This is a genomic window from Patescibacteria group bacterium, from assembly GCA_040390045.1.
Taxonomy (GTDB): Bacteria; Patescibacteriota; Minisyncoccia; order Phycocordibacterales; family SIBU01; genus SIBU01.
In genome coordinates, this window is the sequence record JAZJZC010000001.1 from 254,194 (window position 1) to 311,864 (window position 57,671).

General features: G+C 42.9%; 55 protein-coding genes (1 of these 55 running past the window's edge). 31 read left to right on the forward strand and 24 right to left on the reverse strand.

What is annotated here, in order from left to right; translation table 11 throughout:
• Positions 1-175: 175 nt before the first annotated feature.
• From V4467_01460 to V4467_01505, 10 genes are all read left to right on the forward strand, one after another.
• Positions 176-1,105 (forward strand): GDP-L-fucose synthase, encoded by a 930-nt coding sequence (locus V4467_01460; protein MES2087640.1) that lies wholly within the window; start codon positions 176-178, stop codon positions 1,103-1,105.
• 16 nt (positions 1,106-1,121) lie between these two features.
• Positions 1,122-1,940: an ABC transporter permease gene (locus V4467_01465; protein MES2087641.1), complete on the forward strand. Its 819-nt coding sequence runs from the start codon at positions 1,122-1,124 to the stop codon at positions 1,938-1,940.
• 4 nt (positions 1,941-1,944) lie between these two features.
• Complete coding sequence (locus V4467_01470) at positions 1,945-3,210, forward strand: ABC transporter ATP-binding protein (GenBank protein MES2087642.1); 1,266 nt, start codon at positions 1,945-1,947, stop codon at positions 3,208-3,210.
• Positions 3,211-3,217: 7 nt separating this feature from the next.
• On the forward strand, positions 3,218-4,324 hold the full coding sequence (locus V4467_01475; GenBank protein ID MES2087643.1) for a hypothetical protein: 1,107 nt from the start codon (positions 3,218-3,220) through the stop codon (positions 4,322-4,324).
• The gene (locus V4467_01480; protein ID MES2087644.1) at positions 4,317-5,000 is read left to right on the forward strand and encodes an acylneuraminate cytidylyltransferase family protein; all 684 of its coding nucleotides are present in this window, start codon (positions 4,317-4,319) and stop codon (positions 4,998-5,000) included. Before V4467_01475 ends, V4467_01480 begins: the two co-directional genes overlap by 8 nt.
• A gap of 18 nt (positions 5,001-5,018) precedes the next feature.
• Positions 5,019-6,914 (forward strand): N-acetylneuraminate synthase family protein, encoded by a 1,896-nt coding sequence (locus V4467_01485; protein MES2087645.1) that lies wholly within the window; start codon positions 5,019-5,021, stop codon positions 6,912-6,914.
• Between the two features lie 138 nt (positions 6,915-7,052).
• The gene (locus tag V4467_01490; GenBank protein ID MES2087646.1) at positions 7,053-7,718 is read left to right on the forward strand and encodes a TylF/MycF/NovP-related O-methyltransferase; all 666 of its coding nucleotides are present in this window, start codon (positions 7,053-7,055) and stop codon (positions 7,716-7,718) included.
• Positions 7,718-8,416, forward strand: a complete 699-nt coding sequence (locus V4467_01495) for a class I SAM-dependent methyltransferase (GenBank protein MES2087647.1) — start codon at positions 7,718-7,720, stop codon at positions 8,414-8,416. The genes V4467_01490 and V4467_01495 overlap by 1 nt, the downstream gene beginning before the upstream one ends.
• 13 nt (positions 8,417-8,429) lie before the next feature.
• Positions 8,430-9,296 carry a hypothetical protein gene (locus V4467_01500; protein MES2087648.1) on the forward strand — a complete coding sequence of 289 codons (867 nt, stop codon included), beginning with the start codon at positions 8,430-8,432 and terminating at the stop codon, positions 9,294-9,296.
• Between the two features lie 5 nt (positions 9,297-9,301).
• Entirely contained in the window at positions 9,302-10,960 is a 1,659-nt protein-coding gene (locus V4467_01505) for a glycosyltransferase (GenBank protein MES2087649.1), read from the forward strand.
• A gap of 3 nt (positions 10,961-10,963) precedes the next feature.
• Here the strand turns inward: V4467_01505 and V4467_01510 are convergent, their stop codons facing one another.
• From V4467_01510 to V4467_01525, 4 genes are all read right to left on the reverse strand, one after another.
• Entirely contained in the window at positions 10,964-11,956 is a 993-nt protein-coding gene (locus V4467_01510; protein MES2087650.1) for an SDR family oxidoreductase, read from the reverse strand.
• The gene (locus V4467_01515; GenBank protein MES2087651.1) at positions 11,946-13,172 is read right to left on the reverse strand and encodes an aminotransferase class I/II-fold pyridoxal phosphate-dependent enzyme; all 1,227 of its coding nucleotides are present in this window, start codon (positions 13,170-13,172) and stop codon (positions 11,946-11,948) included. The genes V4467_01510 and V4467_01515 overlap by 11 nt, the downstream gene beginning before the upstream one ends.
• An 89-nt stretch (positions 13,173-13,261) precedes the next feature.
• Positions 13,262-14,275 (reverse strand): alpha-hydroxy-acid oxidizing protein, encoded by a 1,014-nt coding sequence (locus tag V4467_01520; GenBank protein ID MES2087652.1) that lies wholly within the window; start codon positions 14,273-14,275, stop codon positions 13,262-13,264.
• A gap of 1 nt (position 14,276) precedes the next feature.
• Entirely contained in the window at positions 14,277-15,236 is a 960-nt protein-coding gene (locus V4467_01525) for an NAD-dependent epimerase/dehydratase family protein (protein MES2087653.1), read from the reverse strand.
• 147 nt (positions 15,237-15,383) lie between these two features.
• Between V4467_01525 and V4467_01530 the strand changes: the two genes are divergently transcribed.
• The 7 genes from V4467_01530 to V4467_01560 all read left to right on the forward strand — a co-directional run bounded on the left by V4467_01530 (position 15,384) and on the right by V4467_01560 (position 22,281).
• On the forward strand, positions 15,384-15,908 hold the full coding sequence (locus tag V4467_01530; GenBank protein MES2087654.1) for a hypothetical protein: 525 nt from the start codon (positions 15,384-15,386) through the stop codon (positions 15,906-15,908).
• A gap of 72 nt (positions 15,909-15,980) precedes the next feature.
• The gene (locus tag V4467_01535; protein MES2087655.1) at positions 15,981-16,838 is read left to right on the forward strand and encodes an alpha-1,2-fucosyltransferase; all 858 of its coding nucleotides are present in this window, start codon (positions 15,981-15,983) and stop codon (positions 16,836-16,838) included.
• A gap of 42 nt (positions 16,839-16,880) precedes the next feature.
• Positions 16,881-17,873 carry an NAD-dependent epimerase/dehydratase family protein gene (locus tag V4467_01540; protein ID MES2087656.1) on the forward strand — a complete coding sequence of 331 codons (993 nt, stop codon included), beginning with the start codon at positions 16,881-16,883 and terminating at the stop codon, positions 17,871-17,873.
• A 50-nt stretch (positions 17,874-17,923) separates the two neighbouring features.
• A complete protein-coding gene (locus tag V4467_01545; protein ID MES2087657.1) occupies positions 17,924-18,952 on the forward strand; it encodes a glycosyltransferase family 2 protein in 1,029 nt (342 codons plus the stop codon).
• Positions 18,953-19,019: 67 nt separating this feature from the next.
• Positions 19,020-20,210, forward strand: coding sequence for a class I SAM-dependent methyltransferase (locus V4467_01550; protein MES2087658.1), 1,191 nt, complete (start codon positions 19,020-19,022; stop codon positions 20,208-20,210).
• Between the two features lie 5 nt (positions 20,211-20,215).
• On the forward strand, positions 20,216-21,394 hold the full coding sequence (locus V4467_01555; GenBank protein ID MES2087659.1) for an NAD-dependent epimerase/dehydratase family protein: 1,179 nt from the start codon (positions 20,216-20,218) through the stop codon (positions 21,392-21,394).
• A complete protein-coding gene (locus V4467_01560; GenBank protein MES2087660.1) occupies positions 21,391-22,281 on the forward strand; it encodes a Gfo/Idh/MocA family oxidoreductase in 891 nt (296 codons plus the stop codon). The genes V4467_01555 and V4467_01560 overlap by 4 nt, the downstream gene beginning before the upstream one ends.
• A gap of 110 nt (positions 22,282-22,391) precedes the next feature.
• Here V4467_01560 and V4467_01565 read toward each other — a convergent pair whose 3' ends face one another.
• The 3 genes from V4467_01565 to V4467_01575 form a co-directional block, all read right to left on the reverse strand.
• Entirely contained in the window at positions 22,392-23,075 is a 684-nt protein-coding gene (locus V4467_01565; protein MES2087661.1) for a hypothetical protein, read from the reverse strand.
• A gap of 164 nt (positions 23,076-23,239) precedes the next feature.
• On the reverse strand, positions 23,240-24,418 hold the full coding sequence (locus tag V4467_01570) for a glycosyltransferase family 4 protein (GenBank protein MES2087662.1): 1,179 nt from the start codon (positions 24,416-24,418) through the stop codon (positions 23,240-23,242).
• On the reverse strand, positions 24,415-25,482 hold the full coding sequence (locus V4467_01575; protein ID MES2087663.1) for a glycosyltransferase family 4 protein: 1,068 nt from the start codon (positions 25,480-25,482) through the stop codon (positions 24,415-24,417). Before V4467_01575 ends, V4467_01570 begins: the two co-directional genes overlap by 4 nt.
• Before the next feature lie 232 nt (positions 25,483-25,714).
• Between V4467_01575 and V4467_01580 the strand changes: the two genes are divergently transcribed.
• From V4467_01580 to V4467_01595, 4 genes are all read left to right on the forward strand, one after another.
• Positions 25,715-26,266, forward strand: coding sequence for a hypothetical protein (locus V4467_01580; protein MES2087664.1), 552 nt, complete (start codon positions 25,715-25,717; stop codon positions 26,264-26,266).
• A 135-nt stretch (positions 26,267-26,401) separates the two neighbouring features.
• Positions 26,402-27,085 (forward strand): HD domain-containing protein, encoded by a 684-nt coding sequence (locus V4467_01585; GenBank protein MES2087665.1) that lies wholly within the window; start codon positions 26,402-26,404, stop codon positions 27,083-27,085.
• A 113-nt stretch (positions 27,086-27,198) separates the two neighbouring features.
• Complete coding sequence (locus V4467_01590) at positions 27,199-28,539, forward strand: class I SAM-dependent methyltransferase (protein MES2087666.1); 1,341 nt, start codon at positions 27,199-27,201, stop codon at positions 28,537-28,539.
• Positions 28,529-28,915, forward strand: coding sequence for a hypothetical protein (locus V4467_01595; protein MES2087667.1), 387 nt, complete (start codon positions 28,529-28,531; stop codon positions 28,913-28,915). The genes V4467_01590 and V4467_01595 overlap by 11 nt, the downstream gene beginning before the upstream one ends.
• Before the next feature lie 44 nt (positions 28,916-28,959).
• On the opposite strand, the gene V4467_01600 is transcribed toward V4467_01595, so the two are convergent.
• Positions 28,960-30,705: a carbamoyltransferase C-terminal domain-containing protein gene (locus V4467_01600; protein MES2087668.1), complete on the reverse strand. Its 1,746-nt coding sequence runs from the start codon at positions 30,703-30,705 to the stop codon at positions 28,960-28,962.
• Positions 30,706-30,804: 99 nt separating this feature from the next.
• Here V4467_01600 and V4467_01605 point away from each other — a divergent pair, with 99 nt between their 5' ends.
• Genes V4467_01605 through V4467_01615 form a run of 3 tightly spaced genes read left to right on the forward strand, consistent with a single transcriptional unit; the run spans position 30,805 to position 34,001 of the window.
• The gene (locus tag V4467_01605) at positions 30,805-32,082 is read left to right on the forward strand and encodes a glycosyltransferase family 1 protein (protein MES2087669.1); all 1,278 of its coding nucleotides are present in this window, start codon (positions 30,805-30,807) and stop codon (positions 32,080-32,082) included.
• A complete protein-coding gene (locus V4467_01610) occupies positions 32,045-33,178 on the forward strand; it encodes a DegT/DnrJ/EryC1/StrS family aminotransferase (protein ID MES2087670.1) in 1,134 nt (377 codons plus the stop codon). The genes V4467_01605 and V4467_01610 overlap by 38 nt, the downstream gene beginning before the upstream one ends.
• The gene (locus V4467_01615; GenBank protein ID MES2087671.1) at positions 33,162-34,001 is read left to right on the forward strand and encodes a methyltransferase, TIGR04325 family; all 840 of its coding nucleotides are present in this window, start codon (positions 33,162-33,164) and stop codon (positions 33,999-34,001) included. Before V4467_01610 ends, V4467_01615 begins: the two co-directional genes overlap by 17 nt.
• Here the strand turns inward: V4467_01615 and V4467_01620 are convergent.
• Both V4467_01620 and V4467_01625 read right to left on the reverse strand, forming a co-directional pair.
• On the reverse strand, positions 33,998-35,062 hold the full coding sequence (locus V4467_01620) for a glycosyltransferase (protein ID MES2087672.1): 1,065 nt from the start codon (positions 35,060-35,062) through the stop codon (positions 33,998-34,000). The two genes, V4467_01615 and V4467_01620, sit on opposite strands and share 4 nt — an antisense overlap.
• Complete coding sequence (locus V4467_01625; protein MES2087673.1) at positions 35,059-36,528, reverse strand: glycosyltransferase family 39 protein; 1,470 nt, start codon at positions 36,526-36,528, stop codon at positions 35,059-35,061. The genes V4467_01620 and V4467_01625 overlap by 4 nt, the downstream gene beginning before the upstream one ends.
• A 118-nt stretch (positions 36,529-36,646) precedes the next feature.
• Here V4467_01625 and V4467_01630 point away from each other — a divergent pair, with 118 nt between their 5' ends.
• Positions 36,647-37,123: a hypothetical protein gene (locus V4467_01630; protein ID MES2087674.1), complete on the forward strand. Its 477-nt coding sequence runs from the start codon at positions 36,647-36,649 to the stop codon at positions 37,121-37,123.
• Positions 37,124-37,308: 185 nt separating this feature from the next.
• Positions 37,309-37,932, forward strand: coding sequence for a hypothetical protein (locus tag V4467_01635; protein ID MES2087675.1), 624 nt, complete (start codon positions 37,309-37,311; stop codon positions 37,930-37,932).
• Between the two features lie 282 nt (positions 37,933-38,214).
• Here V4467_01635 and V4467_01640 read toward each other — a convergent pair whose 3' ends face one another.
• Positions 38,215-38,928, reverse strand: coding sequence for a glycosyltransferase family 2 protein (locus V4467_01640; protein MES2087676.1), 714 nt, complete (start codon positions 38,926-38,928; stop codon positions 38,215-38,217).
• 65 nt (positions 38,929-38,993) lie between these two features.
• Positions 38,994-39,647, reverse strand: coding sequence for a hypothetical protein (locus V4467_01645; protein MES2087677.1), 654 nt, complete (start codon positions 39,645-39,647; stop codon positions 38,994-38,996).
• Between the two features lie 146 nt (positions 39,648-39,793).
• On the opposite strand from V4467_01645, the gene rfbB reads away from it, so the two are divergent.
• From rfbB to V4467_01665, 4 genes are read left to right on the forward strand one after another with little or no spacing between them, the layout of a single operon-like run.
• A complete protein-coding gene (gene rfbB, locus V4467_01650; GenBank protein MES2087678.1) occupies positions 39,794-40,855 on the forward strand; it encodes a dTDP-glucose 4,6-dehydratase in 1,062 nt (353 codons plus the stop codon).
• Between the two features lie 4 nt (positions 40,856-40,859).
• A complete protein-coding gene (locus V4467_01655; protein ID MES2087679.1) occupies positions 40,860-41,594 on the forward strand; it encodes a sugar phosphate nucleotidyltransferase in 735 nt (244 codons plus the stop codon).
• A gap of 1 nt (position 41,595) precedes the next feature.
• Positions 41,596-42,432 (forward strand): NAD(P)-dependent oxidoreductase, encoded by an 837-nt coding sequence (locus tag V4467_01660; GenBank protein ID MES2087680.1) that lies wholly within the window; start codon positions 41,596-41,598, stop codon positions 42,430-42,432.
• 2 nt (positions 42,433-42,434) lie between these two features.
• Positions 42,435-43,664, forward strand: a complete 1,230-nt coding sequence (locus V4467_01665; protein ID MES2087681.1) for a class I SAM-dependent methyltransferase — start codon at positions 42,435-42,437, stop codon at positions 43,662-43,664.
• A 3-nt stretch (positions 43,665-43,667) separates the two neighbouring features.
• Here V4467_01665 and V4467_01670 read toward each other — a convergent pair whose 3' ends face one another.
• Both V4467_01670 and V4467_01675 read right to left on the reverse strand, forming a co-directional pair.
• Positions 43,668-44,474, reverse strand: a complete 807-nt coding sequence (locus V4467_01670) for a glycosyltransferase family 2 protein (protein MES2087682.1) — start codon at positions 44,472-44,474, stop codon at positions 43,668-43,670.
• A complete protein-coding gene (locus tag V4467_01675; GenBank protein MES2087683.1) occupies positions 44,467-45,570 on the reverse strand; it encodes a glycosyltransferase in 1,104 nt (367 codons plus the stop codon). The genes V4467_01670 and V4467_01675 overlap by 8 nt, the downstream gene beginning before the upstream one ends.
• Positions 45,571-45,689: 119 nt before the next feature.
• Here V4467_01675 and V4467_01680 point away from each other — a divergent pair, with 119 nt between their 5' ends.
• Complete coding sequence (locus V4467_01680; GenBank protein ID MES2087684.1) at positions 45,690-46,301, forward strand: hypothetical protein; 612 nt, start codon at positions 45,690-45,692, stop codon at positions 46,299-46,301.
• Positions 46,302-46,335: 34 nt separating this feature from the next.
• Here V4467_01680 and V4467_01685 read toward each other — a convergent pair whose 3' ends face one another.
• The 10 genes from V4467_01685 to V4467_01730 all read right to left on the reverse strand — a co-directional run.
• The gene (locus V4467_01685; GenBank protein MES2087685.1) at positions 46,336-47,895 is read right to left on the reverse strand and encodes a glycosyltransferase; all 1,560 of its coding nucleotides are present in this window, start codon (positions 47,893-47,895) and stop codon (positions 46,336-46,338) included.
• A complete protein-coding gene (locus V4467_01690) occupies positions 47,888-49,270 on the reverse strand; it encodes a glycosyltransferase family 39 protein (protein MES2087686.1) in 1,383 nt (460 codons plus the stop codon). Before V4467_01690 ends, V4467_01685 begins: the two co-directional genes overlap by 8 nt.
• 43 nt (positions 49,271-49,313) lie before the next feature.
• On the reverse strand, positions 49,314-49,772 hold the full coding sequence (locus tag V4467_01695; GenBank protein MES2087687.1) for a GtrA family protein: 459 nt from the start codon (positions 49,770-49,772) through the stop codon (positions 49,314-49,316).
• A complete protein-coding gene (locus V4467_01700; protein ID MES2087688.1) occupies positions 49,772-50,671 on the reverse strand; it encodes a hypothetical protein in 900 nt (299 codons plus the stop codon). The genes V4467_01695 and V4467_01700 overlap by 1 nt, the downstream gene beginning before the upstream one ends.
• 58 nt (positions 50,672-50,729) lie before the next feature.
• Entirely contained in the window at positions 50,730-51,905 is a 1,176-nt protein-coding gene (locus V4467_01705; GenBank protein ID MES2087689.1) for a glycosyltransferase, read from the reverse strand.
• Positions 51,902-52,906 (reverse strand): glycosyltransferase family 4 protein, encoded by a 1,005-nt coding sequence (locus V4467_01710; GenBank protein ID MES2087690.1) that lies wholly within the window; start codon positions 52,904-52,906, stop codon positions 51,902-51,904. The genes V4467_01705 and V4467_01710 overlap by 4 nt, the downstream gene beginning before the upstream one ends.
• Positions 52,907-53,115: 209 nt before the next feature.
• Complete coding sequence (locus V4467_01715) at positions 53,116-53,973, reverse strand: hypothetical protein (GenBank protein MES2087691.1); 858 nt, start codon at positions 53,971-53,973, stop codon at positions 53,116-53,118.
• Positions 53,974-54,034: 61 nt separating this feature from the next.
• Complete coding sequence (locus V4467_01720; GenBank protein ID MES2087692.1) at positions 54,035-55,222, reverse strand: glycosyltransferase family 4 protein; 1,188 nt, start codon at positions 55,220-55,222, stop codon at positions 54,035-54,037.
• Positions 55,223-55,233: 11 nt separating this feature from the next.
• Positions 55,234-55,977 carry a hypothetical protein gene (locus V4467_01725; protein MES2087693.1) on the reverse strand — a complete coding sequence of 248 codons (744 nt, stop codon included), beginning with the start codon at positions 55,975-55,977 and terminating at the stop codon, positions 55,234-55,236.
• A 76-nt stretch (positions 55,978-56,053) separates the two neighbouring features.
• Positions 56,054-57,671 carry the 3' portion of a type IV secretion system DNA-binding domain-containing protein gene (locus V4467_01730; GenBank protein MES2087694.1) on the reverse strand. The gene runs 278 nt beyond the window's last position, so the window shows 1,618 of its 1,896 coding nt (coding positions 279-1,896); its start codon lies off the right edge, out of view — the gene reads right to left on this strand; it ends in the stop codon at positions 56,054-56,056.

Here is a 57,671-nt window from a genome sequence, read left to right on the forward strand (position 1 = left end):
GTTGAAAAAGAAAAGAAATATAATTAAAAAATATAGGCGATGGTCCCGTAGTAGAAATTGGCTTCGCTATTCAATCAAAAAATAACAGTATGAAAAAGTTTAATTTACAAATTTTAGTTTAAAATAATTTGGTGAAGTTTGCGTATTAGCAAACCAAGCCAATTTTCACTACGGGATGGAAAAAAATTCCAAAATTTATGTTGCTGGACACCGAGGACTGGCGGGGTCGGCAATAGTTCGCAAACTGATTGCTGAAGGCTTTACGAACCTCGTGCTCAAAACGCGATCTGAACTCGACCTTCTCGATCAAAAAGCTGTCGCTCAATTTTTCGAAAAGGAAAAACCGGAATTTGTTTTTTTGGCAGCCGCGAAAGTCGGCGGCATCATGGCGAATAACACCCACCCCGCAGAATTTATTTATGAAAATTTGGTGGTTCAAACAAATGTCTTGCACGCGGCTCAAAAAAACAACGTGCAAAAATTAGTATTCCTTGGAAGTTCCTGCATCTACCCGCGTCTCGCTCCGCAACCAATCAAAGAAGAATATTTTTTGTCAGGACCTCTGGAGCCAACAAATGAAGCCTACGCCGTGGCGAAAATTGCCGGCATCGTGACTTGCCAAGCCTACCGAACAGAATATGGCTCAAATTTTATTTCAATTATGCCAACCAACCTGTACGGACCAAATGACAATTTCGATCTAGAAAATTCTCATGTCTTGCAAGGATTGATTCGCCGATTCCATGAAGCCAAAGAAAGCGGGGCGCAGACAATTACCCTGTGGGGGACGGGCACCGCGCGACGAGAACTCCTTCAAGTTGATGATTTTGCCACCGCCGCACTGTTCCTCATGCAAAATTACAACAGCGGAGAGATTATCAACGTAGGCACGGGTACTGACATTTCCATAAAAGAACTTGCTGAAAGCGTGAAAAAAATTGTTGGATTTTCTGGTGAAATTTTGTGGGACACAACGAAACCCGACGGTATGCCAAGAAAACTTCTCGATGTTTCTAAAATTCACAAACTCGGCTGGAAACATTCCGTTGCCCTCGAGGACGGCATCCATGACACATACGAATGGTATGTCAAAAACGTAAAGTAAAAAATGAAAAACTAAAATGAAGACGTTAATTATTAAACCAAAAAAAACTTTCAGCCTTGAGGACATCAGGGAAGTTTGGCGTTACAAAGAGCTGCTGGTTTTTTTCGTTTGGCGCGATATCAAAGTTCGCTACAAACAAACCATTGTCGGCATCGGCTGGGCAATTTTCCAACCGTTTATGACCATGGTTGTGTTTAGCGTTTTCTTCGGCAAACTGATTCAAGTGCCTTCGGACGGCATTCCCTATCCAATTTTCGTCTACACTGGACTTTTATTTTGGCAACTATTTGCATCTGCGTTAGGCGATACTTCCAACTCACTTATTTCCAACTCAGCCATCATCACCAAAGTATATTTTCCTCGAATAATTTTACCCCTCGCTGATACTGCCAACAAATTCGTGGATTTTTTCTTTGCCAGTTTGGCTCTCATTTTCTTAATGTTCCACTATGGATATATTCCAGATCTCGCTGGAATTCTTTTGATCCCCGTACTGCTTATAATTACTTCTGCTACGGCAGTAGGTGCAGGACTGGTGCTCGCGTCAATCAACGTGAAATACCGAGACGTCAGATATATTCTGCCATTTTTTATGCAACTGTTGCTTTTTCTCACACCCGTTATTTACCCTTCAAGTATCGCTGGAAAATATAGTTGGATCCTTTCGCTCAACCCAATGACAGGCGTGATCAAAGCGGCACGAGCAGGTATTCTCGGCACAGGGCCTATTGGGTGGAATTCCCTGGCAATTTCAGCCTTCATGGCAGTGGTATTTTTAAGTATTGGAATTTATTTATTCAAAAAAACTGAACGATATTTTGCCGATATTGTATAAATGTATGGACCCTATAATTACTATAAAAAATATTGGTAAGCGCTATAACATCACCGGAAGAAAAGGTGGGTATGTTGCCCTGCGAGATATTTTCTCTGAGTATGTGCGACATCCGTATAGGAGTTTGAAGCACATCGTGAAATACATTCTCGGAAAAAATCGCAATGAAGTTTTTTGGGCACTGAGAGACATTAATTTCACCGTCGAAAAAGGCGAAGCCATCGGAATCATTGGACCAAACGGCGCCGGCAAATCAACCTTGCTCAAAATTCTCTCGAGAATTACTCCGCCAACAGAGGGTGAGATTCGCATTCAAGGTAGAGTCGCATCGCTTCTCGAGGTAGGAACAGGCTTTCATCCGGAACTTTCTGGCCGCGAAAATATTTATCTCAACGGCGCCATTTTAGGCATGACTCGAAAAGAAATTGCTGGAAAAATAGATCAGATCATCGAATTTTCCGGAGTGTCACAATTCATTGATACTCCGGTTAAACGCTATTCATCCGGAATGTACGTTAGGCTAGCCTTCGCCATCGCGGCCCATATTGAACCTGACATTTTAATCGTTGACGAAGTGCTTGCCGTCGGCGACGCTGAATTCCAAAGGAAATGTCTCGGCAAAATGGATGAAGTGACTCGCGTTGGGCATCGAACAGTAATTTTTGTCAGTCACAATATGGATGCTATTAGTAGACTCTGTACCAAAACCATCCTTCTCGATAAAGGAAAAATAATTGCCGCCGGAGACACCGATGAAGTCATCGGAAAATATTTGAGCGCCGGATACAATTCTGCCACACACCTGCCATTCCCTATTAAAGATCGAGAAGTAAATTTGCATAGCTATTCAGTACAGCAGGATGGAAACGAAACCCTAACCATTGCGGGCGAGAAACCTTTCAAAGTGCACGTGGATTTTTCAATTGAAAAAATGCTGCGTTCGTTCAGAGCGGGAATCTTCGTAAAAAATATTATGGGCACCGTCATTACGAGAACTTTTGTGCAAGACTACGCCCGTGAGTTAGAAGAAATCGCTCCGGGAAGATACCGCGCGGCAATTGAAATCCCTCCGGGACTTTTGATGACAGGCGAATACCACCTTGAGCTTAAAATTTTCTGCCTTGGTATCACCAATTTCTTTGAAGACGAACACATTGAAAAAAATATCACGGTGTATTCACCAAAAAATTATAACGAGGTTCGCTCAAAAAATACCGACCTCCGAGGTTACTTTTTAATACCAAGTAAGTGGGAAACAAAAAAGGAGTAACCTCGTCATGACGAACGATTCAAAAAAATTAATCCGAGTGAAGGTCTCAACTTCAAGTCCTGCCGTGCCTCACATTAAAACGACACCGGGCTCCAAAGGAGTTGTTGGAAATTTCCAATTTTTCATCGATCAGGATGTGAAAGACGTCGATTGGTGGGTGGTGGTGGACGGATTTCCACAAAAAGAAACTGCTTCGTGTCCAAGAGAAAATACCATTCTCATCACTCAGGAAACCGAAGTGGTCAAAACCTACAGCCAAAAATACATTGATCAATTCCATTGGATAATTACTAGCCAGCAAACTCTCAAACACCCGAGGCAAATTTTCACCCAACAAGGCCATCAATCCTATCTGTTTCTGAGGCGGCGAGAAGCGGGGCAAAGCCTCGAAAGTTTTCAAGCACAATTTAAAACCTACGACGAGCTCCGCGCTCAAACGCCCGCTGACATTCCAAAATCCAAATTGCTCTCAACGGTTATTTCTCAAAAATTACGCACAGAAGGTGCTCAAGCGCGACACCATTTTGTGATGGAATTACGGAAACACTTCGGTGATCGGTTTGATATTTTCAGTAATAAACTCGCAGACAACAGTCAAAATGTTTTTGGTCCGGAAGCCAAAACCACGCCCTACAAATGGGATGCGGTTGCGCCATATAAATATTTGCTTTCGATTGAAAACAGTTACGCTCCGAACTGGTGGACCAATCACCTCTTCGACGGCTTCATCGCTGGCGCCTACCCTATTTTTTACGGCCATCCATCTGTGTTTAATTATTTCCCAAAAAATTCTCTCACCTTAATCGACATCAATGATCTTCCCGGATCAATCGCCACCATCGAAAGGGTTTTCTCAGAAAACTATTTTGAGAAATACCAAAAAGAAATTTGGGAGGCACGAAGACTTGTCTTGGATAAATATTATCTGTTCGGCATGTTGGCTGAAGAAATAGCAAAACTTCCCGCTGGAAAAAATCCAACACGCATTACTCTTTTCCCCGAGCAGAAACCGTGGCTGAAGAAAAAAATTGTTGAAACATTGCGCGGAAAAGGAGTGTTATATACCATACCAAGGAAGTTATATAGAATGTATCGAAAAATCCGTTATGATTAAAAATAAAAAAATTGTGGCGCTCATACCTTTGCGCGGAGGGTCAAAATCAATCCCGTACAAAAATATAAAAAACTTAGGAGGAAAACCTCTGGCTTTTTGGGTATGCCAAGCGGCTTTAGAATCAAAATACATTGATGCGGTGTATGTTTCGACTGAGGATGAAAAAATTAAAAAAACTATTGAAAATCTCAAACTTCCTATAAAAATTATAGACCGACCGGAAAACCTAGCGACCGATGTTGCAACTGACGAAGCGGTCCTATTGCATGCGATACAGGAAATTAAATGTGACATCTTGATTGACCTCCACGCCACTCACCCTTTGACTGACGCATCACATTTGGATTCCGCTCTGGAAAAGTTTGTTAAAGGGGGTTATGATTCGATGCTTACAGGAGTGCTATTTAAAAACTTCTACTGGACACGAGAAGGTGTGCCGCTCAATTACAATCCCTTGAAAAGACCGATGCGACAACAGTGGGAAGGCACGGTGACCGAAAATGGCGCGTTTTACATCACAACTCCAGACACGCTCCGAACGCACGGAAATTTTTTAGGAGGAAAAATAGGCATTTATGAAATGCCGAAGGACATCTACGTTGATATCGATGAACCGTCGGACTGGGAAAAGGCGGAAAAAATGTTCGCTTTAAAAAAGGTGACCAAAAACGATTAAAAAATTAGCGCACAAAGCATGAAAAATAAAACCATAAAAATAGGCGATCGAATAATTGGGGAGAACCAGCCAGCCTTTATTATTGCCGAAGCTGGCATCAACCACAACGGCCATATTGAATTGGCAAAAAAATTGATTGATCTTGCGGTTACCGCCAGGGCTGACGCCGTAAAATTTCAGATGCGGGATTTTAAAACTCTCTACACCGATAATGCCTGGAACAACACGAAACATGAAGATATTGCTTCGCAGTATGTTTTATCGCTCATTCGTGAATCGGAACTCTCTTTTGATAATTTTAAAGAACTTTCTCGATACGCCAAATCAAAAGGAATTATATTTCTCTGTACGCCGTTTGACGTCGCGAGCGTTGATGCTTTGGAAAAATTGGGCGTACCTGCGTATAAGGTTTCGAGTGGTGACATGGTGAATTTTGAATTACTTGAATATATCGCCAGCAAAAACAAACCGATGCTTCTTTCGACCGGTATGTCCACCTTCGACGAAATAGAAAAAACCGTCAAACACTTGGATACTCTTGGCGCCGAATATATTTTGCTTCATTGCAACAGCACCTACCCAACCCCCGGAAAGGATATTAACCTTCGATTTATTCAGATTCTTAAAGAAAAGTTTGGCGGCATTGTCGGCTATTCCGGACATGAATTGGGAATTGCGGTAAGCACTGCGAGCGTCGCCCTAGGTGCCAAAGTAATCGAGCGCCATATTACTCTTGATCACACCATGAAGGGGCCCGACCACGCAGTCAGTCTTGAACCAGCCGGCATCGTCAAACAAGTTCGAGATATTCGCTATCTCGAGTTGGCCTTACAAGGTGATAAAAAATTCATCACTTCAGGAGAATTCATGAATCGTAAAATTATGGGCAAAAGCCTGGTGGCTAAAGCCGCCATTAAGAAGGGCGATACGATTACCCGTCAAATGGTAATCGCCAAAAGTCCCGCCAAAGGTCTTTCTCCACAAAAATTGTACGAACTTGTTGGCACCAAAGCCCTTCGGGATATTCCGAAGGAAGGTTACTTTACTGAAGAGGATTTAGGCAAAAAAAAGATTGATAGAACTTTTTCCTCAAACAGAAAGTGGGGGCTCATTGTCCGCCCACATGACTTTGAAGAGATGATCGAGGGTCTTAAGCCTTCATTTGTAGAGTTCCATTTCAGTTCACATGACTTAAAAAATCCGATTGTCCTCAAAGATCATCCCGAACTAGAACTGATTGTTCATGCGCCTGAACTCTGGGGAGATGAGCTGCTTGATTTTTCTTCAACTGATCCTGCCACCATTAAACATTCAATTAAATACATCAATGACCTCTTGAACACTGTCCGTTCAATGCGTAAACATTTTGGGAAAACTCCTCCAAAAGTAAAAGTGGTGCTTCACCCGGGTGGCATGAGTTTCGATCAATTTGTTACAAAAAGTGAGCGCGCAAAAATGTACACCAAGCTCGGTAATGCTTTGAAAAAAATTGATCAAACCGGCATCGAGCTTCTCTTGGAAAATCAAGCTCCCCTGCCATGGTATAAAGGCGGATCGTGGTTTTCCAACACCTTCATTGACGCCGATGAAATATTTGAGTTTGCGAAAAAACACGGCTTCAGTCTCTGTTATGATAGTAGCCATGCGCAGTTGTACTGCTCATTAGCCAAAAAAGATCCGATTGAATACTTCAAAACTCTGAAACCCTTGGTTAAACACGTTCACCTCTCTGACGGCATCGGTACTGACGGTGAGGGCATTCAAGTAGAAGAAGGTGATGTGCCGTGGAAATTACTCATGCCGGAAATCCTAAAAACGGATACAACAATCGCCCCAGAAATCTGGATGGGACACCGCAACAATGGCGAAGGGTTTATTACAGGACTCAAACGACTGAAAAAATATGGGTTATAATCCCGTAGTAGAAATTGGCTTCGCTGTTTGCTACAACAAACTTAAAGTATAATATGAGAGTTTCAATTACAAAACTTAGCTTAATCTAAATTTGGCGAAGTTCGCTTCACAGCAAACAGAGCCAATTTTCACTACGGGATGAAAATTTTAAACCAATTTAACAGCGATGACAGTTTTCTGTACGAAAACGGTTTTTATCTCACCGCCAAACCAGACCGACTTGGAAAACTTTTGGCGCACTACGAGCTCTACAAAAAAATTGCTGATTTGCCCGGCGCTATCGTTGAGTGCGGCGTATTTAAAGGCGCATCACTCATCCGCTTCGCCACATTTCGAAATTTGTTTGAAGCAGAACACTCGAGAAAAATCATCGGCTTTGACATGTTTGGAAAATTTCCAGAAACTAAATTTAACGAAGATAAAAAATACCGCAAAAAATTTATTGACACTGCAGGCGAAGAAGGAATTACAGAAACTGAGCTTACGCAAGTCTTTGAACTCAAGGATTTGAAAAATTATGAATTGCTAAAGGGAGATATTAACAAAACGGTTCCTGAATACATAAAAAATAATCCGCACTTGAAAATTGCCCTACTCCACATCGACACCGACGTCTACGAACCCGCAGTGACCATCCTCCGTGAAATGTATGACCGCGTCGTCCGCGGCGGCATCATTGCCTTTGATGACTACGGCACCTTCCCTGGCGAGACCAAGGCCGTCGATGAATTCTTCAAAGACAAAAAAGTTTCGATTAAAAAATTACCTTTTTCTCACATTCCCTCTTTTATCGTAAAACCGTAATGAAAAGTGGAGCTGTAATAAAACGAGGTGGAACAGATACTGAGAGACTCTATCTTGAGAGCCTTGATTTTAAAATGCCAACCGGAGAAAACGTGCAGGTCACAAAAACAGCAAGTGATGTCCCCGGCTACAATATGAAAGAGCATATTGCGCGACATACGGGGCGATACGCGCTTTTAAATCTATATGGCAAACCAGGGAACACCGTACTCGATTTCCCTTGCGGAAGCGGCTATGCATCTAAAATTGCAAAAAATCTCGAGCTCAATTACGAAGGAAAAGAATTCGACCGGGTAACTGTCGAGTATGCCCGGCGCCTCTACGGCGCAGAACACATTACTTTCAATGAAGGCGATTTTACAAAACCAAACCTTTCAGAAAAAAGCTTTGATATAATTGCGTGCATAGAAGGACTCGAACACATGGAGCAAAAATACCAACTTCCTCTTATCCAATCTTTCTATAAAAGCTTAAAAAAGGATGGAGTACTCATTGTCAGTTCCCCGGAAAATCCAACCGGAAAATCCGGACCGAGCATAACCAACAAAGATCATATTTGGGAGTTGACTAGAATCGACTTTAGTAAACTCCTGTCTAAAGTTTTCGGAGAAAAGAATGTTGAACTTCTGAGCTACAAAGCCCGATTAAGTACTGGAGTAATCTCGACCTGCTTCTATGGCGTCTGCCATAAAAACTAATCCTTTTGCTACCATGAGAACCGTCTTAAAAAAAATCCCGATACTAGGAAACCTTTTAAAAAAAACTGGTGATATCCGCCGTGCCATAAAAGACTCCTTTAATTCCTACAATTTTTACCGACGTTACAAAAAAATTCTTAGGGCGAACGAGGTCATGGCTGGAAGCGCAAGGAATAAACGCGTCTTCATACTAGCAACTGGCCCCTCAATCAAATCACAAAATCTTTCGATACTGAAAGACGAAATCTGCATCAGTGTCAGTAATTTTTTTGTCCATCCGGATTTTAAAACCATCCTTCCTAAATATCACGTATTTGCCCCATCACACGACCCAATTCCAGACTCTCAGATTGTCCTCTGGTTTGCTGACGCCGAAAAACATTTCCCTGAAGGCCAAGAAGTTTTTGTGGCACTTCACGACAAATTCTTGGTAGATGGAAATAATCTTTTTAAAAAACAAAAAGTTCGGTACTATCAGATTGATTACGCCCGCAAAGGAAAAATTGAAAAAATAGATTTCACCAAACGTATTCCAGCCATTCAAACCGTGGCCCATCTCGCTACCTACCTTGGTTTGTATTTAGAACCTCAGGAATTATATCTTTTAGGAGTTGATCACGATTGGATATTGCATATCGACAAAGGTAGACATTTTTATGAAGAAGAAAAAAGTGTACTTGTCCAAGGCATTCCCCAAAAATCCCCAGTTCAAAAAGATCTAGAAGATGAGTTCCGAAACTATCTCAATTTATGGCATCTATATAAAAATATTCGCGCCTACGCCGCTAGCCACGGAGTAAGCATTAAAAACGCCACTCCGGGCTCTTTACTCGACGTGTTCCCGCGAGTGAACTTGGAAACTCTTTTCGAGCGTAAATAATTTTTATGAACCAGAAACCTCTTTCACTCTCCGATCCAATCAGTTTCGTCATTCCGGGCTTCAATTGCGCCTCAACAATTCTTGAGTCTATTGAATCGATCATTGATGGTAACTGGACAGAAGGAGATGAACTTATCATCGTGAACGATGGATCAACTGACAACACTGAAAACGTGCTTGCCGAAGCTAAGAAAAAATATCCGTTTATTAAAGTTTTCAATGAAAAAGAAAACCGTGGCTGCCCTGCGGCCCGAAACATCGGCTACACGCATGCCAGTCACGAAATTATCTTCAACCTTTATTCTGACGATGTGTTAGTCCCTGGAAGTGTGGCAAAACTAAAAGAGTACATGATCTCCGAAAATGCCGACATTGCCGGTTTTGAAGAATATCGCTATTTTAAAGAAGAAAAAAATGGCAAGAAAAAAATTACTCATCGTTGGATGTGTAGACCGGGAGTTTTATCGCTACCAGATTTTCTCGCAGGCGATATAAACCCAGGGCCAGGGGGAAACTTCATGTTCATTAAACAAATCTGGAAAGATGTTGGCGGTGTTTGGGAATATGGAAAAGGTATGCACGAAGCCTGGGGTTTTACACTTAAATGTCTTATGGCAGGAGCCAAGTTTGTCGTCATGCCAAAAAGTTTTTACTTTCACCGATACGGCAGTAATTCCCTCTTTGTTCGCGAAGCCGAAAAAGAAAATGAGGTGTCACTCATGGCAACCAAAATGATTACGCCGTACCTCGATCGACTAGAACCAAGCGACAAGGCTTACATCCAAAGTGAGGAAGGCAGCAAAAATTGGTACAGCTCACTTGACCGCGCTCCCATTCGACTTAAAGGCGAACCGTTCGGTAAAACGGGTGTTATTGTTGTGGCAACTGACGCTCGATTAAAAACTCTGGTCTTGAGAAAAATTAAAATTGCCTACCCTATCTATCGACGCGCTAAGGCCTTACTCTCACGAACCAAATCCTACGTTCGGTTTATCAAACAATTCAAATCGTTTCAAAAATCAAATTCTCGATTTGTAATGAGCTGGAAAGAACACCGAGCTTTTTTACGAGACGCCGATAAAAATTTTAGTTTTGATCGCCACTATGTCTACCATCCGGCATGGGCAGCGCGTGTCTTAAAAGAAACCAGCCCCCAAGAACATGTTGATATTTCATCGACCGTTCACTTTTGTTCAATCGTCTCAGCTTTTATTCCGGTGAAATTTTACGACTATCGAAAAACTGATATCCGGCTCTCAGGCCTCTCTTGTGGCGAAGCTGACTTATTGAAATTACCCTTCGAATCAAACAGCCTTCAATCACTTTCCTGCATGCACACCATAGAGCACATTGGCCTTGGCCGCTATGGCGATCCAATAGACCCTGATGGAGATCTTAAAGCCGTTGCCGAACTAACTCGAGTATTGGCAAAAGGTGGCACACTTTTATTCGTAGTACCAATTGGAAAACCGAAAATTATTTTCAATGCCCACAGAATTTATTCGTATGATCAAATTCTTACCGCTTTCAAAACTTTGACCTTGAAAGAATTCTCTCTAATTCCAGAAAAACAATCAGCCGGTGGAATTATAAAAAATGCCACGAAAGAAAGAGCCGATCAGGAAGACTACGGCTGCGGTTGTTTTTGGTTTACAAAATCGTAAAAACTATTTTCTTCGAGAGCTTTTCTTTTTTTGAGCGTTCTTTTTAAAAACTAAAATGTTGTAGTATTTTTCGGCTGAAAATGAAAATTTCGGACCGATATTCTCGTCGAGTTCTTCGAGAATGGATTCGATACTCCCTTTCGGCTTAAACCCTAAAATTTTCTTGGCTTTGTCGATCAACACTTTGTAGTTACGTTTATCCGGAACATTTTTCACTTCAACTTCCAATTTCTTGCCGTGTTTCTCCGCAAAATGTTTGCGAATTTTTTCGCCGACTTCTCCGACAGTGAAGTTACCTGAAGAAATATTGAAAATGCCACTGACCGAAAGTGGTGCAGAAACCGCGAGCACATAGGCGTCTACCGCGTCCGCAATCGTAAGAATCGGCCTCCAAATACCTGGGTTATTCACCGTAATCTTTCCGATCGTCTGTGCCTTCATGTACATCGTGTTGACGATAAGATCAAAACGCATGCGTGGACTCCATCCGGAAATGGTACCTTTGCGCAAACTGATTACTGAAAAATTTTCATCTTGAAAATACATCACACCAAATTCCCCTTTTCGTTTTGAAATACCGTAGGGATACAAACTGGTTGCTACGTCCTCCTCATGTAGTGGTTTGTTGTCAGTGAAACCGTACACCGAACCGGAACTGGCGTAGATAAAACGCCCGACGCCCGCGAGTTTCGCAACGTAGGCAAGATAGGCTGGAGCCGCGCCGTTGTAAATAAAATTTTGGGACGGCGAAAATTCCGCCATCGGATCATTCGATAATCCCGCCAAAAAAATCACTTGGTCAAATCCTTTCAAACTCTCAACATCAATATCGAAAACATCTTTCTTAATGACCGGTACGGATTTTGGCAAATTATTACCAAACCACAATAAATCGAGCACTGTAACTTTATGGCCTTCTTGCAAGAGTTTAGGCACAAGTCGTGAACCGACATAGCCTGCGCCACCGGCTACTAAAATTTTTTGTTTAGCGGACATTTAAAGTTTTGAAAAATTCTTCAAATGAATTGATCAAGTGCTTCATATGTGGATCGAGCAGACCATGATTGCATCCGATAAGAAATCCGTTGCGCATAATGTTGTCAGCCACAGGGTACCCACCGGTGAGTTTCTTGGCCTCGATATTTCTAAATCCAGGCTGGCGTAAAATGTTTCCGGTAAAAATTGGTCGTGTTTGAATATTTTTCTCTTCCAGAAACTTAGTAATCTCCATTCGAGTAAACGGCGCTCCATCACGAATGGTCAGTGGAAAGGCGTGCCAAAAAGTTTCCGCTTTAGGGTGAGCTTTCGGCATTACAAAAAAGTCTTCATACTTTTTGAAAAAATCCAAAAGCATCTTGGCATTTTTTCTGCGGCGAGCAACAAATTGAGGAAAACGTTTCAATTGCTCAAGACCAAAAGCGGCGTTAATTTCTGTCGATTGAAAGTTATAACCAAGTTCGCTAAAAACAAATTTAGCATCGTACGGCATGCCATCGAGATCTCCGGTAAAACGTTTCTTGAGTTCTTCAGACTTTTCGTAAAAACCAAAGAGCGTTGATTCTCGTCCCCAGTTGGCTTTGATCAGGGCCTTCTTAGCTAGGGCACCATCGTGAAATGACACCAAGCCTCCTGCGCCAGCAGTTGTAATAACATGCGCCGCATAGAAACTCGTGGTAGAAATGTCAGAGTAGGTTCCGGTTGGACGCCCAGCAAACTTTGCACCAAGCACGTCACATGAATCTTCAATAAACCAAAGTTTGTGCTTCCGTGCAAAAGCCTGGAGCTTCCCGAGATCCGCCATATTTCCCATAAGCGAGGGAATCATAATTGCCTTAGTTTTTTTAGTGACCAAACTCTCCATTTGATCGAGATTTATCTGATAGGTTCCTTCTACGACGTCGGCGAAGGCTGGTACCAAACCAAGTTGAACCAAGGGAGCGACGGTGGTTGCAAAGGTTAAAACCGGAGTAATAACTTCACTGCCACGTGGCAAATTAAGCGTATCAATTGCTAAAAAATTGGCTGAAGATCCGGAGTTGAGCAGGATGCCAAATTTCTTCCCAAACATTTTGGAAATTTTCTGCTCGAAATCGCGGACTCGTGGACCGCTGGCAATTTTGGTTGGATCCTTCAAAACATCATTTACAGCCTTGATTTCTTCCTTTCCGTAGACAGTTAAAAGGTATGGAACTCGAATGTCTTTATGTTTCATATAATTTTGCGTAATCATAGCAAAAGGGTGCATCCTTTTCAATGAAATGCTTTTCCGAGGATTTTCTGAAAAAAATTATAAAATTTGCACTAATATTTTCCTAAAACTTTTGAATCAATGTCAGCAATTTCAGATCGCCCCGTAAACAACATCGCTCGTTTCAGTTCTGAAGAAAATTTGTTGAAAGTCGTTTCCACACCCTTTTTTCCACCACCAATAACGCTGTAAAGCATTGAACGTCCAACAAGAACCGCATCGGCTCCAAGAGCCAAGTACACGAACACGTCGTAACCGTTTTTCACTCCCCCGTCCACCAGAATTTTTATTTTTCCTTTCAATTTCTTAGCAATGAGCGGCAAAATATCCGCCGTCCCTAAAGAATAATCGATTGACCTACCACCATGATTGGAAATCACAATCGCATCGAAACCACTTTTGTATGCAATCACAGCATCTTCAACACTCATAATACCTTTTAAAAACATCGGGCCAGAAAAGAGTTGCCGTATTTTTTTTAATTCTTTCGCATCTTTTCGAGTAACCTGCCCAGTTTCTAAAAGTTTCCCCGCCGCGCCATCAAGATCAATCCCTATCGCGGTCACCCCTGCCTTTTTTAATTTTTCAATTCTTTCTTTGAGTTTCTCAAAATTTCTTGGCTTGCACACAGCGATTCCACCAACACTTTTTATTAAATCCGGCACAAGATACTCCGAACTGGTATCAAAACCATCGCCGCACATACCGAGTGTGCCAGCATCTTTAGAGCCTTCGAGAATCGCTTGATGAAAATCTTTTTCTTTTATAAAGTCTTTTAAGCTAGTTTTAATTCCGCCCATCGAAGCTGGCAAAATAGGAAATGCTAATTTGACGCCGAAAAGTTCCACAGAGGAGTCCGGTGTAAAATGCTTGCCAAGCAAACAAATTTTAATAAAATATTTTGCGAGAGCTTCTCGATTTCGCAAAAATGTCACGCCGCCACCAACCGCACCGAGCCCCGGCACACCCGCTTCAAGAATTTTTCCACCATATTCTCCGGAAGACTCGACAATTCCTTGTTTTGCCAAAATATCTTTACCTTTTTTTATAATTTCTTCGGAGGTCATATTAAAAACCGAACTTTTTAAAATGTTCGATCGTGCGGTCAAGGCCTGCATGAAGAGAAACTTTTGGTCGCCAGGAAAAATGGGAAAAGGTTTCCGTCATGTCTGCCTGCCAAACATCACTGTCATAAGAAACAGAACGAAATGTTCCCCACTTCACTTCACTTTTAGATTGGGTTTTTTGAAGAATGTGAGAGACGACATCTCCGATTGAGGTTCGAACGCCAGAGCCAATATTAAAAATTTCTCCTTTATATTTTTCCGCTTTATCAGCCGCCTCGAGCAAGAGCTCAACAACATCCGAAACAAAAACAAAGTCGCGCGACACCGTCGGCCGAGTCAGAGCAATTTCTTTACCGGCTAATGCCTGAGCAATAATTTTTGAGGTCAGTCTTTCTTTTTCATTGGCTGGACCGTACGGAGTAAAAAGTCTCAAGGTTACAATAGGCTTGTTCTGCGCTCGAGCCAAAGCTTGTCCGTACAGCGTAGCGGCAAGTTTGGTGACACCATACAACTCTCCAGGCTGACAAATTTCCGATTCAGCGATCGGATGATCTTTAAAACCATACTCGAGAAAACTGCCCATGCTCACAAAAAAATCGTACGGTAGAGATGCAGTCGCTTCAAATAAGTTTATAGTCCCTAAAACATTTGTCGCAATAATCGTTCCATTATCCGCCCCCACACCACTGACCACACTTGCCACACCAAGATGAAAAATTCCTTTTGGCTTAATTTTTTTTACAATTTTCTCAATCGAAGCTTTGTCAGAAAGATCACCGTGATGAACAGAAATTTTAGAGATGATGCCTTCAAGTCGCCAAAAATTTGAAGCGGGACGAGCTAAAACATGCACCTCGAAACCGCGCTCGACAAGTGCGTGCACCAAGTGAGACCCAACGAAACCCGTCCCGCCGGTCACGAGAATTGGACCGCTTAATTTAAATTTTGAAATCTCTGACATAGAAGTCTCAATAGAGTAACACAAGTCTCAAAATTTAGAATAGAAAACTGCCCCGATTCGCCTTGCGAATCGGGGCAGTTTTCTTGACAATCTTATTAATTCGTGCTAATAATATTCCAGATTCCGCAAACAAAAGAAGTTCAAAAAATGAAAAAAACCGGTTTAACGACCGCAGAGGCCGAAACCCTCGCCGAACTCCTCACCAAAGCCAAATTCCCCCTCCCCAAGGAAGTCTTCGACGCCTGGACAGAGACCCTTCCCACCGGGGCTTTCGAGCTCTGCATCACTCGAAAAACTTCTGATGGCCTTGAAGTTTTCATGCTCCAGCGGCCCGGAGATGACAAGCACTGGCCGTTTGAATGGCACATACCCGGAACAGTCCTACGAGACAAAGACACCTACCCGAAACTCTTTGGCCGCCTGATGAAAAGTGAAATTGGTGGCGGAAATTTCGGGAAACTCCGCCCTGTCGGAACTCGCATTTTTCCGAAGGGCGAAGGTCTGTACCGGTGTCGCCGTGGCCACGAAACCGCCCTACTTTACACAGTGGAGTTTCTCAAGGGAACCACTCCGGACAACGGCTGCTGGTTTCCAATCGACCAGCTCCCTAAAAACACTGTCTCCTTCCACCACACCCTCGTGGCGATGGTTCGGAAACATCTTGGGGTCTGAGCCAACCTCACATCACACGAAGACTTGCACCTTTTGGAGCAAGTCTTTTTTATTTGAGTTATACTTATTGTCATGATTATCATCAAAATCGAAGGGGGGCTGGGCAATCAGATGTTCCAATACGCGCTCGGGCGCAATCTGTCTCTGACTCACGGAAAAAACTTTAAAATCGACACCTCCTATCTACGAAAAAATAATCAAAGTGGCAGAACCTTTAGACTCAGCGGATTTAAAATTGTTACGACCGAAGCCACCAAAACCGAAATCAATCGCTACCGTTCGACATTAGAGAAATTTTTCGACCGTATTCGCCCGCGACCAAACAAGAAAAAAGTGCTTGAACTCAGCAACACCTTCGATCCTGAGGTTTTGAAACGCACCGATGGCTATCTTGTCGGCCACTGGAACGACGCGCGGTATTTCGAAAGTTCTGAAAATACCATTCTCGAAGATTTCAAACTACAGAAACCATTCGGAGCGGCGGCGGAAAAAATGGCCAGTTTTATTTTTGCCCAACCAGAAGCCGTTAGTGTCCACATTCGCCGCGGAGACTATGTCTCAATTCCAAAAATCGCTGACGTCCACGGCGCTCTCCCACTTTCCTACTACGCCGAAGCCTGCGAAATCATCATGAAGAAAAAACCAAACGCTCATTTTTTCATCTCTTCAGATGATATTGCATGGGCCAAGAAAAATTTTCCTCCACACTACCCCGCCACATTCATTTCCGATCCAGAAATTCCTGATTACGAAGAAATGACACTCATGAGTTTGTGCAAACATCACATCATTGCCAATTCTACTTTCAGTTGGTGGGCAGCCCGACTCAATCAGAAAAAAGAAAAAATAATTATTGCTCCAAAAAATTGGTTTCGAGATACCTCGAAAGACGCGAGCAATCTAATTGCCAAAAACTGGATTCAAATTTAAATTGATATTTAGGCGCTTGTATACTAAAATCCAGTCTATTATATGAAAATTTTAATCACAGGAATTGCCGGCCTTTTGGGTTCTCGACTGGCTGATTGGATTTTGGAAAACACCGAGCATACCGTTGTCGGCATCGATAACTTAAGCAGCGGCTATCTTGAAAATGTCCACAAAAAAGCCACGTTCTACAATCTAGATTTAAACGATCCTAAGCTCGACGAGATTTTCCAGAAACATAAACCCGATTACGTTTTTCACTTCGCCGCCTACGCCGCCGAAGGTCTTTCGCCATTCATCAGAAAATATAATTACACCAACAATCTCGTGGCGACCGCCGGCGTCGTCAATAATTGCATCCGACACGATGTAAAAAGATTAGTATTCACTTCTTCGATGGCAGTCTATGGGAAAGGCAATCCACCATTTAAAGAGACTGACGAGCCAAACCCTATCGATCCGTACGGCGTAGCAAAACACGCCTGCGAACGCGACATTCAAATCGCCGGCATTCAACACAATCTCGACTGGTGCATCATTCGTCCACACAATGTGTATGGCATCAAACAAAACATTTGGGATAAGTATAGGAATGTTTTGGGCATTTGGATGTTCCAACATTTAAACGGAAAGCCTCTAACTATTTTCGGTGACGGTGAGCAAACACGAGCGTTTAGCTATATTGACGATTGTTTAGAACCACTTTGGAAAGCGGCGATCGATCCCCGCGCGTCAAAACAAATTATCAATTTGGGAGGTACTAAAGAAATTAGCATCAACGAAGCGAGCAAAATTTTACTGGAAGTCATGGGTGGCGGAACCATCGAACACCTTGAGCAACGTCACGAAGTAAAAGATGCGCATCCAACCTGGCAGAAATCTGTCGAAATTCTTGATTACAAAGATGTCACCTCTCTCAAAGAAGGACTCGCGACCATGTGGCAGTGGGCCCAGAAACAACCGATGAGGGAACAATTTGTCTGGGAAAAATACGAAATCGAAAAAGGTATGTATTCGTTTTGGAAGAACAAAAAGTGATTCTTTCTGTCTCTTCTCTGACTTGAAAACTTTATAACTTTAAAAACTTTATGAACTCGAGAGTTAGCGTCATCATGCCTGCGTACAACGCGGAAAAATATATTCGCGACGCGGTACAGAGTGTACTTGCCCAGTCTTTTAGAGACTGGCAACTTTTTATCGTTAATGACGCCTCAACAGATGGTACAGGAAAAATCCTGGCTGAATTTTCCGGAGAGTCTCGCATTAAAATTATTAACAACACACAAAATCTCGGCTCAGTGGTTTCGAGGAATGTTGCGTTTGCTCAAATTCAATCTCAATACGTGGCAATCCTAGATGCCGACGATCTCGCGGAGCAAACACGCTTCGAAGAACAAGTACAATTTCTCGATGCTCATCCTGATTTCGGACTGGTAGGATCGTGGACGAAAATCATTGATGAAAGTGGCCGCGCCACTGGGCAAATTGGCCGTGACACCACCCCTGCTGAAAAAGCTCCGATCAAACTCCTCTTCCACAATTTTTTAGCGTTTTCTTCGGTGATGATGCGGCGTACTGCCATGCCGGAAATCCCCTTCACCGAAAACTCAGTGCCCGCAGAAGATGTCGATTTGTATTGGAAAATGATTCACCAATGGAAATTCGCCACCCTACCAAAAGTTTTAATCAGCTACCGCTCGCACCCAAAAGGTATTTCCAAAGTGTACGCGGCAAAAAAACAAGAGGTGATGGACAGGCTAATCAGGGCAGAACTTAATCGTTTCGGCATCGAGCCAACAGCGGAAGAATTACAAATTCATCGAACCAATTACGGCTACGCGGGTGCCGACATCGAGCAATTCCTCAGCAAACGAGAGCAGTGGCTTTTGAAACTGATTGAAAAAAATCGCGAGGCAAAGATTCATCCTGAAAAAATCTTCTCTGAAGTGGTTGCAGAAAAATGGCTTGAGAGTTGCGACGCCAATGCTCGGTTAGGTTTTAAAACCTGGAAAATTTTTCAACTCTCGCCACTTTCTCAGAAAATTTCATGGCTAAAAAATGGCAAAATGTTATCGAAATTCTGCGTAAAATGCCTGCTGTCAAAAGATACAATATAGTTTGCCTTTAGAAAAATTCTACGTTAGAGTATGGTACTGATTTTAGAAAGTAAAGACACCCGCCTTTATGAAAAAGTGCCATTTGTGTAATAAAAATAAAGCTGTTGAATTTTTAAATCTAGGCAAACAACCACTCGCCAATAAATATCCGGAGAGTGCGACGAAATTTAAAACGGAAGACTTTTTTCCACTCGCTGTTTTTTTCTGCACCAACTGTAAAAATGTTCAGCTCGGCACTATTGTTTCTCGAGAAAGAATGTTTGAAGATTATTATTACCTCTCGTCGGTGAACCCTGGGTTGGTCAGGCATTTTGAAAAATTTGCTCAAAAAATTAAAAAATCTAAATTTGTGGTGGATGTTGGAAGTAACGACGGCATTTTTCTAAAACCCCTCAAAGCCCTCGGTGTGAAAGCCGTTGGTGTTGATCCGTCTATCAATGTCGGCAAAATCGCAAACGATGCGGGACTTACAACCATCGTAGCGTTCTTCAATAACGAGAGTGCAGAAACCATCACAAAAAAATACGGGAAACCCGACGTCGTGGTGGCGAGCAGTATTTTCACCCACCTCGAAGACCCTCATCAATTTATTGACGCAGTAAAGAAACTGATGACAGCCGACGGTGAATTTATTATTGAAGTCGAGTACATCGGCAATATTTTGAAAGATGTCCAGTTTGAACGATTCTACCTTGATCGAATTTTTTACTATTCCCTCACCTCACTCGCCAATCTTTTCCAAATGCATGGCATGTACGTTTCCGACGTTGAAGAAATCGAACCACACGGCGGATCTCTTCGTGTCACTGCCAAAAATATCGGCAACGGTAAAAAACCTTCAGCAAAAGTGACAAAACTTTTAAAACAAGAAACAGTCACACTTAATCCTAAGAAACTAAAAGAGTTTAAGGAAAGAGTAGAAAGTTATATCAAAGCTTTCCGAGAGAAACTTCTGGAATACAAGAAGGAAAAATTAAAAGTTGGCGGGTATGGCGCGCCGGCCCGTGTAGCCACCATTACAAACTTCGGCAAAATCGGACCTGAACTTATCGATTTTATCGTCGATGACAGTCCACTGAAGCAAAATCGTTTTAGTCCTGGCATGCACATTCCGATTGTACCAAAGGAGCATCTAGCAAAAAATAAACCAGATGTACTCGTCGTGTTTGCATACGAATATTTTGACGATATTAAGAAAAAAACCAAGGAAGGAAAATATCGCTACTTAATCGCCATTCCACCGAGAGAAGTAAAATAAAAACCATGTCACAGAAAATCATCAACGAAGATATTGCAACCATAGCAAAAGGCTTGGGAAAGGATGCCAAAAAATTTGAAGGCAAGACTATTTTTATGAGCGGTGGTGGCGGGTTTTTAGGAAAATACATTACCGGCGTACTCTGCTACCTCAACGACAATGTGTTCAACACACCCTGCCGAATTATTTCTGTCGACAACTTTATCACCGGCTCCCCTCACCCGCATTTCAATTACAAAGGGAGGGCTGATGTTTTGGAAGTTTGGGGCGACATTACCCAACCACTTCCCATCCGTGAACCAATCCACTACATTATCCACGCCGCAGGACTCGCCTCTCCAGTTTTTTACAAAAAATATCCGCTTGAAACCATCGACAGCGCGGTGACCGGCGTCAGACATCTACTTGATCTCGCCAAGAAAAATAAAGATACCATTGAAGGTTTTTTGTTTTTCAGCTCCAGTGAAATTTACGGCGACCCTGACGAAAAAGCTGTGCCAACGCCAGAAACCTACCACGGCTACGTTTCTTCTGTCGGTCCTCGCGCTTGTTACGACGAGTCCAAACGTCTCGGCGAAACCATCACCACCATTTATTTTGAGCAATTTGGCATTCCAGGAAAAATCGTCCGACCGTTCAATGTCTTCGGCCCGGGTATGGGACACAACGATCGCCGCGTGCTTCCGATGTTTGCCTACAAAGCGCTCAATTCAGAAACCATTCCAGTTCACGGTGATGGTCACCAAACCCGAACTTTTTGTTACATCACTGACGCCATCACCGGCTTTCTCAAGGTGCTTCTCATAGGCCGAGCCGGTCAAGCCTACAATATTGGCAACGAAGATAACGAAATCTCGATGGCTGACTTGGCCAAACTTTTTGTGGAAATTGAAGGCGGAGGAGCTTCATTTGAACTCATCCCCTATCCAGCAACCTACCCAGGCGGTGAGCCACAGAGACGCTGTCCTGATCTCACTAAGGCTGAAGTTGATCTCGCGTATAAATCAGCAGTGAGTCTCAAAGATGGCTTAACTCGTTTTATCGATTGGTGCCGAACTCAAGAAATGTATGTTGGGAAAGCACCCGGAGCTAAAACGGAAAGTATAAAAAAATCTGCGCCCAAGAAAAAAACGAAAAAAGTTGCACCTAAGAAAAAATCTTCAAAATCTAAAAAAACTCGATGATCCTAGGACTTATCGGTGTTGGTACATGGGGAAAAAATATTCTCGCAACCCTTGAAAAAATTCCAAATGTCGAGGTGAAATATCTCTGCGCCAAAAATCCAGAATCGCTCGTAGGCTTCGAAAAGAAATACGAAAAAATTTCTGATTGGCGGAAACTTCTCGATAAACCTGATCTTGATGGAGTTTGCATCGCGACACCACCAGCCACTCATGCTGAAATTGCCGCGGCTTTTGTAGAACGCGGTAAAGCAGTGTTAGTCGAAAAACCGATGGTGACAAACCTTGAAGATGCCCTCAAACTACAAGCCATTGTACAAAAGAAAAGTTCCCTCCTCATGGTTGGTTTCGAATATCTTTTCAACGACCACATCACCTATCTAAAAAAAGAAATTGAGAAAGGAACTTTTGGAAAAATTCTGGAGGTCACCTACGAGCATTATGTAAGCCCCTCGCGATCTGACGTTGATATTTTTTGGGATGTTGCTCCACACCCGTTTTCCATTTTTCAGTATTTATTCAATCCAGAAAAATTAACCTCCTCCGAAGGAAAAATCGAGCGTGAGATAGTCTCGGTAAAAATTCAATTTCAAAATTCTCCACTGCTTGAAATCAATGCTACCTCTTCCGGTTCCACCAAAACTCGAAAACTTGTTTTGCTGGGTGAAAATGCCACGGCGACACTAGACGAAACAGTAACCGAAAATAAATTATCGATCATTAAAAACGGCAAAATTCTGTTCCCGGAAATACGCGCTTCCGCCCCACTTCAAAACGAACTCGAACATTTTATTCAGTGTATACAGTCCGGCAAAACGCCACTCACCGATGTTGATTTCGGTTGCAAGATTACGGAGTGGCTCGAAACAATTTCAAAAAATCAAAAATAATTTCTTGATTTCGTTTTAGTCATATACCCCTTATTCGTGAGAATAAGGGGTATATGGTAAAAAATAAAATCCCCGCAAGCAAACTTGCGGGGATAGAAAAATCTTCAGAACTAACTTCCCGAGTCGCGCCACTCAAGGTACTGCAACGCACGAGTGATACTCACAAGGTCGCCTTTCGCCTCATATGTGTGAATGCGCTGGAGCTCGGTCGCGATCAACTGCCGTCGTGTACCTCTCAGCGTCCCTTGCGAATGGGCGACCGTTTCAGCCCAAGGCAAGGTAGCGCCAACTTGGCAATAGATCTTGAGTGTGGGAACACCGACATCGTACGCTGCGCTCACCGCCGAGATAAACGCGCGGGGCAGGTGGAACGGCGGCGCGATGATGCACAACTTCGAAAGGTGGTGATGTTGGGCATATTTCATCAATGCCAGCGATTCGGAGAAGGTATTGAGTGGCTCGAAACAGGGCACCATGTTGATTTTTTCCCTACGAACACCGCATGACACAAAGTGCGTAATCCACGGATAAGAACCGGGGTAACCCTTGTTTGTGCCATCTGCGTCGTCAAGAATCAGCAACTGAGATACTCCGCCGGAGAGGCTGAGCCGAATCGCCGGCACAAAGACGGAACCCTGGTTATCTGACGTCTGAGTGTACAGATACGCCGGCATATGACTCTCGGGCGGCAACGCGTCCGTTAGGACGATGGTGGTGAGTTGCTGAAGCAGTATTTCTTCTGGGCTAATTTGGTGGGCCACAAAGCCTCCTTTTGGTTGAATTTTGACGGACAATCCTTGAAACCTCTCGCACGAGCGGTTTCTGATCTGGCACAATTCTACACAGATTTGTTACTGTGTCAATGACTCCTTCTGTTCCTCCTTCTTAAAGGAGGTGGCTGAGTCTTCGAGGCCGGAGGATTTTAAATCCCTCCCTCATTAGAATGTCGCGCTCCCTTTTAAAAGGGAGCATTAACCGACACAAAATCGATAATCCTCTTAGCTCTTTTATCCCAGGTTAAATCTAAAACTTTTTGAAAAGCCTGTTCGGCAATGCGCGCACCAAAACCCTCGTCATTCAAAACTTTTTCAATCCCCTCTTGTAAACTTTCCATGCTATCCGGCGCTACAAAAACCGCAGTGCTCTCTTCTAAAATTTCTCGCACTGCCGGCAAATCTGAAGTGACAATCGGTCGGCGCGCCGCCATGTATTCAAACATTTTCATCGGCGACATAAAATTTCGGTAATATTCTGTGTTTGGATAATTCATCACGAGCACATCCGAAGCTCGCATAAACTTTGCCACGTCCACATGCGAAACATGCTCGATCAACGTAAACGCTTCCATTGGAATTTTTTCTCGTGAAAGTATTTTGCCAAGCTCATCTTTTTCATCATCACTCAAGCCAACAATAAGAAGGTGCGCGTCAGTTCTCTGCACCTGAACTAATCTAAAAGCAGCCACTAAAGAATCGACACCCTTATCCATTCCCATAGTTTTATATTTCCCGACATAGGCCACAATTTTAGCGTCCGCCGGTAATTTTAAAATCTCGCGCAACTGCGCTTTTGATTCCCCTCCTGAAAAAATTCCGAGATCAACTCCGTTCGGCGCTACCAAAATTTTCTCAGGGTTAAATCCCGCCTTCACAAAATCATTTTTGATAATGGAATTTACGGTAATCACCTTCTCCGCTCTTTTTAATAACGGGAGCATTCGTCTGCGGTATGCACCAATACCGACATGCGTTTCAAAAATCACGCGGTACCCGAGAAACGTCAAAAGGCAGCCCAAATTGTCCATCGTGTAAATAATGCGTTTGCGCGATCCAAAAAGAAAAAATAGTAGAACCAACTTATAAAAATGTAGATATTGAAAAACAAATGCCAATCTGCCCAACACGTTACCAAAAATTAAAAAATCAAAACTCCAAATTTTCCGGACTCGAAAGGGCGTCTGTACGGAGTAATACTGCATCGGGTCAATTTTAATTTCTTTGAAACGCTTCGGCACAACAAGTTCCACCTCAAGTCCTTGCGCGGAGAGCGATTCACAAAACCTCGCCAAATAACTGCTATGTGCGGCAGTACTGGGAAATCTGGTGTTGCACAAAACTGTAATTTTGGTTCCCATCATTTTTTATCTACAACCTGTCTAAAAATTCCTGCTAAATTTTCCGCTAACTTTTTTGTAGTATACCTTTCTGATCTGGTTTTTGCTCGTTCGCCGAGTCGAACCGCGAACGCTTGATCAGCCAACAATCTTTCAATAGCTTTTCGTAACGCTCCGGGATTTTCCGCTGGGACAATCAAGCCTTCTCCTTGATCGCTGAAATAATCAGCAAGTGTTTCCCGCTCGCTTGCAACAATAGCTTTTCCGAGCGACATGGCGTCGAGTAACACGTATTGTCCCGAACAATCAGAGGCGTCTAGATGCTTCTCACTTTTAGTTGGAATAACCACAAAAAGCGCTTCCCTATACAACTCTACAAGTTTAGGAAAAGCTACAAAACCCAAAACTTTCAAGTTCGGTGGAATATTTTTCACACCACTGAGATTTCTCGGCAAGGCGGCAACTCTCACTTCAATTGGCAAATCTTTCACTGCCTCGGCGAGCGTTTGATAATCTCGTCCGTTGTCTTTCCCAACGCTCAAAATGAAAGGTTTTGTGTTTCGAGAAGGTTCAATTTTTCGTGACATGAATTCAATATCAATACCGTTCGGCACAAAAAATATTTTAGTGGCGTCAAACCCCTCGGCAATTAAAAAATCCCGCTGAGCGGTCGAAGGACAAACAATCGCATCGAGCGAGGCAATGGTTTTTCGCAAAAGCCAAAGCTTGAACTTGTTGTCTGAATTTCTTTTTAAAGTATTCGTAAAAAAAGTATTGTACCAAACGAACTTCGGTCGTTTCATCCGCAAAATAACCTTCGCAACAAGCGGCAAAAAAAGCGACGCGCCGGAAAAGACAACATCGTATCGAAAAAGCGCTGGCAACAAAAAAAGATTGGTTAGATTAAAATTTTTCTTCCGAATGTAATTAAGAAAACGGTTTTCAATATACCGCGCGTCCACTCCGAAATCTTTCAAATGATTAAACCCTATCAAATGACTATCAGGCATAGCTCCCTTTTCCCAATCGGCCAAAAGTTTCCGCCGTTCGCCTGCGAAAAGATAGAGTACGTTAGTGTTGGCAGTCATAGATTGTTTGAAATTGAACCCAAATGATAGCACAAACTGTACATTGGGAAATAACTTGAATGTCTGTAACAAAAATGCTACTTTGCCAAAAGAATCGTAGAAAAGGAACAACATGAAAAAAAGACTTCTGCAGAAGTATGCAGCGTTGGTGCGCGTGGTTCGCGAGGAACACATAAAGGCTGGCATGGAAGCGCAGGGACACTGCTTCTATCACTGCTATGCGGCAGCCAATATGTGTCTCACAATTGCGCCGAACAGAAAAATTGCTGAATTGGCGTGGGTAGCGGCGATGCTCCACAACATTGACCACATTTTCGGTAAAAACGTCGTCCAGTGGTACATCAATCGCTATCTGGACCTGACGCCCCTTTGCAAACCCGAGAGAGCAATTATTCTCGACGCTGTGCTCAAGCATGGAGACTTCAATTACTCGACCGACGGCATTGTCCTTCGAGTCCTGAAGGATGCGGACATGATCGTGAACATGGGACTCACGGTCGCCATGCGCTCCGCCCGGTTTCGCCCGACTACACCGCTTTTCAATCCGCGATTTCTCATGCGACGCGATCCTTCAGCAACGTTCAAAGAGCCGGGCACGATCCTCCAAAATCTCAACCACGTTCTCGCGTGGTGGGAAGATGGTTGGATCCGCCTGCCGAAATCGAAACCCATCGCTCGGCGGAGGTACAAGGCGCTTAGGGCTTATGTCAATGAACTGACCCGACAGCTTGTGGAAGAAGGTCTGCTCCGGCCGAAGTTCCCCAAAAAACTCATCGTCACCTAACAAAAAACGCGACCGTTCCGATCAACATCGGAACGGTTTTTCTTTTTTCTCTACCTTCCCGCACACTATTGACTCAATCCAAAATACATGTTAATGTGCCGTCTAGTTAGAAAACGAAATTCGGTCTTAGAAAAAATGAAACCTCAGAATATCCTACTATCCCGATATGGGACATTGGTGGAAATGGTTAGGGCGGATCACATCGCAAAAGGAGCGATCGGCAAAGGACATGACTTCTATCACGCATTACGCGTGGCAAACATGTGCCTCAAAATTAGCGACTATGACTCCCTGATTGATGAGCTGGCCTGGGTTGCTGGGTTAATTCACAACGTCGATCATCTGTTCCCAGCAAACGAAATCGGCAGTAACCTTATCCGGTATTTTGATGCGACCAGCCTCTGCGCCGAATACCGCCACATCATAAAGCTCGCGGTTGAACGGCACAGTGGCCGCAATCATCCGGACGACAGCGATGTGCAAATCTGCCTCATGGACGCCGACAAAGTGGTGTGCCTCGAAGCTGACGTGATTATGCGCGCGGCACAATTTGTTTGCCATCTGCCGACGTTTGATCCGCGTTTTGTTCGGACCGACGATCCATCAGCCAATTACCGGAACCCGAAAACGGTGATTCGTGATTTGTTAGGTGTCCTTGAATGGGTCGATCTAGATGGCTGGTTCCGACTGCCTAAAGCTCTGGAGATGGCACAGGAGCGCGCAAAGTTCATCCGACTTTTCATCAACACCTTCGCCAGACAACTGGAGGCCGCGAACATGCTATCGCCGGAATTTCCGGAAGAGCTTATCACCAACTAACGCGAAACCTTTCACAACCGCCCTTGTAACCAAGGCGGTTTTTCTTTGGTTATATTATGATTGAAACATTGCAAAACCCTTGGAAATATGCCAAAATTTGGCACTATCGTACTATGAAATCTCACAAAAAAAGCCCGAAAAATATAGATCTTCAAGCGGAAGCCCTGAAAGATCTCTACGAGGTTGCTACTGTCTGCAGAATGTGTAAAAGCACTGACCTATTCCCTTATCTTGATTTGGGATTTACACCACATGCCGACCAATTTCGCGCCGCGCATGAACTTGATATTCCGGAAATTTTTTACCCGCTTCGCGTCCTCATGTGTGAGAATTGCGGACTTTCCCAATTGAGCCACATTGTTAATCCAAAAGTTCTGTATCAATTTGATTACCCTTACGAACAATCCATGACCAAAACTGGTCAGGCGCACTGGAATGGATTTGCCCAATCGGTAATTTCGAAATTAAACCTGAAGAAAGGCGACGTGGTTGTCGACATTGGCAGTAACGTCGGAACTCTTTTGAAATCTTTTAAAACGCTTGGTATGAAAACTATCGGTGTTGATCCAGCGCCAAACATTGTAGAAATTGCCAACAAAGAACACGGCATCCAAACTCTCTGCGATTTTTTCGGCACAAAAAGCGCTAAGAAAGTGAAAAAATTAGTTGGTCCGGTTTCAGTTGTAGTTGGCGCCAACGTCTTCGCTCATATTCACGATTTGGACGACGTAATGCGCGCGGTAAAATTTCTCCTAAAAAAAGATGGGGTTTTTATTTTTGAATCTCCCTATTTCAAACACCTCGTCGACTCTCTTGAATACGACACGATCTACCACGAACATCTCTCGTATCTTTCGGTAAAACCCTTGATTCCATTTTTTAATAAATTCGGTCTTGAAGTTTTCTCAGTTGAAGAAACCGACATTCACGGCGGCTCGTTCCGAGTATTTGTCGGCAGAAAAGGCGTACACCCGATTGATGCCAGCGTCCAAAAATTTGTTACGATCGAAAAAGAAACCAAACTTCACGAAAAAGAAACCATGCTCGATTTTGCCAAACGCGTCCGAAAAAATCGCGACGACTTAATGACCATGATTGAAAAACTTTTACACCAAGGTAAAAAAGTCGCCGCAGTTTCCGCTCCCGCCAAAGGCATGACGCTTCTTAATTACATTGGAATTTCCAATCGCCACATCACACTTATCTCCGAAAAAGCGCGCCTCAAAATTGGCCGTTTTGCTCCGGGAGGCCATGGTGGTGGACACATTCCGGTTGTATCTGATGAAGAACTGCTCAAAGAAAATGTTGATTATGCGCTTCTCCTTGCCTGGAATTTTTCCAAAGAAATTATTGATAACCTAAAAACCTTCAGCGACAAGGGTGGAAAATTTATTATCCCAATTCCCTTCCCGAAAATCGTAGGAGCTAACGAGTACAAAAAGAATGATAATTAAACATCTAAAAAATAATTTTGAGGACGAACGTGGGATTATTCACGACATTACAACCCACACACTGATTGATGCTATTACCTACATCACCTTTAAAAAAGAAAGCGTGCGAGGCAATCACTTCCACAACAAGACGATGCAGTATGATTATATTTTGGAAGGCAAATTTCTCTGCCGTTCAAGAAAAGGCTACGATGGCAAAGTGGAAGAAGCTACCGTTTCTGCCGGCGATCTCATCACTCACGAATTCCCCGACCATCACGCCTACAAAGCGCTTGAAAATGGAGTAATGATAAGTTGCACGTTGGGACCAAGACAGGGTGATGAATTTGAAACTGATGTTGTCAGACTCACAGGGAAAGAGAAACTCATTGATTAATTTAAAAAGCCCCCCGATTCGCAAAGCGAATCGGGGGGCTTTTTTTATTTAAGTGGCGCCGGTTTTTCAATAATAAAATCTCCAAGGGCAAGTGCGTCAATTCCTGAATCGAAAAAACAGCGGATGGCTTCTCTCGGCGAACAGGCAATCGGCTCTCCCATGATATTCATCGACGTGTTGAGAAGAACCGGTGTGCCTGTAATTTTTCCAAACTCAGTTATCAATTTCCAATATCGTGGATTATCTTTCTGGGTGACAGTCTGAGGACGCAAAGTGCCGTCAACATGGACCACCGCGGGCAATTCATGTTTTCTTTCAGGCTTGCAATCGAATGACGTCACCATAAATTTCTCTGCGCGAGGCTTCACCAAATATTTTTCTTTGACCTCGTCTGCCATTGATGGACAAAATGGTCGGAACGCTTCGCGAAACTTTACTCGCGCATTGATGATGTCTTTATTCTCAGCTTTCTTCGGACTCATTAAAATCGAACGATTGCCCAAAGCGCGCGGACCAGATTCCATTCGTCCTTGAAACCAGGCGATGATTTTGTCTTCAGAAAGCATGTGAGCCACCTCGGAACAAACGTCGTTTGATTTGCGATACTGCAATCGGCGTTCCTTTAAAATTTTCTCAATCTCGTCATTTGAATATTCAGGCCCCCAGTACAAATGATCCGCCACAGGATTTTTCAAATGTCCTCCCTCACTTGCCACAAAAAGCGCCGCTCCGAGTGGCAACCCCGCGTCTCCTGGATTTGGATATGGATGATGAGTTTCTACTTTTCCCGACTGCCAAATTCTTTGATTGAGCTTAACGTTGAGGAAAATTCCACCAGATGTCGCCAAAATTTTGGTGTCCTCTTTGCTAAGCCACGGCAAAACAAATTCCATCGCTTGCTCTTCAAGCACCCTCTGGGCTTCAGCGGAAACATCTTCCTTGCCATACTTTTTTACAATTTCGGCAATGCGGAGGGCCTCATCAGAATGCCAGTGAATCGAACCGAGCAATTTAAATTCTTTAGTTTCCGGAAAGTTGTACGGCTTCACCAATTCTCCATTTTTAAATTCAGGATAAAAACCATCTAACACTCCGCGAACTTTTGAGAGGTCACCGTACGGCGCAAGCCCCATAGTTTTTCCCTCGCCATCTCCATGCCACCAGCCGATAGCCTCAGTGACATTGCTGTAAAACCAACCAAGTGAACTTTTAAAATCATATTTAACGAGCGGATAAATTTTACCATTCTCCCCTCTCCAAATGCACGATGATTTACCGTCACCTGATCCGTCCATGGTGGCGATAACCATTTTCCGATTATCATTTGCGGTAAAGTAGGCGCCAGCGGCATGGGCTAAGTGATGTTCAACAAACGTAACCTTGGGAAGTTTTTCAAGAAAAAAATCTCGGCAGTACAGAGGTGTTCGTAGGCCGGTACTCGGACGATTGCCGAAAAATAAACTGCGGACGATTCGCTTGCCGGAGAGGTAGATTTTTTCTTTCAGATTTTCTGCCGGTTTTTCGGGAATAGCTACTTTCAAACCAAAAATACATTCGAGCTGATCGCCAACCGCCAATCCCGCGACCGCGATCTCATCGATTTCTCGCGCAGAAATACCTGCCATTTTTAAACAAAATTTAATTGAGGCGAACGGCAAATCACTTGAATGCTTAACGTGATTAAAACGCTCCTCGGAAACATCGGCTACAATCTGACCGTCAACAATAATCGCCGCACCCGCGCCGTGTCCAAAATGGAGTCCCAAAATAGTGTATTTTTTCTTACTCATTTTAAAATTCTTAATCCAAGAAATCGTATCACAGGATGTGTTCCCCAGCAAAATTTCAACTTTTTATATTCCTCCACTTATGCTAAATTGTTGTGACTTATGCATATCGGGTTCTATTTCGAAAGTGTAAAACAAGAAGGTGGCGCCTACCAAGTAGCGCTCAACCACCTCGAAGCCCTCCGTGACATACAAAATCACGAATTTATTATCTTTAACACTTCGCTCGATTTTCCCTTTGATGATTTTAAAAATCTGCCAAATTTTAAAATTATTGATCTCATTAAACGTCCGAAAAACAAAACCGAGGAAAACCCTTCTCCCACAAGCACTGCTCAAAAAAAGCAAAACCTAAAAAGAAAAGTGGTTTTGTTTTTTTTGGATATTTTAAGGTTTTTTCATCTCTACCGACTGGAAAATTTTCTAGCCAGATTTAAAGCTCGAGCTCGAGCGAAAATTTTTGACGGCTATGGACTCGACCTTTTGTTGTTCCATGGTACGTCTGAACTTTCGATTTATACCAACATTCCATCAGTCGTTATTATTCACGACATTCACCACCGCCTCTATCCGCAATTTCCTGAAATGTCTGAAAAAGGTCAGTGGACTAAACGAGAATATACCTACAGCCGCATCGACAAAAACACTTTCAGAATTTACGTTGATTCCGAAGTAGGAAAAGAAGATTTAGCACGCGTCTACAACATTGACCCGAAAAAAATTGTCATCCTGCGTCCCCTGCCGCCTCCGTATATTCGAACGGAAATTTCGCAATCCGAACTTGTAGAAATTCGCAAAAAATATAATTTACCGGAAAAATTTCTGTTTTACCCCGCGCAATTTTGGCCACATAAAAATCACAAAAACTTAGTGCTTGCGGCAAAAATTCTCCGCGACCAAGGCGTTACTGTTCCTATCGTTCTTGTTGGATCGAAAAAAGAGCTCTGGGGAGAATATGATCGAGTGGTCAACCTCGTTAAAGAAAGTGGATTGGAAAGACAAGTCCTATTTCTAGGCTTCGTCCCAATTGAAGACATTTCGCCGCTGTATCGCCTCGCCACCGGACTTATCATGCCGGTCTATGTCGGTTGGACCTACGTACCGATTGTTGAGGCTTGGGCCATGGAGTGTCCTATAATTTATTCGACTGCGCGCGGTTGTAGAGAACAAGGAGGAGATAGCGCTCTGTACGTTGACCCGTACAAACCAGAAGACATCGCTCTAAAAATAAAAGAATTTTGGCAGAATCCGCAACTGAGAGCGACACTTATTGAAAACGGCAAGCTACGCTTGGCAGCTTGGACGAGAAAAGATTTTAACAGTACAATTGAGAACGTCATCAATGAATTCGAACAACAAAAACACCATTCCAGTAAATGAATCTATCATTTCTGATGAAGCAAAAAAAAACGTGGCGGAAGCGCTCTCTTCTGGTTGGCTTTCTTCTGGCGGCCCGTTTGTAGGAAAATTTGAAACAGACTTTGCAAAATATTTTGGAACCAAACATGCAGTCACGGTAACAAACGGCGGCGCAGCGCTCCACATTGCACTCCTTGCGCTTAACATAGGAAAAGGCGACGAAGTAATCGTGCCAGCGTTTACTATGGCTGCGCCGTGGTTTGCCGTCATGTACACCGGAGCTACTCCAGTTTTTGTAGACTGCGAACTTGAAACTTTTAATATTGATCCGGGCAAAATCGAAGCCAAAATTACTCCAAAAACCCGAGCTATTATTCCCGTACACATTTATGGTCACTCCTGCGATATGGATCCGATTCTAGCGATTGCCAAGAAACACAAACTCTTTGTAATAGAAGACGCTGCGGAAGCTCACGGAGGAGAGTACAAGGGGAAATTATGTGGCGCCATGGGAGATTTTGGTTGTTTTAGTTTTTATGCTAATAAAATTATCAGTACGGGTGAAGGTGGCATGGTCATCACAAACAACACCGACTGGGCAGAAAAAGCGAGACAACTAAAATCCTATAATTTTTCAAAAGCCAAGAGATTCATTCACGATGAAATTGGTTACAACTACCGCATGGGAAATCTTCAAGCGGCGGTTGGTTGCGGAGAGTTGGAAAATCTTTCTGTCTACCTAGAAAAAAAAGAACAGATGGCGCAGAGATATAATAATGGATTATCAAAAATCGCTGGTTTACGTTTACCGATCACTAAGCCTGACGTAAAAAACGTCTACTGGATGTACGCGGTACTCGTTGATGAAAAAACTTTTGGCATGAACAGAAACGAATTGCGAAGTAAATTGCTCGAAAAAAATATTGATACCCGAGATTTCTTTTATGCTCCAGAAGATCAGCCGGTTCTCAAGGACTTACTGAAAAACGAAAAGTTTCCCAACGCCAAGTACGCTGGTGATCACGGACTCTACCTGCCTTCAGGGCTCGCCATTACCGACGAGCAAATTGAAGCTGTCATACAGGCTATTAAAGAAATTTATGAGAAACAAAATTAAGAAAATTTTTTTAGCAATTACTCCACCAGCCGCGGTACTGCTGGCTAAAAAAATTTTCGCTCGGAGCCAATATGAATACACCGGCGACTTTGCCAATTGGGAAACTGCGTACAAACAATCAAGCGGCTATGACGATGGTGCAGTTTTTGAAAAAGTAAAAAAAGCCAGACTACGGGTGCTTTCAGGAGAAAAGAAATACGAGCGAGATTCTGTGGTTTTTGATTCAGTTCAATACTTTTGGCCACTCCTCTCTGCACTCCTCTTTGCTGCGGCGGAAGAAAAGGGACGACTTTCCGTACTTGATTTTGGAGGCTCTCTCGGTTCAACCTATTTTCAAAACCTAAGCTTTTTAAAAAATCTCCCGAGTCTTTCTTGGGGTGTTGTAGAGCAAAAACATTTCGTGGAATTCGGAAAAAAATCAGTCGCCAATCCCTCACTGTCATTTTTTGAAACCATAGAAGAATGTGCCACACAGCTGAAACCGAATGTTGCTCTGTTCTCCAGTTCGATCCAATACCTAGAACGTCCGTACGAAATTTTAGAAAAAATAAAAAAATTAGGTCTCCCCTACTTAATCTTTGACCGAACAACTATTCTTGATTTCGAACCAGATCGAATTACCCTGCAAACTATTTCCAAAAGAATTTACGACGCTTGTTTCCCAACGTGGTTTTTAAGCCGTGAAAAATTAATTTCATTTCTCAACGATTCGTATGAGCACATCGAGGAGTGGCCTTCTCTCGGAGATCCACTGGCCCTTTCGAGAGCAACAGGACGATATAAAGGTTTCCTGTTTAAACTTAAAAATAAACCGAACCTCTAAGCTTTTTCTAAAATATTTTTTACCTGTTCGGTTAGGACCGCGCTCGCGCATCGAGTCTTGTATAACTCTTGAGCGCCTAAAGAAATCTGGGCTCTGAGCACAGAATTTTTCTGTAACTCCATTATTTTTTCAGCGAGCGCTTCGGGATTTTCAGCCGGTACAAAAAGCGCGTTTACTCTATCCGTCAAAAGTTCGCGGTTACTTTTTGAATCGCGGGTAATAAATGGCAGGCCAAGGGCCAGCGCTTCAAAATTTTTATTCTGAATGGTTCGATCGAGGCGTTCGTGATTGCTAAATTGTCCGAGCATTACCTCTGCCGCAAGCATCGTTTTGCGCAACTCCTCCGTTGAAAGAAAATGAGTAATGAGGGTGACGTTCGACAAATCATATTCCACCATCAAATTCTTAACACTCGTCTGGATCGGCTCCCCCCATCCAATGATCACAAATTTCACCCTCGCACTTTTCAAAACCCTAGCCGCTTCTATGACAACCAAAACTCCGGTCGCTGGTAAAAACATGCCGCGAAAAACTACCGTAAACTGAGGATTTTTCTTCACGGTAGGATCAGGATAAAAAACAGCTTCATCAACTCCGGTAAAAACCACTTCGAGTTTGCTCGGACTCACGAAAAAATTCTGAGCAATAAAAAGTTTCTGCTGTTCACTCTCAACCAAGATCACATCAGAAAAATAAAAAGCAAAAATATCAGCAATTTTGATTATCCAGGCTTTTACAGAAGACTGCGGGTAGATTTCCCTATCAAGCACTGACCGGTCATACCAAGAATCGAGCGCATTAAAAACAATTTTCTTCTTGGACAAAAACCAAGCCAAGGGTAGTAGCATGGTACTCAAATATCCAACCCATAAAATATCGTACTGACCTTTAAGCGCCTGATGTTTTTTGGCTAATTGAAAAAATTTTTTAATCCCGCGAGAATTATCAACACATTCAATGACCGTGTATCCAAGTTTTTTTAGGCCCTCCAAATACACCCGATCGCGAGGAGCGGTGGGATTATACATTCCGAAATAACAAATAGTTTTTTGAGGATTCATTTTGTAACTTTAGTGCGTGTATAGACACTATACCCGTGAACGGCTGGAATTTCCACGTACTGCTCACGTAAAACTTTTTCTCCGGCTTTAGCAAACTGATTATTTGGATCAGTCACAATCACCTCCGGTGGAACTTTCATAAGAACAGGATTTTCGCCAACAATCGGTAAGCCTGCGTTATAAAACGTGAGATACGAATACGACGGATCAAGTAGCACGGAAAGCTCCAAGGCATTAAGCAAACCAATAGTTTCTCCAGGAAATTTCTCTTCGATGTACTGCGCCATCTTTAAATCATCATCGCCGAAAAAAACTTGAGCAACCGTAAACATTTGAACAAATTGAAATACAATTAAAATACCTAATATTGAACTTGTAATAAGTTTTTCACTAATCGAAATTTTCTGAAATTTTTCTTTGAAGTACGAAACCGCGAGCGCGATAGCTTTCGGTAGAATAAAAAGAATTAAAAGTTCGGCAATTAAAATGTAGCGCAACCAACCAGGCGACCGCAGGTAGTAGATAAAAGCCAAAACCGAATATATAAGCGTAAAGGTAAAAAGTGGTTTTAATTTTTCTTCTTTCAAAATAATTCTTGCGCCGACAATAAGCAGAAAAAATAGGCCGAAATAAATGAGAGTTGAAGAATGGAAAAATCCCGCGAGGTTGTTTGCCACGTTTTCCGAGATGGAAGAACTGAAGGGATTTTTATAAAAATTGCTCAGTCCAATCCAAGTTTCAGAGGTGAAAGGTTTTGGAATTAAAATCAAAATCCAGAGAAGTCCGGCGGGGATCATGCCGAGGCCAAGCATCAAGATTTTTCTAAAAAACCCTCTCCATTCAAAAAGAAACGTTACCACAATTGCTGGAATGATCAGTCCAAAGACTGAAGGCTTGGCCACCACGGCGAGTCCCCACAAAAGTCCCGCCACAAAATATTTTTGTTTTTCAAGTAAAAAGTAAAAACCAGCCAAAAGAAATGCAAATCCAGGAATTTCTCCAACTACAGTTCGTCCACTTCCATAAAATGACGCAAAGCTGGCGATGAGCAATAAACTTCCCCACGCCTGCTCTTTTGAAAATAACTTCTTGGCCAGAAAAAAAACTGCCGATAGTAGAATTAAAATCCAAAGCACCATAAACGTCCGCGCTTGATAGATACCGTAACCAAAGATTTTGAAAAATCCGGCCAGAGAAATGGTAACCGGGTAACCAGTCGACTGAATAAACGCCGGCGGTTCAAAAAAAGTATTCGGAGAAATTTGAGGACTGAGCACGCCATGAGTAAGGAAACTTCTCGCGATACTGATACTAATCGCTTCATCAATCCAGAGCCGAGGCTTAGTCACAAGCGTTGAAACAGAAAAAATTATGACAAAAATAATTGTTGCTAAAAAAACAATAATTGAAACATGTTCTGAAAAAAATTGTCGAACTGTTTTTCGCGGAATTTGTTCTTCTAACATTGCACCATCATAGTCAAAAAAAACTACTCCTGCAATAACGTATTGGTTAATAAGATTGTTTTGACTTCATTTTTTTCATGTGATAGTTTGGCAACAGAATAGAAAACTAAAAATAAAAATGAAAAGGTACAAAAAAAACCTCTGGGTTCGGATCATTGAAAAACTGGACGACGACTTTCTCGGCATCTGTCCACTCTGGGTCGCCTTAGTTTTATGCGCTTTAGTCATCTCAGCCGTTTGCGGGTTCTATTGGGTTTCCAAACCCCTCGCACCCGCCGATGAACGATTTGGAGGCGTTGTTGCTATTCTAAACAAGGATAGCGGCGCACAGGGCAGGAACCTATACCGATTTGCGACACAACTCACAAACTCAATGGAAATATCCTTGAGAGATGCTTCCACAGAAAATATTCGCTTTTTTGCAGACGTGCCGGCCAGCGAGCCGATGTGGTACATCGAAAAAAAAGTAAGATTCCACCTTTGTGTTGGAGTTCCATACGCAATTGAGGTTCACATCCACTCGCCTCGTGACCTTCCTGGGGTCGGGTTAGAATTAAACCCTCGCGGTAACCGCCAAGTTCTCGCCTTCGAGTAAATTTCCTAGGCAGATGATCCAATCGGATTGTCTGCCTATTTTCTATACTATTTAATTTGTTAAAACCTCTCTTTCTCTATGTAACCTTTCGAGCGAAAGGTTATAACTTAAAATTTGACAAAACAATAATTTTCGTGTTATCGTGGCGCGAGTCACTTCGAAAAATTCAACTGAGAAAGGCCAGTATGGCTAGTCTTTGGTATGCACTTTTCAGCTGGGATGTACCGACCGCAACCCATCAAGAACTTGCCACTGCCCACGCGATCGTAACGCAAGCTCACGGGAGAATGAGGAACGGAAGTGCTGGGCCAGGAAATCGAATCATGGCAAATGTCACCCGGCTTCTGCACTACCAATTTCCTCATCTTCCAATTATGCCACAAGAGGATGTGGCGTTGGCCGATCCCACACTTCCCTATTACACCGTCATTGGTGGATTACGGGACACTCGCTGCTTCATGGCAACCGTCGCCAAGAAACACAACACCACGGACGGCGGATCTGCAACCGGTGCCTCGAACATGCAATGGAACACTCACGCCATTGCACGAGCCCAAGCGGAAATCTGCAAGCAAAATGGTTGGACGAGGATCATTGTGGTTGCGTTTCCGATACATTGGGGACGAGCCGCAGCGGTCTACCGGAAACTGGGGTTGACCCCTCTCATGGCTGAGATGCCTGCAGATCTCGGAGCCTACATGCATCCATATCTGATTCCCAGCGGCCTGCTTGGAATTCAAACTGTCAGCAAGTTCCGAAAGCGAGAACTGCTCTGCCGAATTCTTTTCTGGCTCAAGAATTGGATTTGAAAATTCGTCTTCGCACCATATCGCAAGCGCCGATCCAAGATTTGGTTCGGCGTTTTTTTCTTAAAAGTTTTGCATAACTTCTTTACCACATGTAACCTTTCGAGCGAATGGTTACATAGAGAAATGCGAGATAAAAAACTAAATTTATTTTTTATTTCAAAATAGAATTTTTGCAGTCAGATGCAGTTCGAGGCGCAAGTGATTTTGCGACTAAAACGTATTCATATACGTGGCAGGAGCAAAATCGTGAAGCAACGAAGAAGGGCGCTGACTGCAAAAGTTCTAACCGAAAAACCACTTCATCCACGTCGAAAAAATAAACCACAAAATTCTCGCTCCCCATTTCACAAGGTCATACCAATGACCAGTCAGTGTCGATTCCCCTACGCGCTCGCCAAACGTAATTGGAATTTCAATGAATTTAATTTTTCTGGAAACCACGAGAAGTAAAAGTTCGGTGGCGAAAAGCGCGTTGGTAGTTTTCCAATGTGGAGCGAGCTCACGTAAAACTTCTTTGTGAAATAATTTACAGGTACATCCGACATCCGTCAGAGAATTGGTACCGAAAAGTACTTCGATAATTTTCGCTTCAAACACGTCAGCCATTTTCCTGAGAAAACCCATCGAAGCGCCGTGTAAAATGGCGCTCTGGTTGGTGCGTGTTCCAACCACCACCGGAAAATCTTGGGCGTACACTAAAAATCGTTCGAGGTCAGATGCGAGGTAAGTCCCGTCGGGTTCTGATAAAAAAATGTAATCCCCTGTGGCTTCAGTAATCCCGCGCTGGTAGCCATATCCATACCCTTGTTTAGTTTCGTGAATAAGTCGGGCTCGAGTTTTTTTCACTTCTTCATCCGTTCCAGCCTCAGCATTGTTATTGATGACAACAACTTCATCGACAAACCCAGTCGCAAAATAATCTTCGATTGATTGTCGAATTGAAGCTTTTTCTTTGAACGTGGAAAAAACCACTGAAACTTTTTTATTTTTCCACATAAGACTGTAATTTTAGTACATAAAAAAATAGCGCACAACTAGGTTGCGCGCTAAACAAAAATATTTCAAACGACAGGTTCAAGAACGATCGCCTCGCGGAAGCCGACGCGAGGGTTGTCATCGGCAGCGTCACCCAATTTGATGTTCACCGCAAGGCCCAAATGATTTTCATACAAGGCGTGAACCACCGGGCCACTCACTGGCAACAAATTTTTTGGAAACACCGTTGTAGTTTCTTGATCAAAAACCTCGGCCGTTACCCAATTCAAAAAGCAGCAGCCAATAACATATGCGCTGAGAGGAAGCGGCACGGTCTGCCGACCAGCAAGCCAGTGTAAGGCATACTTGGCGGGTAATCCCATTGTTCCCGCAGTTGGACATAGATCCCGTTGCACAATGTAAAGTTTCGACCCGTTAGGTCTATCGTTCTCTCCGATATGTTCTTGAGCTTCATCGGAAACTCGAATATTGACCCCGGGAAAGTATCTCGCCTTTTCTAGGGTTTCCCAAACAGTAAGCCCCGGATCGTAGATGACCAAAACCTCCTTCCATGGAAGCCGCGCGGGAAGTTTGAATTTTTTCTGTACATCAAGTTGCGGTCCAAAATACTTGAGATCAACCCGCGCCATATGTGAAAACCACTTATGGCAATCCGTATCCTCAATCGCAAAGCCGGTAGGAACAACCGGCGCTGCCTGAACTCTTGTTTGTTCTGACATATTTGAAGTACCTTTCACTGCTTTTTCTCTCCGATTTCTAACACATTTTTAGAAAAACACAAGGGGTCGTAATAATTTTCAGCCGGTGCTACAATGCTTTTTGCAGCCATTCTGCTGCAATTAACGCGTTCGGATGAAATTACTTTATGGCAACATTTAACAAAAAAACTCTTCTCATCTGTGGTGGTGCGGGCTTCATCGGCTCAAATTTCATCCACCACATTCTGAGCAACTACCCGACCGTTCGGCTCATCAATTTAGACAAGCTCACCTATTCCGGAAATCTCGACAACCTCGCCGACATTTCGAAAGACAAACGCTACACTTTTATCAAAGGCGACGTGGCTTCTGAAAAAACCATCAAAGCCATTTTCAAAAAATATTCTCCCGACTACATCATCAACTTCGCTGCGGAAACTCACGTCGATCGAAGCATTCACGTCGGTGCACTCGAATTTATCAAAACCAACATTCAAGGAGTGTTCAATATTTTGGAAGCTGTAAAGGAAAATAAAAATGTAACAAAATATCTCCAGGTTTCGACAGACGAAGTCTACGGTACGCTCGAGCTCGACTCAAAAAATAAATTTACCGAAACCACTGCCTTTGATCCCAACGTTCCCTACGCTGCGACTAAAGCCGGAGGCGATCTTTTATGCAATGCCTATCACACCACCTGGCATGTGCCGGTTGTCGTCACCCACTGCTCCAACAACTATGGCCCGTATCAATATCCAGAAAAATTAATTCCTTTTTTCACCGTACGAATGCTCGAGGGTAAAAAATTACCACTCTACGGCGATGGCAAAAATGTCCGCGATTGGATTTATGTACTCGATCATTGCCGCGCGCTTGAGCTTGCACTGCTTAATGGTGTGGCAGGTGAAGTCTATAACATCGGTGCTGATAATGAGTTATCTAATGTAGAAATTGCCACAATGATCGCTAAACAATTTGGCAAGACTACTGACGTGTTTGAATTTGTACCCGATCGGCCAGGACATGACAGACGCTACGCCATCGACTCGGCAAAAATTGAAAAGGAACTTGGTTGGAAGCCGACCTACTCTTTCGAGCGGGCATTTAAAGAAACAGTTGATTGGTACAAGAATCATTTACCGTGGATTAAAAAAATTCAAAAGAAAACTGGAGTTTTCAATCCGCACATTGATTTGTGGAAGAAACATGCAATTGGAAATAAAAAATAAAAAAATGACAAACAACACAAACATCAAGGGCGTAATTTTGGCAGGAGGTTTGGGAACAAGACTCTATCCGCTGACTAAAATTACCAACAAGCACCTCTTGCCAATCTACGACAAGCCGATGATTCTCTATGGGATTGAAACTTTAAAAAACTCTGACATAGAAGAAGTGATGATTGTTTGTGGGCGCGAACATGCCGGACACTTTATGAATTTTCTCGGCTCAGGAAAAGAGTTCGGCGTTAAACTTTCCTACGCCATTCAAGATAAAAACAACGGTGGTATTTCCGATGCCCTTATGTGCGCAGAGGATTTTGCTGACGGCGCAAGTGTGGCTGTGATTTTGGGTGATAATATTTTTGAAAATAATTTTTCTAAAGAAATCACCAACTTTAAAAGTGGCGCCATGGTTTTCCTCAAAAAAGTGGCTGACCCGCACCGATTCGGCGTAGCGGTATTTGATACAACCGGCAAAAAACTTTTGACCATCGAAGAAAAACCTAAAAACCCAAAATCTGATTTCGCCCAGACCGGTTTCTATATTTATGATGCCAATATTTTTTCCAACATTAAAAAAATTAAACCTTCGGCTCGTGGAGAACTGGAAATTACTGACGCCAACAATATGTATCTCGAACACGGTGAGCTTAATTTTGCGATTGTAAAAGGTTACTGGCTCGACGCCGGAACATTTGATTCCCTACTTGAAGCCAGCACTGTAATCGCCTCGAAAAAGAAATAGCATGAAAACGCTACCGAAAATTTTAATCACCGGAAGTAACGGCATGGTTGGTTCATACATCGATTTTGGAATTAAAACTGATCGAGACACACTTGACGTTACCAATCTTGAAGCGGTGATGAGCGCGGTACGGAAACACCAACCAAAAGTAATTTTGCATCTCGCCGCACTCACCGATCTCGACGTTGCGGAAAAAAATCCCACACTCGCCTATCACATAAACACTATCGGCACGTACAACATCGCGCTGGCCGCGCGCGAAGTAAAAGCTAAATTAGTGTACATTTCTTCAACTGGTGTTTTTGATGGAACCAAAAAAACTCCCTACACTGAGAAGGACGTGCCAAATCCAAAAAATTATTACGGCCATTCAAAATTCGCAGGAGAATTGATTATTCAAAGCCTGCTGAAAGATTACATTATCGCTCGTGGCTGTTGGATGTTTGGCGGCGGACCAACGCTTGATAAAAAATTTATTTCCAAAATTGTAGCACAGCTAAAAAATCCTGAGACCAAAGAAATAAAAGCGCTAAATGATGTGCACGGATCCCCCACCTTCGGCAAAGATATTGTTGAAGCTTTGAAAAAATTGATTTTAAAAGATGCTACAGGAATTTTTCACCTGACAAATGCTGGCAACTGTTCCAGATTCGATGTGGCCAAAATTATCGTGAAAGTCTTAAAACCATCCGTCAAAGTGATCGGAGTCACAGGAGACTATTTCAATCTTCCCGCCAAACGTGTCACCAATGAATCTGCGACCTCTCGAGTAAGCCTCTTACGCCCATGGCAAGAAGCTCTCGAAGAATATTTAAAAAGTGAGTGGAGTCCTCTGTAACCATGGCTCACGTTATTACAAAAAAAATCTGCCGAATTTGTGGTGGGAGTAAACTAACCAGAGTCCTCGACCTCGGCGCGATGCCTCCGGCCAACGCTTTTCTTACTAAAAGCCAACTGCGAAAAAAGCAGGATAACTTCCCTTTAGCCATTTATTTTTGCCAAGACTGCACTCTCCTGCAACTGATTGATGTTGTTGATCCCGAAATTCTTTTTAAAGATTATCTGTACCAAACAAGCGCCAGCTCGCCACTGCTCATACATTTTAAAAAATTGGCACAAGAAATTCTGGAAAAACACATTGCTTCCAAAAATGATTTAGTGGTTGAAATCGGTAGCAACGATGGGAGTTTGTTAGAACATTTTAAAAATCGAGCACGAATTCTTGGCGTTGATCCTGCAGAAACGATGGTTACAATTGCCGGAGCAAAAGGCGTTCCAACACTCAGTGCTTTTTTTAACGAAGAAACCGCAAGAAAAATTATCGATTCTCACGGCCACGCCAAAATTATTCTGGCCAACAATGTGCTCGCTCATATTGATGACTTGCACAGTGTTTTTGCGGGAATCGAAACCCTTCTCGACGCAGACGGAAAATTTATTTTCGAGGCTCACTGGGTTGGCAACCTCCTTGGAAAGGGCGGGTTTGATCAGATTTATCATGAACATCTTTGTTACTTTTCACTCCACGCCGTCAATCATCTTGCCAAAAAATTTGGCTTGAAAGTGCTTGATGTTGTTCTAGTTCCAATTCACGGCGAATCCCTGCGCGTCACTTTGGGAAAAGTTGGAACTCCAAATGCTCGCGTTTCAGCCTTCATGAAAAAAGAAAAGAAGCTTGGCCTTGAAAAATTCGCGACGTACCAAAAATTTTCCCAAAAAGTGGCGAAAAATAAAATAAAACTTTTGGCACTTCTAAAAAAATTAAAACAGGAGGACAAAAAAATTCTCGGCTACGGCGCGCCAGCTAAGGGCAACACCCTTTTAAATTTTCTTAAACTTGATCAAAACACCTTAGATTTTATTACCGACACGACGGCATCCAAACAAGGCTTGTACGCGCCCGGCACGCGAATTCCTATCATCGCTCCGGAAAATCTTACGAGCGCCAAACCAGATTATATTCTCTTACTTGCGTGGAACTACGCAGATGAAATTCTCAAAAAAGAAACGGCGCTCAGAAAATCTGGCGTGAAATTTATTATTCCTGTACCAGAAGTAAAAGTTGTTTGAATTTTATTTTCTCGGCAAACTCCAAAAACGCCGGCAGATATTGAGATGATAGACGTGCCTCTCCCACTCAAGTCGCCAGGGCAACCGAGTCCCTCGACAAAAAATTAAATTTCGAATATATCGAAAAAAGTAGAGCGCTGAAATTTTTGCATTTTCTAAACACACGAGAAGCCAACCCCACAAAGAAATTTGTCCGCGACGAGTGGCCTCGAGTTCAATATAGTGATTCCATTTTTGTCGATGGAACATCGGGTCAGGATTCATTGGCACAAGCATGTAATTTTCTAACTTCAGAACCGGCGAGCCGGATTTTACCTCAATGCGTTCGTGAATTGATTTAATGAAATGAGTAACCGCGCCTTTGTGAAAAAATCGCATTTGTTGAGTTGGGTACGTGGCGGCGCAATCAACAACCTCTCCCTGTAAAACATATTTTCGTGGAACCCAAAACGCGGCTGATGGATGCCCCGTCGAAATAATAGTATTGATTTCAGTTTCCAATTTCGGCGTCATCAGCTCATCAGAGTCCAAGAAAAAAAACCACGAGTGACTGGCCGCCTCAAGCATTTGATTGCGGACACCAGAAAAATCTATAATTTTATTATTCGCATCCTTAAACTCTGATGCTTGAATGAGCACCTTCACGCCGTAGGCTCGAGCTAAAGACAGTGTTTCATCGGTTGAGCCGCCGTCACAAATAATTATTTCAGAAAAATTGGCAACCGAATCAAGCGCCTTCTGTAAACTTTCTCCGGAATTAAAGGTGAGAATTCCTACACTACACTGAATTTTGTTTCCGGTTTTATTCATGCTTTTTAAATGACTCAATGTTGGAAATTATTTTAGAAACAAACGATTTTAAACTGTGATCTCTCTCAACAATCGCCCGCAATTTCAGACCAAGAGAAAATCGCTCTTCCGAACTCATTTTGGCTATACCCAGGATTTTGTCAGATAAAGCCTTAAAATCAGCCTTTGGATACATTAAATCGCCTACAAATGGCCCTAAAACGTCCTTAAATGCCTCATTACAGGTCAAAATGGGCAATCCCACAGCCATAGCCTCCGGGACGACTTTATCGAGGCTGCCGGTATGTCCCATGTTAACGAAAAGATCATACTCGGAAAGCTTATATGGAAGGTCCACATTAGCAACTGCACCCTTAAAATTGATGACGCCCGACAAATCCTTTTTAGCAACTTTTTCCTTTAGACGAGCTAAATATGCCTCGTCCAAAAAGGTTAATCTCGGTCCTATGATGTCAACCGTAATTGGCGTAGAAATTTCTTGACGGACCTTTTCAATCGCCTCAATCAACGTATCGTAATCTTTCGATGGTGTGATTCTTCCTACTGTTACAATCCGAAGTTCCTTTTGGTTTGTGTTCTGTGGTCTGTGTTCCGTGTTAAATTTCCCCGTGTCGATTCCCTGTCCGATCACCTTTACTTTTTTGCTTTTTAATCTGAACCCGCTCGTAGTCGATGTAAAAACAATATCCGTAAAAAACAAAGCCACTTTCAAATGCCAGGGCGTGCTTTTATGGGCGTACCAAAGCGTCACAGTTTTACCAAAAAGTTTCCAAAAAATTCCTCCGAGAACAATGTATTCTGGATTCATGTGGACGAACACTGCGTCGTATTCATTTCTATTTTGTACGATATATCGTACAAAGCGCCACGAATACAGAAGTCGAGAAAAAGTTTTTAGTTTGTAGTTTGTAATTTTTAGCTTTTCTTTTCCCAAAGAAAAAACCTTTACATTGTTCGGCAAATTAACTTCGCCTTTTTCAAGACAAATCGCCACCACGCTTTCTGCCTGTTTAGAAAACTCCGCAATCCAACCATGCATAAACCCGAGCACCGCGTCTCGCTCATCAATTTTTTGGGTAACAATTAAAATCCGCATACTTCATTGTAACTTAGAAACCTCGTCGCGACTTACTTGCTAAAGTATATCATTCGTGTTATTGTTTTTTCAGTAAAAAAGGTTTGCGATCCAGCCAACCTGAAAGCGAAAGGGAGTTTGTGTTTGACACCTTATTGCAGTACCTCGTAAGCAAGTGGGGAGTCGAAAACGCGTTGCCTCCAGAGGCTCCGCCAATTGACTTCTTCATAGGAATTTCCTATGGCATGACCCGCACAAATCTTACAGTTGCCACCGAACGAATCACCCGTCTTACTGCGGAGATGGCGAGAGCGCAGCAAGCGCCAATTATCATTAGTTGCTGTGAATACTTATTTCGAGGCGCAGCATTTAGCGAGTGGCAACTGCGGCATCGAATTTTCGAAACCTTTCGTGTTCGATACTACCGAGCCGGTGACATGAATAATTCGATGCAGGAATCTCGGCAAATCCTCAAATGCGTCTCCGAACATGGATTACCGACAAGACACATCGGCATCGTCACGGGAATTGGCCATTCTCGGTTCGTTAGTGAGCGGTACGGGAAACTTTTCCCGAACTCGAAAATCACGATTACCTGTGTTCCTTTCGACTCAGAATATCAACCGGATCACCCAGCCTGGATTCAGCGGGGACCGTGGAGGTGGCTCTTCGCTCATGTTGCAAGGCAGATACTCTATCACGTGCGTGGCGAGAAAATGGCCGACATGCAACATTGGGTGCCAAAGGCATAATTATCCAAACTGAACTCTCGCAGTTCAGTTTTTTCTATATTTTTTTCTTGGCAATAACGTATAAATGACACGCCACAGCATCCGCTCCGGGCATCCAAAAAAACAGAAAATCAAAAAATTTAAACGGGCCCATGAAAAGCATTAAGAAGTGTGTAATAAATGGCGCGGCTTTTTTAGAACCAAAAGATAAAATGACACCGAACCAATAAGCTTTAAACATAAGGAGCGCGCTAAAAGGACCGGAACGAACTCCTGTTTCAACAATTTCCATTTCTTTAAATAAGTGCCTGAGACCACTTGTCGTCCAACGATTAAAATCATCTGGCGAGGCATGATACGGGTGAATAAACGGCGCGCTTATATACAAGTAGCCTCCGGGTTTTAAAATACGAATCATTTCCGAAGCTACGACGTTTGGATCTGCCACGTGTTCGAGCACAGATTCCGACACAAGCGCGGGAATAGAATTGTCAGCAAAAGGTAGCGCAGAAGCATCAGCCACAATATCAACTTCAGGAAATGGAAAAATATCGATGTTGATAAATTCCTTACCGATTCTTTCAGGACCAGACCCGACGTCGAGAGTCAGAGTATTCTCGGGCAAATATTTTCTAATTTTCCTCGGGCCATTGACCAACATCAACACCGGGCAGAAAAAATGCCAGATCGCATAATACAAAAGCGGCCACTGTTTGAAAAAAGATTTCAGCCAGTTGATGCCACTTTCATGCTCTTCTTTAAATTGCTCACGAGAAGTTTCTGAGATTAAAAATGGCCGACCAGAATTATCTACCGGATATTTTTTACCGTTTTGAGCAACCAAAAAATTACCTTCTTTTTTTAACGGCTGATGATCAACCGGATCAACAATCAACCTGAGTGTGTCCTTCGCCTGTTTAGCAGCTTCTTTTTTTAAATGTCCCAAACGATCTTTAATAATTAAAAGTATCGCTTCGATGCCGTCGCGATAGCGAATCTTCTTCCCTTCCCCAACACTTCTCGGAGCGTGAGAGATTGGAACTTCAAGTACGCGGAAACCAGCGCGAAGCGTTTGCACAATAAACGCAATGTCCCCTTCAAATCTTTTACCAGAATAAAATTGCTTGGCTCGAGCGGGGAAAATTTTGTAGCAGGTCCAAACGTCGGTAAATCCGGCTCCGTAAAGTACATTTATCAATTTAGTCGTCACCCAAGTTCCCAAACGTTGCACATAAAACCCACGACGCTTCACGTTGTGCAAATTGCGCGAACCGTAAACAATTGTGTTGTCATCCGTCGCAAATTTTAAAAGCTCTGGAATTTCCGCTGGATTGTACTCGAGATCGGCATCTTGAATGATTAAAAAATCTCCAGTAGCAAGCGCCAACCCATCCTGAACAGAAGTTCCTTTGCCTTTGTTTTGCGCGTGACGAAAAATTTTTAGTTCCGAGGCGTTGGCGGTGAGAATGTCTGAAGTCTTGTCCGTTGACGCATCATCCACCGCCACCACTTCGATTTCCCAATCTGGAATACGGACGTTGAAAACCCGCTTCAAAAGTTCGGGTAAGGTTTTCTCTTCGTTATAGATCGGAATTATGATTGAAAGCTTACGCATTTGGAAACCATTTCTTAATCAAACAACGACGTAATACTACAAACCCGTAGACCGCGAAAGTAAATATAAAAACATTCACCGGAATCCGGAAACGCCCGTTCATGCCAAAGCCGTTGGCTGAGGTGAGGACTGCAAAATAGGCTACCATTATAAGTCCCGTATAGGCAAACGGAGAAAATTTTTCCTTATACAAATACAGCGCGGCGCCGGCAAAAAATAATAGTGTAATTGCAATCCAAAATAATCGCACCAAAAGCACAAAAATTCCGGGAGAGCTCGCGTACATCAAAATATCCCGCGCTAATTCGAGCGGATCGGTCAAAAGCAAAACCAGCGCCGGCTTGTGCAACACATTTGGAATACTAATTCCTCCGTACCCAAGCACCGTGAGCATGTGATCGTGCGTAAAAAAAGTCACCATGCTAATGCCCATAGATTTCAAAAGTGCCACTTTATGTTGCATCAAAACCGCCACCGACTTGTCAGTGTAGAAACGTGAATTAGAAAGATCGGCTGGACCACCGGGAACTTCATCGACGATTGGAATTGCGCTGAGCTCAGATTCATAACTCGTCCCCTTGTCGATCGAAAGCACGGTAGGCACAAGCACAGTGTAGAGATTGTACGCGGGCTGAGCAGTCAAACCCCACACCCCAAACTCTTTCTTATTTCTGAGCACCCAAGGCAGAAGAACTAAAGCAACAACAAAAACAAAACAGAGTAACTGTTTGAAAAACCGGAGCGACAATTGTTTTCGGTAATGCAACAATAACAAAACCGGAATGATAATCGGCAAAAATTGCACCGTCGGCTTAATCAAAATTGAAAGTCCCAGGAAAAACCCGGCGAGCGCAATTGATTTAGTAGCTTGAGAATCCAAATATCTAAAAATAAAAACCAAAAACAACAAGAATAAAAAGGTAAAACTGGTTTCTGAAACCACCATGGTGGAAGAATAAATAGCTGCTGGCTCAAGCGCCAGAAAAAGACCAACGAGCCACGTGTACCGGCTTGGGAAAATTTTTCCTGCGAGATACATCCCAAGAATCGGAATGAGGCTCGAAAGGATGAGTTGGAAAATGTACACCGGCACATACGAGTGAAAAATTTTAGCGATCAACGCCATTGTGACAATCCATGCTGGTGGACGCATAGCGTTTGGCACAAACGGGGCTTGTGCAGATTCTGAATAGCCATTACCCGCGATTAAATTTTCACTAATTTCGAAATAGCCATCCGCACCGCGAACCGTTCCAATAAAGTCGCCGTGATTGAAATTTAAATACACAAAAAAAAGCCCTAACCGAAGAGCAACCGCAATACTGAAAATTATCATATAAGCCTTGTGTTTTTGGAAAAAAGCCCTGAAATTCATACTGGGTATACTAGCACTCGATTTCTCAATACAAAAGCCTCACTTACTTTGTCCGTTTGAAAATAAAAAGACGATAAATAAAAAAAGTGACACAGGCAATTCCTATAGTCACAAGTAACTTTGAGAAAATATACCAAAGATGCAACACTTCAACTAAAACGTACATCAAGGCGGCTGTCACAAAATAATTGGCGAGCGCGACTAAAAAATACCACGTAGCCTGAGCATGAACTCGATCGACAGATGTGTCTTCAAAAGCCCAAAATTTTTGTAGCGTAAAGCTGACGCAAAATCCAACAAGAAACCCGGCACTGACTGCCGGCACCAAAGACATACCCAAAAAATCTTTACAAACGTAGAGTGTGCTCGTGTCAGTTACAAAAGCCGCTCCACCAGAAAAAATAAAAGCAATAACGGTTCGTCTCTTAAAAAGAATACTGTGAACTTTTGGCGAAAGCGTTTGCAGAAAATTCCAGACGCTTGTTTCGAGCTTCTTGAGCATTAATTGTTTTTAAATCGTTTTAGGAAATCAGAACCGTACACACCAGTTAAAAGATCCAAATCCTTTTTGCTCTTCATCAACAGATCAACATTTTTATCTCGCAAACTTTCCAAAACTTCGACGCCATATGTATCCCCCACCATTTTTTCGTACAATTCTGAAAACGCCGCGAAGTCTTTAATAAAACAGTGCCCTCCGGCGCCTCGTCCACTCTTGTGTACCGGCTCCAAATGACTCGCTCCAATCCGCGGATCAGCAGCCACAGCATTCTTCACCGTAGACCAATCAATATTTTCTTTTTCTGCCAAATCATGAAAAATGTTGGCAAAGATTAATTTAAAATAGAAAAAACAATTTCCTGCGTATTTTATAAGTTCCGCTTCTTTTGCTCCGGTGATTAATTCAAACGGAGCTTTCGGCAAAATCGCCATCACATCCTTCGCCTTAGCCGCGTGCTCTTTCGAATCTTTTGGAACACCGATAATGTTCCGCTCAGGCTCTGCCGCGTCTTTACTTGCGGTCACTTCTCGTAAAAATTCTGGAGAATGGAAAACGTAGATATCTGGATTTTCATTTTGAATGGAAAGCGTCGTGCCAGGAACAATGGTTGATTTAATAACAGCTGTCTTCCCCTTCCCCAAAAGTTTTACGGCATCACGAATAATATGATCATCAAACCCTTCACTCGTAGTCGGTGTTGGGACTGCGATAAAAACCACATCACAATCTTTAATTTTTGATTTGTTTTGTATGTATGGCGTTTCCAATGAATAGCGGACAATAGAAAATCCTCGATTTTCAAAATCATCTGCGTAGGCCTTTCCCACAAAACCCTGGCCAATAAAGCCGACAAGTGGCTTAGCCTTACTATTTGATTTGGCGGCTTTTTTTGTTGGCATAATTCGACTATTTTACACGAAATTTGACTCTAAGCAAAACATATCCCCCCTCTCGCAATTAGTTCGATTGGTACGCCCCCTCAATTGAATTTTTGTACTCATGTAAATACTGTTCTTTAGTTTTTGCCAATTCGTCCACCGCGTGCGGTGCAATTTGCAAAGCATAAAAAGTTCTCAACTGATTATCTTCTATGAGTTGCGAAATGGTGGAAACAAAACAATTCAAATCATTAACAGGACAATCAAATGAGTGACCTTTGTGATTAAGTAGTTCCGGTGCGATGCCCACATCAGATGAAACGGCAGGACAACCACTTGCCACTGCTTCAAAAAGCGCTAACCCAAAACCTTCATACAAAGAAGTTTGAAGATACAAATTGGCAGTTTTGTAATAGGAAATCGTGTCATGTTGCCAACCTTCAAAAACCACATTTTTAGAAAGCTGTAAGCTGTTAGCTTGTAGCTGTAAGCTTCTTTTCAGTGGTCCATCACCAACAATCACCAGTCCCGTCGTTGGATATTTTTTAACCAACTTTTTTAAAATTCGCAGAGCAAACTGAACATTTTTTTCATACGTTAACCGAGCCACTACCAAAATAATAAAACCGAAATGGGAATACTTTTGCTGGAGACTGAAACTTGGTTCGGCGCTTCGAAGTTTTTCAACGTCCGTAAAAATCGGCAGTATCTTAGTTCGTAATTCGAAATTCCTAATTCGTAATTCTTTCAAAGAATTGAAAATTCTTTGACTAACAACACGAATGGCATTCGCTTTGGGCAACACGCGCCTTGCAATTAAAACACGCACCCTATTGAGAAAAGAGGCTCTTTTAAAATACGGATTAAGAAAATCAGTGTGAATTTGAATGTGCAGTGGCAACTTGAACCGCGTGGCAATTTTCATCGCCACGTAACCGGTTTCAAAAGGATCCTGCCCTGTAATAACGGAATTAGGAATTAGGAATTTCGAATTACGAATAATACGCTTCCCAATCCAAATGGCGTCAAAAATATAAAACCATCGATTCCAAGAATTTGTACGATATATCGTACAATTAGGAGCGATCTGTATCTTATGCTCCGTGGTCTGTGTTCCGTGGTCTGTTCTCCTCGTCGAGAATACAACGATGTGAAGTTCCTCAAAAAGCCCCGCATATTCAACCATCCGCGCGCGAACTGCGCTTCCCTCTTCAAATATTTTCCGATCACTGCTTATTGATAAAACCTTGGTCATACTTTTTTGCTAATTTCCAAAAACTCACGGCTAATGTCTTCCCACGTATGAACAAAATTGAACGCTTCAACCTTTTTTTTCTGAGCTTCGTAATTTTCAGGATTCGAAAGCCACAGGATTTTTTCGGCTATTTCTTGAATGTTTTCAGGATCGACAAAAATGGCGCAGTTTGTAATCCGTTCATGGAGACCAGTTTCGCGTGTCAAAATAAAAGGCTTATTGAAACGAATCGAATCTAAAATCGAATTGGGGCTAATATCGCCCAAAGAAACCAAGATAACCGCGTAGGCTTTAGAAATTTTATCCATAAAAACTTCAAACGTGGCATTCCTGACATCGAGCGAAATAGAATCATCGTGAGTTTTAGCCTTCGAAAAAGCTTCTAACAGTCGCGTATTGTTCTTCCATTTGAGCAATCTTGTTCCAGCGATAAAATTTTTATCTGTTGGTGTATGTGAAATTTCCTTTGGTCCGTAAAAATTTTCCACCACAAAAAGTTTTGCCGAATGTAATTGGTAGGCTTTTTGAAAAATATCCTTTTGCCACTCAGTACTAAAAATAACCGCATTTGATTTTTGCAATACAAACTTGGTCAAAGAAAATAAAAATTTTTCTTTTCTAGAAAATTTCCCAACCGACTCAGTATAAAAATTTCGGAATAACACCAAATCCCCCGTCCGCTCAACAAAGGATTCCCACAAAAAATCTCCTCCAGTCCGAACGATACATTTCTTCCCCAAAAGCCTCGCCGCTAAAAGCGTTGGCAGGGCGACACTAAACGTATCAAAAGCAAAAATCACATCCGTTTTAAAAACCGCGGAAAGAATTCTAAAAAAGAAATATGCGTGTCGAATACCCGTCGGCAATCGTCTTTCAAAACTGAAAAATTTTACCGCAACGGTATGCCCATCTTTTTTAAAAATGGTTTCTAAATTTTTACTGTATTGTGCTGGACCGCCAATATCTGGCGGGTAAATACCCGTAGCAATGAGAATTTTCATCTGATTAAGCATACCGTTAATACAATAAAGGGTATTGAACCACAGGGCAAGCCCTGCACCCTAAATGAAATCAAAAACTCGCCTTCCTTCAGCGGTGCAGTGGGTAATCAACCCTTTGTTGCGACTTCGACTCGGACGCTGTGTACAATCAGAATTGTACACGCGCTCCTCGCTCGTCGCAATAAAAAACAAAGCCCGAGAGAGCTTTGTTACACGAATATTTTCTCCGGCACAAGCACAGGTGACCTGAACTTACAGAAACTTAGTAATCCGAGATCAGCTTCGTGGCCGCCGCGACAAGACATGATCGTTCCCGCCATCAAAGCACTGTGGTGACTGAGTGCTGTGCCACCCAAAATATCTTGCACTCGGTGGAATAGGAATTTCTGAAGAGCTTGAGCTTTTGAGTATTTCTGCGGCCAACAAACGGTGTTGATCATCGGTGAACCGAAGAGCGATGCCAACCAACAAAAGGCATACCGCCGCTTCGGAGGCCAACCTTGAGCTCTGGCCCGAAAGATTTCCTCAAGCACTTCCAGATCTCCAGGAAAAACCAAGTGAGCGTTTTTTTCCCCAAGCCCTGGGTAATTGATTTCTACCCTAACTTGGAGATTTGGCATACTCTCAAACCTGATCGGGCACAAAGTGACTGAGCGACCCGAAACTGAATAGCCCCACTCGTACTTTCGCGTTGGCGTTATCCACGAAACGTTCTCGTCAATCTCAAGGGTTTTAGGCTTAACTACATCCCACAAATCCCAACACCGCCCGTGGTACGGAGGCCAACCCGAGCCCGTAACGATGACACCGTCGAGCCCGGTAAATCGCAGAGGGAGAACGTGCTCAATGATCCGAAGCTTCAAGCCTTCGTGATGAAGGTACAGAAAGCGAAACAATTTACTGTACTTGGCAATCCGCCAATCGATAGGAAGAAGTAAGTTATGACCCAGATACGGTTTCCAATGCCACCCGGGCTCGTCCGTTGGTGAAAGCGTGAGCCACGCCTTTCTTCCGAAGCAGTCAAGACCAGTGATAGTCACCGGTTTCTTTAAACGCAGTTTTTTCATAGGAACAACCAAAGTTTTCTAAACAAACCTTACTGAAAAAAATCCTGCTTGTCAAACAAAACTAGACCTGCTCAAAAACTTCCTCTTTCATACGTTTTGCGACGAGGCTCCAATCATATTTTTCCTCTACCATTGCTAAGGCATTATCGATAATATATTTTCTTGATTCAAAATCTTTCATCAGTTTCTCAACTTTAAGCGCAATGCTTTTTGGATTTCCTACTTCACAAAATAGTCCTGTCTCGCCATCTTTCAAGAAATCTAATATGCCGCCGACCGGAGTGGCAATGACTGGAAGTCCGGCCGCCATAGCTTCAATAAAAGAATTACCCATGCCTTCTGAAAGCGAAGGACGGATGAAAATGTCAGACGCCCACAAATACGGTGGCAGATTTTCATGAGAAATAAATCCCGCAAAATTTATTCGATCATGAAGCTTTAAGCTATCAGCTTGCAGCTTTAAGCTTTTGTGAAGCTCTCCAGTTCCAATAATCAAAAATTTTACATTTTCAGGCAAATACTGAAGCGCATCAATAATATCTCCAACAGCGTTTTTAACCACCAGGCGTGATGTTGTGACAATCACGGTATCATCTTCCCCGAACCTAAATTCGCTGCGAATTCGGGTTCGTTCCTCTACTTTTAACTTTTCACTTTCAACTTTAAACTTGCGGACGTCGACGCCATTCGGTACAACTACTGGCGACGTCCGCGCCCCCATCTCCCTCGCAAAATCCGCCAAGTAATGTGAAATGGTTTGAATTCTGTTGGCTTTCGTAAAAATCATTTTAAAAATCGGGTACATGAGACCAACGCGGCGTTTAATGTAGGAAATCGGATCGCCTTCCTGCAACGTCAGGACAAAAGGAATTTCGGGTTTACAAAGTTTAAAAAATAGCGCACCAAATCCGGCGTAGTTGGCCATCACTGACCAAATGACATCATAGTGATTTTTTCGATGAAGCGAGAGTGCTTTGAAAAAAGCAAAAAATGGAAAAAAATATTTATAAATTTTAAATTTAGCAAGAAAGGCATTGTCCCCCGCTCGCCAGCCAAAACCAACTCGGTACACATTGACGTTACCGATCCGTTCAAACTTTGGCGCACTCTTGCGTAGCGTAATCATGTCGAAAGAAATTTCCTCGGGGGAAATCCTGTCCGTAATTTCTTTCACTGCCACTTCTGCCCCTCCGATAAATCGCGGATAGTAGACTAAAGAAAAAATTAAAATTCGTTTCGTTTTATTCATAATTATTCAGCTTACTCTAGTATCGTATATTCATCCGCCTTACTTTCAGTGGTAGTTTGTTTTGGTTTGGCGACAAACAATCCCAATGCTCCCAGTGCAATCACCCCAGCCAAGGCATAAAACCAAACAGACGTGCCAGAAGTTACCTGTGGCTTATCAGTATACGAAACCTTTGTTGAGTTGGATACATTGGCGAGCGAAGTGTCTTGAACACCGCTCTCCTTCGAAACTTCAACCGGCGAAACCGCAGGCTTAGGTTTGGAAACAGGAACTTCAGTTACTTTTTTCGGTTCAACCGTTTTTGTAACCGGAGCCGCTACCACTGCTGTTTTTGGTTTTGATTCTTGGTTAACATGTCCGGGTGTCGGAGGCAATGATTTCCAACTACCGTTTATTTTTTGCAACGAATTACCTTCCAAATAGGTTTTTTCTCCCGTGTACGAAACTGTGTCTTCAACCGTTGTGCTACTACTTTTCAAAATTAAAATTTCCCCCGTCTGACTTAAAGAAAATGTGCTATCAAAAATCGTCCCAACAAACTGAGGCCAATCAGTTAAAAACTTTTTAGGATCATCGGCAATAACAGCAAAACCACCCGAGAGAATTGTAGGGCTTCCTTGAAACAGCGACAATTTGTGGTTGGTCTCCCCTTCTAGAAATTTCCACGTTGAAGTTGAGATGGTCACTGCTTCCAAACCAACATTGGTAATTTCAACCCACTCTCGTCCACCATCAGCGCCAAAGGCGTCATACATAATTTCGTTAAAAGCCACTCCCGCAAAAGCAGTCCTAACAAAGAATAGGCTTGCGAAAATGATTACGAAAAAAAATCTATGAGCGCTCATCATGATCGACTTTAAGCAAATCGCGCAATACACTTTCCGGAACCTCTTTGGTTTTCTTTTCTTTCTGTGGAGGAACTTCCTCAACTTTCTTAGGTTCAGCTACTTTTTCTTGCCGCGCGGCGGTAGGTTGAACGGAATTTTTTTCAGCAGCGCTTTTCTGTGGAACAACCTCAGCAGGAACTTCTTTAGCTTTCAGGAGCGATGAAAGCGCTTTTCGTAATTCATCAAGATTTTCTTTGCCAATCGTTTTTGGTTTCTTTTGCTGGTCACCAGCCTTTAATTGATTAAGGGAAATCGGCGACGGTGAATTTGAAACTGCAAGAGTCGGATTTTTTTTAGGTGTAGAAAATACTGGAGCTTGAGTGGTGGGAGTAACAGCCCGAACTGGTCGAGAGTCAATTTGTGGTTTAAGTATCGCGGGTTTGAGTTTCGGCATCAAAGCTAAAAGATCAGCCTTCAACTTCGAGCCTGAAGCTGAAATGGTAGGAAGCGCGACAGGCGCTGGAGTTGATGGTTTTTTCGCTGGTTCCTCTTTTTTAAGCTCAATTTTTTCCGCTGGCTTTTCAATCTTTTTCACAACCACGGGAACAATCGGCGCGTGCCATGTTTGAATTCCCTCCTCCACTTTTGCTCTCGGTGCTCCGAATTGAGCACGCGAAGAAGCGATGATGGCATCTTTATGGGATACGGCAGGTTTTTCAATCGGCGCCATGGTGGTTGCCGAAAATGGAGCCGAACCAACACTATCAATCATCAGTTTAAGATAAATTTGATACACTCCAAGATTCACCAAATCTTCCGCGGTAAATTGTGGCGCAAATTCCTTTTCGAGAACTTCAGCATCATAGGCTCCGACTCGAAACGTCACCATCGTTCCCACGTTTCCGAACACCGCCGCTCGCACTTCTTCTTCCATTTGTTCAATGTACTGGTGGGCAATAGTTAAATTTAATTTATATTTTCGAGCTTCGGATAAAATATCAGCAAAACTTTTGTTGGCAAATGATTGGAATTCGTCGACGTAGAGATAAAAATTCGGCAACTTGTTGAGTTCAACTTCTGATGCATCAGCGCGCGACATCGCGGCCAAATAAATTTTGGTAATGAGCATGCTTCCCAAAAGATTGGCATTGCCTTCGCCAACTCTTCCTTTTGAAAGGTTGATGATCATGATTTTTTTCTCATCCATGATCTTTCGCATGTCGAAACTCGAGGTCGGTTGACCGACGATATTTCGAATCAAGGGATTTGAAGTAAATTGCCCCACTTTATTTTGAATAGCGGGCGTGGCTTCTGCCGCATATTTGTCGGTATATTTTCCGAATTCATCTACCCAGAAAGAGCGTACCGACGGATCTTTGATATTGGCCACCACAAGTTTACGAAAATCTTTATCAGCCAACATTCGGTTGATACCAAGAAGCGTTGAACCCGGATACTCGAGAAGAGCCAAAAGCGTGTTGCTTAAAATGTACGCCATTCTGGCGCTCCAGGCGTCCACCCAAATTTTTTCAAAGGTCGACATGAGGCCGTTGACCACGAGATGCCTTTTGTCAGGACCAACATCTTCCATAACGTTGAACGAAATCGGATAGTCCATATCA

Bases quoted from the DNA above. Each gene is read 5' to 3' on its own strand.
- V4467_01460 (MES2087640.1), top strand. From the start codon at position 176: ATGGAAAAAAATTCCAAAATTTATGTTGCTGGACACCGAGGACTGGCG.
- V4467_01465 (MES2087641.1), top strand. From the start codon at position 1,122: ATGAAGACGTTAATTATTAAACCAAAAAAAACTTTCAGCCTTGAGGAC.
- V4467_01470 (MES2087642.1), top strand. From the start codon at position 1,945: ATGGACCCTATAATTACTATAAAAAATATTGGTAAGCGCTATAACATC.
- V4467_01475 (MES2087643.1), top strand. From the start codon at position 3,218: ATGACGAACGATTCAAAAAAATTAATCCGAGTGAAGGTCTCAACTTCA.
- V4467_01480 (MES2087644.1), top strand. From the start codon at position 4,317: ATGATTAAAAATAAAAAAATTGTGGCGCTCATACCTTTGCGCGGAGGG.
- V4467_01485 (MES2087645.1), top strand. From the start codon at position 5,019: ATGAAAAATAAAACCATAAAAATAGGCGATCGAATAATTGGGGAGAAC.
- V4467_01490 (MES2087646.1), top strand. From the start codon at position 7,053: ATGAAAATTTTAAACCAATTTAACAGCGATGACAGTTTTCTGTACGAA.
- V4467_01495 (MES2087647.1), top strand. From the start codon at position 7,718: ATGAAAAGTGGAGCTGTAATAAAACGAGGTGGAACAGATACTGAGAGA.
- V4467_01500 (MES2087648.1), top strand. From the start codon at position 8,430: ATGAGAACCGTCTTAAAAAAAATCCCGATACTAGGAAACCTTTTAAAA.
- V4467_01505 (MES2087649.1), top strand. From the start codon at position 9,302: ATGAACCAGAAACCTCTTTCACTCTCCGATCCAATCAGTTTCGTCATT.
- V4467_01510 (MES2087650.1), bottom strand. From the start codon at position 11,956: ATGTCCGCTAAACAAAAAATTTTAGTAGCCGGTGGCGCAGGCTATGTC.
- V4467_01515 (MES2087651.1), bottom strand. From the start codon at position 13,172: ATGAAACATAAAGACATTCGAGTTCCATACCTTTTAACTGTCTACGGA.
- V4467_01520 (MES2087652.1), bottom strand. From the start codon at position 14,275: ATGACCTCCGAAGAAATTATAAAAAAAGGTAAAGATATTTTGGCAAAA.
- V4467_01525 (MES2087653.1), bottom strand. From the start codon at position 15,236: ATGTCAGAGATTTCAAAATTTAAATTAAGCGGTCCAATTCTCGTGACC.
- V4467_01530 (MES2087654.1), top strand. From the start codon at position 15,384: ATGAAAAAAACCGGTTTAACGACCGCAGAGGCCGAAACCCTCGCCGAA.
- V4467_01535 (MES2087655.1), top strand. From the start codon at position 15,981: ATGATTATCATCAAAATCGAAGGGGGGCTGGGCAATCAGATGTTCCAA.
- V4467_01540 (MES2087656.1), top strand. From the start codon at position 16,881: ATGAAAATTTTAATCACAGGAATTGCCGGCCTTTTGGGTTCTCGACTG.
- V4467_01545 (MES2087657.1), top strand. From the start codon at position 17,924: ATGAACTCGAGAGTTAGCGTCATCATGCCTGCGTACAACGCGGAAAAA.
- V4467_01550 (MES2087658.1), top strand. From the start codon at position 19,020: ATGAAAAAGTGCCATTTGTGTAATAAAAATAAAGCTGTTGAATTTTTA.
- V4467_01555 (MES2087659.1), top strand. From the start codon at position 20,216: ATGTCACAGAAAATCATCAACGAAGATATTGCAACCATAGCAAAAGGC.
- V4467_01560 (MES2087660.1), top strand. From the start codon at position 21,391: ATGATCCTAGGACTTATCGGTGTTGGTACATGGGGAAAAAATATTCTC.
- V4467_01570 (MES2087662.1), bottom strand. From the start codon at position 24,418: ATGATGGGAACCAAAATTACAGTTTTGTGCAACACCAGATTTCCCAGT.
- V4467_01575 (MES2087663.1), bottom strand. From the start codon at position 25,482: ATGACTGCCAACACTAACGTACTCTATCTTTTCGCAGGCGAACGGCGG.
- V4467_01580 (MES2087664.1), top strand. From the start codon at position 25,715: ATGTGTCTCACAATTGCGCCGAACAGAAAAATTGCTGAATTGGCGTGG.
- V4467_01585 (MES2087665.1), top strand. From the start codon at position 26,402: ATGAAACCTCAGAATATCCTACTATCCCGATATGGGACATTGGTGGAA.
- V4467_01590 (MES2087666.1), top strand. From the start codon at position 27,199: ATGAAATCTCACAAAAAAAGCCCGAAAAATATAGATCTTCAAGCGGAA.
- V4467_01595 (MES2087667.1), top strand. From the start codon at position 28,529: ATGATAATTAAACATCTAAAAAATAATTTTGAGGACGAACGTGGGATT.
- V4467_01600 (MES2087668.1), bottom strand. From the start codon at position 30,705: ATGAGTAAGAAAAAATACACTATTTTGGGACTCCATTTTGGACACGGC.
- V4467_01605 (MES2087669.1), top strand. From the start codon at position 30,805: ATGCATATCGGGTTCTATTTCGAAAGTGTAAAACAAGAAGGTGGCGCC.
- V4467_01610 (MES2087670.1), top strand. From the start codon at position 32,045: ATGAATTCGAACAACAAAAACACCATTCCAGTAAATGAATCTATCATT.
- V4467_01615 (MES2087671.1), top strand. From the start codon at position 33,162: ATGAGAAACAAAATTAAGAAAATTTTTTTAGCAATTACTCCACCAGCC.
- V4467_01620 (MES2087672.1), bottom strand. From the start codon at position 35,062: ATGAATCCTCAAAAAACTATTTGTTATTTCGGAATGTATAATCCCACC.
- V4467_01625 (MES2087673.1), bottom strand. From the start codon at position 36,528: ATGTTAGAAGAACAAATTCCGCGAAAAACAGTTCGACAATTTTTTTCA.
- V4467_01630 (MES2087674.1), top strand. From the start codon at position 36,647: ATGAAAAGGTACAAAAAAAACCTCTGGGTTCGGATCATTGAAAAACTG.
- V4467_01635 (MES2087675.1), top strand. From the start codon at position 37,309: ATGGCTAGTCTTTGGTATGCACTTTTCAGCTGGGATGTACCGACCGCA.
- V4467_01640 (MES2087676.1), bottom strand. From the start codon at position 38,928: ATGTGGAAAAATAAAAAAGTTTCAGTGGTTTTTTCCACGTTCAAAGAA.
- V4467_01645 (MES2087677.1), bottom strand. From the start codon at position 39,647: ATGTCAGAACAAACAAGAGTTCAGGCAGCGCCGGTTGTTCCTACCGGC.
- rfbB (MES2087678.1), top strand. From the start codon at position 39,794: ATGGCAACATTTAACAAAAAAACTCTTCTCATCTGTGGTGGTGCGGGC.
- V4467_01655 (MES2087679.1), top strand. From the start codon at position 40,860: ATGACAAACAACACAAACATCAAGGGCGTAATTTTGGCAGGAGGTTTG.
- V4467_01660 (MES2087680.1), top strand. From the start codon at position 41,596: ATGAAAACGCTACCGAAAATTTTAATCACCGGAAGTAACGGCATGGTT.
- V4467_01665 (MES2087681.1), top strand. From the start codon at position 42,435: ATGGCTCACGTTATTACAAAAAAAATCTGCCGAATTTGTGGTGGGAGT.
- V4467_01670 (MES2087682.1), bottom strand. From the start codon at position 44,474: ATGAATAAAACCGGAAACAAAATTCAGTGTAGTGTAGGAATTCTCACC.
- V4467_01675 (MES2087683.1), bottom strand. From the start codon at position 45,570: ATGCGGATTTTAATTGTTACCCAAAAAATTGATGAGCGAGACGCGGTG.
- V4467_01685 (MES2087685.1), bottom strand. From the start codon at position 47,895: ATGCGTAAGCTTTCAATCATAATTCCGATCTATAACGAAGAGAAAACC.
- V4467_01690 (MES2087686.1), bottom strand. From the start codon at position 49,270: ATGAATTTCAGGGCTTTTTTCCAAAAACACAAGGCTTATATGATAATT.
- V4467_01695 (MES2087687.1), bottom strand. From the start codon at position 49,772: ATGCTCAAGAAGCTCGAAACAAGCGTCTGGAATTTTCTGCAAACGCTT.
- V4467_01700 (MES2087688.1), bottom strand. From the start codon at position 50,671: ATGCCAACAAAAAAAGCCGCCAAATCAAATAGTAAGGCTAAGCCACTT.
- V4467_01705 (MES2087689.1), bottom strand. From the start codon at position 51,905: ATGACCAAGGTTTTATCAATAAGCAGTGATCGGAAAATATTTGAAGAG.
- V4467_01710 (MES2087690.1), bottom strand. From the start codon at position 52,906: ATGAAAATTCTCATTGCTACGGGTATTTACCCGCCAGATATTGGCGGT.
- V4467_01715 (MES2087691.1), bottom strand. From the start codon at position 53,973: ATGAAAAAACTGCGTTTAAAGAAACCGGTGACTATCACTGGTCTTGAC.
- V4467_01720 (MES2087692.1), bottom strand. From the start codon at position 55,222: ATGAATAAAACGAAACGAATTTTAATTTTTTCTTTAGTCTACTATCCG.
- V4467_01725 (MES2087693.1), bottom strand. From the start codon at position 55,977: ATGTATGACGCCTTTGGCGCTGATGGTGGACGAGAGTGGGTTGAAATT.